Consider the following 57,209-nt stretch of genomic DNA (forward strand, 5'->3'; position numbering starts at 1 on the left):
CGTAGCTGCAATCCTGCTTGCTCAAAATCTATTCAAACATGGTTGCGCTTTGGGGAAATTATGAGGGGATCCCTCAGGGCAAAGCTATCAACCCTTATTAACGTAATAATTATTATTCATCTGTCACTAACAAGAGAGAGCTTTTGAAACTTGAGTTTAACGGATCTCTATTGAAAACCTCACCATTAGTCGTATCAAAAGTTGCAACATGCTTACCGTCGCCATTAGGTGTGTTGCTCCAGACATAACGCCCTAGAACATCATCTCCATCTTTCAGACTATAGCCGCTAGCAAACCCTGTACTATTTATGGCTGGGCTGTGGCAAGCTCGCTCAGTTAGAGATACTAGCTCTTTGATATTTGCTAGTCGCCAATTTTTTTTGTCAGCAAAATTGTGAAGAGGATGGTTGCCGTCCTTATTACGAATTTGTTTGGCTGTGGAGAGAGCGAGTTGCCATGACATTGTAGATCGCGTCCCCTGGCATTCTTGGTTTCCTACATTCCATGTCATACCAACTGGACAGCGCATCCATGTTAGACCTGTTTTCAGGTCAGTTACGGTACCGCTCTCAGAATATGTATAACGCGTGTTAGGTGCCGTTTTAGCAAAGTCAGTAGAACACTCTTGTGCAGCTATTGCAGTTTGAGAAGCCAAAGTAAGAGATAGTACAGTTATTAATTTCTTCATCTTATTGCCCCTTAACTGCGACTAGACGGATTGGGAATTGGTAAGAATCATCGGCACCCGCACTTGTGTTGCTTGATCGAATCTCGACGTATGAAATAGTGCCTCTATCTTTGCCCCGGGAGACAATCGCAGGGAAATAAATCTCGCCATCAATAAGTTGTGATGATGCATTCGTAAACTTAAAGTCGCTATGCCAAAACGCACCATATCCTAAATAAGGGCTACCTATGGTTTGCTGTGGAAAGTATTTAACATTAAAACCATAGACGTTGTATTTTGCATATTCATCGTTCGGAGCAAACAGTGTTTGTTCACCAAAGTCTAGTAAGTCATAAGTCTCACGGTAAGTAGGCAAGCGCCAACCAGTGATTCCACATAACGATTGTTTGTTTATGTACTGAACATATTGGCTAGTGGTACAAACTTCATCACCAGCGTCTTTACAACCTGCAAGCTCTACATCTTTGCTAAATGGCTTAAATGTTTCAGACTCAAACGCAAATAGGCGATCTTTAAATTGAACTGAGCTCGCATCCGCACTTTTGTTTTCCCAAACAAGACCAGTACGCTCGTCCATAGTACAAGCCCACTCAGTCGCATCTGCAGCTAAAGCAGCACCTTGTGAATCTAACTTAACGAACTTAAAGCCTGCGCCTGTCGACGTTTGCTTGTCCTCTTTGTCGAAGCCGTACTCCGCATCTTGACCAGGGTAAGACGCTTGAACCTCTGCTACGTCTGCTGCTCCTTCAGCAAAATAAAGAACGGCGCCCGTATCGTTACTACCAACCGTTTGTTCAGCAACCGCTACAATTTCTTCAGCAAATGCACTCACTTCCACTTCAGACAGAAGATCAGAGGCCAATGATTTACCCTGGAAGCTAAGGCTTTGAGCAAGCAGCGCTACGCCTTGGGTCATTTGTTGTGGCTGCATTGCAGCTAATAGTGCAACCGTGTTTTGCTCTAGCTTATCTAGCTCGCTGGCTTCTGCGTTAGACATTACCGTTCCAGACAGAGAAACACCGGCATCGGTGAGTTGTGCTTTCACAATCTCTTCAGCTTGAGCAACGGTTTTACCGTCAACCACAAGACCTGCGAGCAACGTTGTTACACCATTGACCGTGTTACCCGTTGCTAAGTTTTGGCCCGGAGCCGCAAGACGCAACGTTTGGTTCGAACCTTGATCAACTTGAGCAAGAATGGTGCTGGTTAGTACGTTTTTGTCGCTTGAAGTCAGGCTAAATTTACCGGCATTATCCGTTTTAGCACTCGGCTCGGTCGTATCACAAACGTAGTTTTGGTTTAAATCGATGCAGACTGGCGTATCAAGAAGTGTACCTGCAGAAACGATGGTGCCAGCTACATCATAGGTCGGTGCCGACGTGTCACCACCAGAACCTCCGCCACAGCCAGCAAGGGCTAGTGACATAGCAACGAAAGAATATTGAAACTTCATAGATTTTATCTTCTTTTGATTTTAATTAACGAGAGCGAATCACTCTCACCATTGAAAGCAGGAAAAGTCCTAACAAGGTCCAAGGCGAACCACTGCCACCTGAACCACCGCCACTGCTTTCTTTAGTGGTATCAGCACTACACTGATACTGAGCAAAGTGACTCACACCCCACTCTTTCAACACCCCAGAGTTCCCTGACACGCGGTCAGACACTTCGAGACGCCAAGTCCCCCAACTCGGTTGACCGACAAGTGCTTGTAACTCCTCGTCATACTGAGCGGTGAAGTAACCTTTAAATCCTTTGGTATTGCTTGATTGATGGCTAAGTAGCACGACCGATTTGCCTTGTGGAGACACTAGCGTCACTTGCAGATCTTGCAGTGAGTCATGTTCGATGTTCAGGTAAACCGCAAACGAATCATCAATCGTGCGTGACTTGTCCGATAGCGTCTGAGAGAACAGTCTGTCGCCCTGTTCCGGCAAAGCGGAGTTCACTGGTTGAGGCTGGATATCGAGCTCTGGCGTACCATTAACCAGCATCACCTTTTCACTCCACTGGTGAGTCTTTAGGCCTTCAGAAAATTGATAATCCAATGAAATAGAGGAATCGAATTGCGTGCCACATGTTAGACCGCTTGGTAACGCCACCTTCATTGAGGTCGAGTCAGAAAGCGTTTCATCAAAGTCGAAAACAGATGCGTTGTTTAGCTGCCATTGCCCTTTGATGCTCGCTTCACGGCCAGTTTGGCTCAGGCTCAAACCAACGTCTTGACCTTGTGCGATGTATCGAGCGTCATAGCGAACACGAAGAGGCGCTTTAAGTAAGTTGTGTCTGTTGAAGCTGTCCGTCAGGAATTGGGAGTAGTCTTTATTTGGGAACAAGGTGTTTGCGGCAAACACGGTCGACTCCGCCAGATCATGCATTTTCACGCCACGACCAATGCCGTACATGCCTTCAAGAACAATGGCGTCAAACTCGCGGAACACCCTATCGGTATCATCACCGTATCGTTCAACCGATGCTTTAAGCGCTTGAAACAGCGGCGTTGACCATAGCTCGTCACCTAGTTCACCGCCCACACTGACGTGCGCTGGGTACTCTGAGCTCTCGAAGTAACGTGCTCTTTGGTTCCATAAGCTACGAGTTGTTTTGCGTGTTCCGAACACACCGTCCCAGTTGAACACCGTATCTAACTCGAATTCTTGACCACGACGCGAAGCATCCAAATATTGAATGCGGTAGCTCGCGCTGCCCGCCCAGTAATCAGCAAAACCCTCTGCGATAGCACCAGTGTGACCGTACGCCCAATCCGGTACGATTTGGTAATGAATGCCATGCCCAAGCTCGTGTATCACGACATCAGCCTCGACTGCATCCGGAGAAACACCACCGACACCCAGCATGAGTGCTTTCGGACCGTAATAGTAAGTAGAGTTATCTTTTGATAAACCGCGAGCATCAAAACGAAGCGGTTCATCAAACAAGTCGTAAGTCAGGCTTGTCAGATATTGGATCGAGCTATCAAGATGATAAAAAGCCATCAACTGTGGGAACGCATTGTCACCAAACTCGGTGCTTTGCATCTCATCAACACTGTCAAATGCTTGAACCCCTTCTGCGCTGAGGAAGTCCAACGTATCGAGTACAGGCGCTTCACCAGGTGCTGGGGCTGAAAATAAACCCGTCGCATCCACTTGCTTTAATCTTGGGTTAGAGAGATAGAACTTACCTCCCGACTTTAAAACCTCAATCGACTTGGTGACGTACTCGATCGGCTGAGGGTAATCGGACAGTGCTGACCATGTCGATTCTGGTGCCGCTTGCTGTTGCATGGTGCGCAGATCTGGGTTGAATAAAGAAACCTCAACATCAACCAGACTTCCAGATCTCAAAGCCGGTGGCTCTTGTGCTTGCAGTTGGCGAGGCGATTCCAATTCCATTGCAACCGTTGGTTTACCGTTGCGAATTATCGTATCTTCAAGGCTCTTAAACACTCGCACAACGTGATGATTTTTATCAGTTGTTACTACAAGGGCACGCTGAGATTGATATTCACCGTTAACCCAAACATCAAAATTGTAATGCTCACCAAGCTGAGACTGGGTTTTGTAACGGAACTTAAACTCGCCCGCTTCTGAGTAGTGGCTGTCTAAATAAGTTTTCGCTTGCGCTTCATTGGTCACCACAGAATCCGTTGTGGGATAATCCCACTCTGCAGACAGCGCCGCAGGGGTACATGCAATAAGCAGTGAAAACGCCAATGGTTTTAGCTTCATGATTTCGTCCTAGAATTCGTATTTTGCAGTCAGCGTGAAGTAGCGCCCTGGCTCAGTTGAGTAACGCTTACTTTCCTCAGCGATACCCGCTACGTCTTGGTATCGGATGTATTCTTTGTCGAACAGGTTGATGATGTTTGCGCTAACACGAAGGTCTTTGGAAACGTGGTAAGTTGCGCCAATATCAAACGTATTCCACGCACTTGTCTGCGCGCACTCTGTCGCTAGACCAAGCGTGGTCTGGCATTTAGGAACGCGATCCATGGCCGCGGCCCAGTTCCAAGCCACGTAAGCATTGAAGTCTTGGTCGGCGTATTTCAGTTGAGCGTTACCTTCGAATGGCGTAATGCTTCGAACGTATTCACCTTCCGCGTCTTTGCCATCTACGTAGCCAAACTTGGTGCTGATGTTCCATCGCTTAGTGATCGCGTAACCCGCAGAAAGCTCTGCACCATACGTCTCGACACCATCGAGGTTTTGGTATTGTTTAATGTAATTACCATTGCTTGAGTCAAAGCCCGTGGTCACAACGTCGATGAAGTTTTCAAACTTGTTGTAGAACAAAGACGCATAGACATACGCACGACCGTTATCGAACTTGTTACCGATTTCAAATGAGTCGGAAGTTTCAGCTTCTAGATCCATGTTTGGTGCAATGACAAACGGCGTGAGCGGCACAAAGTCGTGGCTTACAAAGCCATACGCTTTATCGTATTCCGGAGCACGGTAACCATGGTTATAAGATACATAAGCAATGTTGTTGGCAAATACTTCACGAGAAACCGAAAGACTTGGAGATACCTCTGAGCTATCCATGTCTTTTAATGGGAAGCCGCCCACTTCACCCGCACCGTCTGGCGTGAGACGGTGCGCATCAAAGCGTAGGCCACCTGTGATGGTCCATTTATCCAGTTCCACCATGTCTCGAACGTACAAACCAATGTTATAAGCACGAGCAGGAGCGAAAGGTTGTTTGGTCGAAGGTGTTACTCCGTTCCAATCAATCTTGGAGTCGCTATCTGTGCGTTCGTAATAGTCAGTAGAAAGCTCGACACCGTAAGCCAATTGGTGCTCAGCATTTGCTGCATAAATCGTATTAGTGAAATCGCCACGGAAGCCAATTGTTTCGTCAATGAAGGTTTTGTGTTCCAGCTCGCGACGCTTGGTGATCAAACCATTGTGATCCACTTGGCGCATTAAACGGTTGGTGTCTTCCACCACTTCGGTGTGACGCCAGTAAACTTTGGTATCCAACTCTTCGAACCAAGTTGGATTAATCGGAGTCACCTCTGCACCAATATAAGCGCTGTACTCTTCTGTGGTTTCATCCTCAGCAAAGTCTTCAATATGCCAAATTCCATCAGGTTGAATGGACGGTGAACCCTCCAAACGCTCTTGGTTCTGGGTGTAGAGTTCAGCTTTCGCTTTCAACATCACCTCTTCATTGAAAAAGTGGTTGATCGTATAAGCACCGCTGTAACCATCGAGGTCGCGGTTATACAAATCTTCATCAAAGTTACGTGTCTCTTGCCCCTGCCAGTATGAAACGTTAAACAAACTCTCAGTATCACCGGAGCGGAAAGCTAGATTACTCGTGCCTTTGTACTTGTTGCTGATATCGGTGTAAGTACCGGATACATCGGTGTAGAAGTCTTTGTCTTTTAAGAAATCACCCGGCTTGCTGGATTCTAAAATCACCACACCGCCGATCGCGCCAGAGCCATGCACCGAAGAGCTTGCACCTTTAATGATTTGCAGCGATTCAAAATTGGATAAATCAAAAGTATCTCGCCCAACTGCATCATTAATGTCATTCGCACCGAAGCCATCCGCAGAACGAATGCCATCACGAACGATCATAATGCGGTTACCCGTCATACCACGGATGGTAATGTTTTGCGGACGTCCTGCACCGCCCGTCACGCTTACACCAGGTTCGTTACGCAGCACGTCATATAGCTCGGTCTCGCCTCTTTCTTCGATTTGCTCGTTTGTGATAACCGCGACACTACCTGCCACTTTTGACAATGGCTGATCGATTTTATTGGCGGTTACCACCACCTCTTCCATTGAGAAAACCTTAGATTCGGCGTGCACTTGACTGGCAGCAAGTACCGAAAGTACTGCCGCTGACACTGGGGTAAGCTTCATTTACTGCTCCGCTTTAGATGTTTTAATGAGTGATAGTAGAAATGCGTATTCTTTTGCTTGTTGTTCTTGCGCTTGTCGTGGGTCCATTTGGTGGCCCGAATTAAAATCAGTTTGCAACAAGTACGGCCCGTTGCGCTCACTTAACGCTGAAACTTTAGCGAGATACTTAGCGCCTTCCCAATATGGCACGCGCTGATCGATTAAACCGACTTGAACAAACATGGGTGGGTAAGCGTCTTTATGGATATTGAGAATCGGATCGTACGCCTTCATTAACGCCAATTGTCCAGGTTTGGTTGGGTTACCCCATTCGCCATACTGCTGTGTGGTAAGCGGAAGTGAGGTATCCGACATACTTGCAACCACATCAACAAAAGGCACTTTAAGTACGACACCTGAAAACAATTTAGGATCTTGATTAACCGCTCCGGCCACCAACGTGCCACCAGCACTAGAACCGATGGCGAAAACCTCTCTATTGCCACGTTCGAATGTTTGCAGCGCCTTCGCGGCCGCGACAAAATCACCAATAGAATTGGCTTTTCGCACACCACGGCCTTGCTCGTGCCATTCATCGCCAAAGTACCCACCGCCACGGACATGGGCGATAGCGTAAATCACACCTTGGTCGAGTAAACTGATAACCTGAGGCATAAAGTACGGTTTCATCGTAAAACCATACGCGCCGTAACCGTAAATCATCACAGGAGATTGTGGGTGCAATTTGTCTTTGCGATACGCCAAAGAGACAGGGACAGAAACGCCGTCGTGCTTAATAAAAATACGTTGGGATACATAACGCTGACTATCAAAGTCTTGGTAAGCATCTTGAGAGTACAAGGATTTATTCAGCGTTTTTACATCGAACTCTTCCCACTGAGGAGGCGTAGTCATCGACATGCTTCGGATACGAATCTTGTTTGATTCAAAATCGCCCAACGTGCTTAGCCAAGCGACATTACCATCGTGTTCCAATGGCAGTATCACTTTTTCCTGACCTTGGTAAGAATACACCGTCAAAGTCGACACATTGTTTGGCTTGCTAAGTGCCACAACTCCTGCATCATAAAGGTAGAACTGTTCAAGCGGCTCACGAGGATTGGTGAAGCGTTGCCATGTTGCGCCAAGCGGTGCGAGTTCGGCTTGGTAAAGGGCGAACTTTCCTTCAAAGTTGCTTTTCAGATAAATGTAACCTTTCGCCACATCCGCGTAATATTCCACACCCACTTCAGGCTTTCGCAATGAATCTGAGACAGTGCCCGTTTCTAGATCGACAAGCTTCTGCTCTGTTGTTGACTCGTTGTTGCTTTGCAGCACAGCATAACGGCTATCTGCCGCACGATAGAAAGAAAGTAACCAATCTGACTTGGGTTCATTCCATAGGACTGTTTTTGCCAAAGATTCAGTGGAGATACGTAAGATCTGATGAGGTCGCTGAGTGCGCTTTTCTTTTGCAACGAGGAATGCCACTTTCCCGTTAGGTGACAACAATACGCCACTATCGACGTGCGTCGCCAGTTCCGTAGATTGGCCGGAGAGTAAATCAACAACCACAGCACGATATTGTTCGCTACCGTCGATATCTTCCGTGAAAAGGAGCGTGTCACCATTCACTTGCCATTGACCAAGTTGGTAGTACTGATGCGCAGATTGTCGTTCATCGAAATCGAACACCACGTTTTCTGGTGCATGTTGACTCGCACGGGATAATAGTAAGTAACGACCATCGCGACGCGTTAGCGTCCACTCTCTTCCACTCATGATCGACCATGGCTTATCACCTTTGTCTGCCACCATGGTATCCCACTGCGTGAGTAGGTTTTTTGTCAACGTCTGATAACTTTTTTGGTGCTGTTCAGTTTTGTGGTTTTGTTCTGTTAGGTAGGTAAGAACTCGCTCATCTTTACGAGCATCATCTCGAAGCCAGTTGAAATCATCAGCAGCAAAGCCAGAACTAGAGGTAATTATGAGCCCTAAAAAAACATGAGTAAATTTCATATAGAGAGCGAATTCATTTATAGGATTAATACAATGGCGCGTATTCTGCCCTTAAATAAAAATGAGATCAATTATCATTTTCATAATCATGTAAGATTTTTATCTAGTGTGTGAGGAAAAACGTTTGCTTTGACCGAGGTAATAAAACTTAATAACTTCCTAAATTAGCGTTCTATGCTGTTTATATACAACCAGACAAATATAAAAGCTGACAAACGAGTGAGTATGGAAAGACGCTATTTCACCTAGCGACAGACATAAAAAATCCGAGTGCGAACACTCGGATTTTTAAGAACTAAAATCAATGGGAAACTACAGCAGCTTTTACTCTTCAGAGCTCGGTGCCGCTGGTTTTTTCTTAGGGATGAAGACATCATCACCCACAGATACGTTTTTGTAGAAGCTCTTGTCACGCTTAGCTGGTTTTTTCGCCGATTTTTTCGCTTGAGGGCGAGCTTTCTTTGCGGTCGCTTTCTTATTGCGGAAATCTGGTTTAGGTGGCTTAAGGCCTTTAAACTTACCTTTCAAATCTTCGAACAATGAAAACTCAAGATCTTGTTGTAGGTATGCTTCTACACGTTTAAAGCTATCCCAGTCTTTTGGACCAACAAGAGAGATTGCATCCCCTTTATTTCCAGCACGACCAGTACGACCAACTCGGTGTACGTATTCTTCGGTATGCTTTGGCATATCGAAGTTGATGACGTGTGTCACAGTTGCAATATCCAAACCGCGGGAAGCAACATCAGTCGTTACAAGGATCTTAAATACTGCGCGCTCAAACTGACTCATAATGGTGTTACGTTGAGTCTGGTTCAAGTTACCACTTAGTGCTACAGCCTTCAGTTTCTTTTCGTTCAGCTTTTCTGTTAGTCGCTCAGTATCATCACGCGTTGCCGTAAAGATAATAACTTGACGGTATTCAGCCTCAGAAAGAACACGATCTAAAATTGCCTCTTTATGATCTAGGTGATCACACAAGTAAAATTTTTGCGTGATATCTTTATGTTCTTCGTTAGAAACGCCGATAGCAATTCGCTTTGGCGCATTGAGCATTTCAGCCGCGATTTCATTGACGTCTGCATGATCTAATGTCGCAGAGAACATCAACGTTTGACGACGACGATGCTTGGCTGCTTTATGAATGCGACGAAGCTCTGGTGCAAAGCCCAAATCCAACATACGGTCTGCTTCGTCCAGAATTAGCGTTTCCAAACCATCCAGATAAAGCGAACGGTGCTCTAAGTGATCAGCCAAACGTCCTGGTGTCGCCACGATAAATTTCGGGTAACGACGCAGAGCTTTTACCTGATCGTTAAAGTTCTCACCACCCAAAATCAGTGCTGCTTCATAAGATAGGCCAGCTAGCATAGAACGAAGCTCACCATATACTTGTTTCGCTAACTCACGAGTAGGAGCAAGGATAACCGCGCGAGGGTCTTTCGCAGAAAACGATTTTGTCTTTAAAGACTTATGAAGCATTGGCAATACAAACGCCAAAGTCTTGCCCGAACCCGTTTTCGAAGATGCCAATAGATCCTTGCCTGCAATCGCAACAGGAATCGCCTGCTGCTGAATGTCAGTCGCTTTTTTAAAATCGTAGTGTTTTAGGTTCTTCAACAATCGGTTGTCTAGGCCTAGATCTTTAAATTGCAAAGTATTCTCCAATAAATCAGTCAGCGTCTGAGCGCTCTGTAGTGTCGTTTCCGCTCTAACGCAGCAAAAAAATAAAGCTCGGTATAATACCGCAAATCATAGGAGTATAGATAGAGATCACACAAACTAATTCCCTGTGGTGACGGTAAAACATCATTTGTGGCTCAGTTCAGAGTAAACCCTAGCCTTTTTGATGTGCATCTGAACGTGAAGTTCAGTGAAAGGCCTTTCAGATATGTCTTCTATTCTTCAACAAAACGACGTAAATAGCAGTTATTTGGGCCAATAAACTTTCATTTGTGTCAATATCGTCTAAATTATTGATATCAGGAACGTGGCAAATACACCTGCTATGAAAACTGTTGTGAGAGCGAGGGAGAAGATAGACTATTCACCTTTGTTAAGCTCAGGTAAAAGTTGACGTCAGGTACTCCATGAAATTCTTGGGTTTTTTTGACTTTTGCTACATCATGTACTGATAAAATGTAACCACATTTAACCTCGCTACTGTATAAAATAATAGTTAGTGGCGAGACTTTCACTATAAGCAAGGAGTTCTTATATGAACAAAACGTTGATCGCAGCTGCAGCAACTTCAGTACTTCTACTAGCCGGTTGTGCTTCTTCTGATGACGCAGCTACAGCAAATGCAGCAAAATTAGACGAACTAAGCAACCAAGTTAGCCAACTAAGCCAAGACGTACAAGCTCTTCAATCTGACGTTCAAAAATCAGGCGCAGCAGCAATGGCTGCTCAAGAAGAAGCTGAGCGTGCTAACGAGCGTATCGATAACATCGCTCAGTCTTACACTAAGTAAGTAAGAGAATCGAAAATAACCGTCATTTATCAACCAGTTACACGATTGAAAATTATCAAATGGCGATAAAGTGGCGACATTATCTATGTCGCCACTTTTTGTATCTGGGTAACCGGCTAAGGTATAAATGCATTAAGTAAAAATTCAGTCTCACCCCATATGACTGTGATTAGAGTGCTTGATGATATGGTCTTCATAAACAGTAAAAAGAAAACATTAACAATCAAAAGATTAAAGTATCATAAATTAACTCACGTCTCAGAAGTGTCCACACATCACTACATATATTAGTTTAATGAACTTATAGTTCATTAAACTTAACGAACTTCATACCTGTGGATTGTGCGTAGTCCAGAACTCTCTCTAAGTTGCTTTCAGTAATGCACCAGATATTGTCTTCACAAGCATAATCTATGTCATGACTAGCTAAAATAAGTAACTGTCCTTTTTCGTTTGCCTCGTCAATGGCATCCATTATTTTTTCAAAGTTAAATACGTGCCCATCAATCCCAGCAGCCATCAAATAATGACTATTCCCATCACTTAAAGCATCTACAAAGTTTGCACTTCTGAAATCTCTTAGTTTATTGAACCGACCTCTCAGATTTTCGTTGATCTCGTCACTCGTGCTACCGTAAGGAAATGCTATGCTAGTTGTATTGAAGCCATCTTCAAGCATACGGTTTAATCCTAAATCAATTTCTACACGTAAGTATTCGCTCATACCATTTTCGGCAACAAAATCGGGGCCGTTATGATGATATGTTGTATGAAACCCAATCTCATGACCTCTGTTTTGAATTTCCATCAACAAATCTTGCAACCTTGTGCCACTAACCTTCATCGTATAGCGTGTAACAAAGAAAGTGGCTTTAGCATCGTATTGATCGAAGATATCCATGGACTTATGCCAATTTTCGATATAAGTATCATCAAAAGACAAAGCCAATCGACCAACAGACTGCACTTGTAAAGTGTCTTCTTCTGATTCTTGGCAACCTACAATTAAGAGGCTGAACACTAGGATAATAAACTTATTCATAAACTTTAAAATAACCTGTAAACCAATAGGGTGATATATGCAACCAGACCAACTAACAGTATGACACTCCGTTTATTTTTCTTTACCAACTACATTAACCACTTTTCCACCTTCATCTCATGAAAAAATTTGAAAAAGCAGCCTTGCTGTAAGATTGGTTCTAGAGCCTTGCGGTATCTGCCTTAACTGCAACTAAATAGATCTTTAATTTTGCACACGAGATCTTTAACAAACTGACAAAAAACACATAGCAGCATTAATAATCAATAGCTTACAACATTTCATCAGATCTTTATAGATCGTTATTACTGCAATTTATCGAATAAAATCGCAATTATTGAAATTGTAATAGGCGCAATATAAGCCCTTTCTAGCGGCTTTTCATATCACTCAAAGTCCTTATAGCAAAAGGCTTTATCGCGTGTTCTAAGCCCCTCCTAGTCCCTTAGATTTTCACTAAATCAAAATAGCGAAAAAACCAGATCGAAAAGCGTGCAGGTGGGGAGGAGGAGTGCGGATTCCGTCACTCGCGTATGCATTTCGTGAGCCTGTGATACAGGAATGAAAGTTAGTTACAGAATCACAGGAAAAAGAAAAGCGCCCGTTATAGGCGCTTGTTATGGATACCGGGAAGGTTTAGCTGACTTTGTAAGTGCCCGCTGAGCTGCCGCTGGTTACCGCAACTTCTGCGTCCGCTTTGATGTCTTCTATCACAGCTTCCACAATAGCTTGCACGAACTCTCTTTGCTTTGAGTACTGGCCATCTACGATGAAACCAGCGGCTTGTAGCTTTGCGACCACATTATTTGTTGTTTTACTGCTATTTAGTGCCATTTTACTTCCCTGCAGCTACAGTGGTTGACCCATCAACATGAGGTGAGCCTGTGAATGGACAAGCTGACGCACAGGTAATGACACCAACCCCACCGTTTAGCTTAATTGTATTTGCATCTTCAGTGATACTTTTAGCTTTGATGCTAAGCTCTTTACCTATAGTGAGTTTGACCTGCCCCTGTATGTCTTGTATCTGGTCTTTTAGTATTGATATTTCTTCACTCTGCTTTACTGTAATTTTACGCATCTCTTCAACGATAGCGGTATAGTTAATTACGTTTATCGACCTGTCTGTACAGTTCAGCGTGGCATTTTTGTCTGTGGTGCTTTCGAAGTTCCCCACTTCGTCTACCAACTGGTACACGCCTTGCCGTTTTTGGTATCGGCTTTCGCCTTGCTTAATCGCTGGTAACTTGAACCCCAATGGCAGCACACAACGAATAAAAGGCTTATCTGGCTGGCCGAACATAAAGCCGATTTCTACAATGCTTCCGATTGCCGGTGGTTCAAGTCTGCCGGCGTATTCACCCACCCCTGGTATTGGAAGTGGTACCGCCTGAAGTGGTGATTTGTCTTTGAACTCCACGCCCTTTTCATCGAGCAGCTGAACGTCCACCGCATAATGCGGATAAAAGCGATCAGACATGTCGCCCTCTTCTGGCAACTCAGGTAACGCAACCACCTTACCCCATCGCGGTAAATGCCAACGTCCGGTCAGCTCTGGGAACAAACGAAATATGATTCGCTTAATTGCATTTACGTCCATATCAGCTTCACCTCTGTTCCTTGGAAATCAACGCCCACCAAACGCAAGCCATTGATTATGGCGCCTGGTCTTAGCTTAGGGCTCGCAGGTATTTTCACTGACTTGGCCGTCGTGTGCCCCGTCATTAAGCTATCAGGAATAGCCACCGGCTTATCTGCCCAATAAGAGTCTTTCCAAGTGCCCACATAGATTTGGCCGTTACCCTGTTGTTGCCAAAACAGGTCTTCTATACCGAAAGCTTGAGACAGCTCGTCCATTACTCGATAGCCATTGCCATCACTGTAAAAGCAAGGGATAGAAGTTTTGCTGTAGGCTGCTTCTGGTACCACGAACTGCAGCCCGGTTTTGTTGGTCACGTCGCTTAGCAGTTGCATCAATGTCGGGTGGCGTAGTGTGATATCAAGCGGCTTAAACAACAATGCCGCCAACTCGCGACAAAAAAGTTCTGACCATCCTTTTTCCGATGCTTGCACCCGTTCGATGTAACCAAGGAATACCCTCGATATGCTGTCACCCCATCCAATATCTACGGCAATGATGGTATTTACCTTCGGAGAACCTTCAACGGAAATCGAGCAGCGAGCAGGTGTATTCGCATCAAAGAGAATGCGATGTTTCTTTGCTTTAACCTTCTGGCTACCAAGATAGGCGCGGCAAACAAACTTATGGTTTGGTTCCATTACCTCCCCCTATGACAATATTTCGTCTAGTGATTTGAGAAACTTCATAATGCCCGTGAGCTCAACACTTGTATCCGGAGGAACGTCTTCACTTTGTCCTGCTTCTACCGGAGTGGTTACCCCTTGCACCTGCTGCTGTGTTGCAGGTTTGTCTTCCTGACGTTGTTCAACACGCTCAGGAACAGACAAGTGCTCAACCAACTCGAAAGCGACGTTCCATTGTCGGTTGCTCTCTTGCTCATCGGCTCGAATAGTGCCTTGAAACTTCACCTGGCGTATCTTGAGTGCAGCGGCCGTGTTGTTGCTGATGCGGTAAATCTGGCGGGCGCTGTTCTCTTGCCCGCCTGCCATGGTGAAAAGGTTACTTAGGGTTTCACTCTTGTTGAATGGGATCACGCCACTGACGGACAACACTTTACCTTTGTTGCCCGTTTCGGCTTGATCAGTCGATGAGGACTGGCCGGACATATCTTGTCCGGCAAGCTGTTGGCGCACGCTAATGCGCTGGTTCTTGAGTAAGATTTGAGTGCCGTTAAGTGTGAGCATCATTCATCCAATTATGGTTGTGACAATAATGGGTTCGCGTTGTCGATAACACCGATTAACTCGTAACCAGTCTTATCGCTTTTCGCTGACCAAAACTCAAAGCGACAATCAGCCTCAACATTATTCGAGTCAGACTTAACCACTCGGATAAAACCACCCGTTTTAATATCATCTGTACTATTCACATTTGCATCAAAAGCAAAAGACATTGTATAACCTCGCCCTTCCATACCTTCTGTTATTGGAGCTACGAAATGCGCATTGCCTTTATGCTCTTCAACTGTGGTGAAAGTAGACGGATCAATGTTGTTTTTATCTCGAAATTCAACAGGAAGCTTTGCCCCCTCTGGGTATGAGAGATAATGCTCCAACAACCCTTCGTTGTCATAGGTTCTAAGCTTGGTGTCACCGCCAACCGAAACAATTTTATTGTGATCGGCAGTGCCAGTTATGACAAAGTCACTATTCCCTACCTCTAGCAATCCAACATCACCAAACGTGGCAATAGCTCGGCCATTCTTATTGTCTTCAATTACAAATCGGCATTTGTTGTTAAATGAGACTTTGTCGATTTTTTGCAAGTAGTTAACGGCATAATCCACGCGTCCTTCAAAGTAGCAATTCGATACTGTTAAGTCTTTAGATTGAACCGCTACCTCAGTACGGGTTTTAATGGCATTAAGTGGCATGTCTCCGGAATTGGCTCGAAAAGAACAGGTATCAAATGAGACCGCTTTAATGTAGCCATTAATTGCAGCACACTTGTTAGACACGTTATAAAAACGCAACGCTCGGAACTTCTTATTCACACCAGAGAAAACAATACCTTCATCCTGACACTCTACGAATGTCATATCATCGTAGACCGTATTATTGCAGCTCAGATCATAGATAGCGTTATCACTTAACTGAGTGAAATCGATTGATTTGGCTGTGAGATTATCACAACCATCGAAAACAAACGGTGTTCGACATTCTGTGACCGCCCCCCCTGACAACCTTAAACGTTTAGATGCCACACCTTGCAGTTTGTGAGCACTAATACATCGCCCTAAGTGTTCACCGCCAGCCCCCCAACGATCAACTAAAGTACCGTCATAATTTTTATGGTACATGTTGAAGAACTCAGTGAACTTGATCCTAATGTCACTACCACCGCTCACAATCATGAAAGCGGATAGGTTATCCACAACATAATCTGGAGATGGATAACACGCATTTTTTATTTCGTCATAAACTCGAACTCGGAGCCGTTTGGGATTATTGATATCAAATAATCGGTGAGAGAAGGTTCCTTCATAATCGACCTCATTCATTTTTATTTCTAATGACGTCGGATTGTTGAATGTAATTCTGGTTGATTTATCCAGGCTTTCATCAATGCGAAGGTTCGCTTTTCTCAAATCCAGCTCTGACGCTGAGCAGTCATCAATAGTGATAGTTCCAGGAGCGAGGCGATAATCACCACCTTCTGATTTAATGCGTAAAACCCCTGATTTAAATAATGGCAATACGTTAGCCAAAACAGGCATGATGTCATTGTCATCAACAGCCCCGAACTGCTCAATGGAAATAGTTCGGTTATGATTCAAGCGATAATGATGGCCTGCAGCGTTCCAAAATTCGTACTCATCACCCTGCGATTTTTTCGTTGTATCCGTATCAATGTAAATATATTCAGAACCACCACGCCCAAAATTGGTGTGGTAATTTGTTCGCAGCCGTTTAGCTTTTACACTATCGTTATAGGCTTCAGAAAAAGTATCAACGGAAACAACGGTATTTTGTAGAGTCCAATCTCTACTCGCACTTTCACCCTCCGGCCTCAAATCACTCACGCTTCCATCGGCCAGCACTTTGGCAATTTTGCACACGAAATGCGGGATATCTTTGCCTGTTGAAGAATCGATGTAATCGTCTTTCTCTTCGGCCGTGATGATAAAATCGAACAGAGTAACCTGCTCACCTGTTGGTGTGCCTTCGCGGTGCGCATCGATGTAGATGAACGAGGGTTGGTTGGGTACCTGAACGCTGCGGTCGAATTCCATGCTCACGCGGTTGCCTGAGACATAACCGGCTCCCGCTTTGATGTTGTATGCACTGCCGGAAGGCGTAACCAAGAAACCATCTTCGATAAACCAGTCTTTGCCGTTCTGGTCGATGATGGACTGCGCCACATCGCTGTCCATCTTCTTCATTCGGTCAGTGGCGTTGTATTGCCAGCTCGATGCATCCACCGTGATGTTGGTGATTTCGGCAATGTCTTTGTATTCAAGTACTACCGAACGCACCAAGGTATTACCCGCTACACCCGGCTCATCTGCTGTTTTAGGTGTAAGCGCGTGATGGTCAATCGTGACTAATACGCCATATTCAGAGCAGTAGGCCCCCGTCCAGTTGAACTCGAATGGACCCACATCGCTGGTCAATGTGGTGCTGTAAATCACCGAGTCTGCAGAAAGGCGCCCGCGTTGATCAATCTGCTCTTGGTAAACAATATTGTCCGTCGGTACCACACCACCCGGCTGCGGAAACTCTGGACGATTGGGTACATTCGCAAACATCATCTTGTCGATGATAAGTGGTTTTTCTTCAGCGTTGAGCTGTGCCAACAGTGCTTTACCTGCGGCGGTTAAAATTGACTTGTCAGTGGTATTTGCCATGTTTAGTAATTCCTTAACCCTTCACTGTGGCTTGGTAATATTCGCAGTCGACGTTCAGCACGCTTGGCAGCATGCCAACATTGAGCCTGGTATTAACGTGCGACGTGGTGTATTGCGCTTCGACGCTCTTACTTCGCGCGGCCAACGGCATTTCGACATAACTGGTATATTGATAACGGCGGCAGGTTCTGCCGTATTGTCTGATGACGGTATCTAGCAACTTGGGGACATTGGTTAGGTCACCATCGCGGATTTTTAGGCTGATTACATCCCAATCAACTTTTGCCAAACGCTCATCTTGAACAATATGGGGGTACCCCAACTTGGCGAACATATCTTCCCAACCCGCGATAGAACCTGCTTCACGGGCAAATCCATAGGCATGCGCGACACGGATTCGAAACACCACTTCTGGCTCTTGCCCTAATCGTTCTATTTCACGTTGCCAGGCAAGAATATTCACCAGAGCCATTGGGGCGGTTAACGGGGCATGCTGCTGCAGTGGCATTTCAAATGCTGCTCTCACATGTTCCCAGTAGTTGCGCATGGCTCGGGCGAACTTAGCCAGCTCGCTTCTTCCCATCCAGTAACGCAGGTCAATCTCAGGAATTTTCAATCGTCACCCCCAGAGAATTAATTCGCGGTACCGTCAGGTTGTTGATGATGTCGGCGTTATCAAATTCGAGGGATTCAATCTCTGAGAACTGCACGTGCAGCTCCTGCCCTAACCTTGAGAAACTGAATCGAAGAACAGGACTGGCCACTGTTGGTGAGTAATCGGTGTTCTCTCGGAAAGCCGCACCGATGAACTGCTCCACTTTTACGCGTAGCGCGTCTCGCTCTTCCATTGTTAATGAACGCAATGGCCAAACCCGGCAGACAATATCGTGGGTTGTTTCTGGCATGGCGAGGACTTGCAGATCATCACCATGTCCGTGCTGACCTTCGACACGGATGTACTCATTCAAATCCGCCAACATTTCTGCCGATGGTTCACCAGTGTCTAAAAGGATGAACGCGTTGGCGGTACCTGGTCCACGGGGAGCGTTGTGCTCAAAATAGACATTGTCGTCATTGATACCTGCGCGACTGGTGAGCAGTGAACGGTAAGCTGCGTCAATGTGCCATCTTGCTACTGCGCTCCATTGGTTACGAATACGTAGGCGGAGTTCGTCATTACTCTCTTTGTCTGCCCCAGCTTCATTCAACCATTCGGCAGGGTTGGTCACTGCGCCAATGCCCGGAATGGCTGTTGGTAAAATGTGGTAATACCCTTCACCTAGGTTGTAAGCCGCGCCCTCGTTCTCCGCCTCCACTTCTGTCATCACCATGGTGTCATTTTCTGGCATCGTGGTATCAGCAAGCACCTTCACCCGGTAAATCGTGCCGTTAATCGGTTCGGTCTGTACCCACGTATCTTTGGGGATCACCAACGCAGGGCCTTTAACCGCAGAACGTTGAAAAGCGATCATTCCTTTGGCTTTGGTTGCCCCTTTTCGGGTGAGTTTGCATTGCCACGCCAACAAGTCGAGCCATTGGTCTACAGCGGTCGCAACAAACATATTCGGCAAGACATAGCCAACCAATAAGGTATTGATGAGCCACATCGTGACTTTCACTACCGTGGCTTCAATAAGACGCCAAAATGGAGAAAACGGCGAGTCGTTTGAGATGATGGAACCTTCTTTGTCCATCTCCTCTTTGAGTACTTTCTTCCACCCTGCTTCATCGGTTGGGATACCCGATTGCTTCACCAGTTCGGAATAGTCTGGTTTTGGAATATCAGTCATTAACGCTCTCCGTTATTCACTATCTCTAATTGCAACTCGCCAAAGTCCATGGTGTCGGCAAATACGTAAATCGAGCCCTCGGTCGGTTCATCCAAACGCACGGTACCTGGTACCAATCGAACGTCTTCTTCAACAAGCAGTTCCAGCCTGGTGCGGATATCGGCTTTCTTTGATGGGCTTCGCTCAGCGATTAAATCCACCGCTAAATTGCTCTCGATGATGGCGTGTTTGATGTCTTGGGCAATAACCGCACGGTCTTGAATCAAGATTGGGTTGCGGCCTGCATCGAGCACCACATCCCCGTTCTCAATCAAAATGTCCTGGTATTTGTAATCCGCCATTAGCCTGCCGCCATTTCTATTTCACTCGCCATGTCTTGCGGGCTGTTCATGTAGGTTGGATAAATCGCCACACCACCGTAGTTCGTCGAACTGGTTTGATAGCTGGCAATGTTCTTGGCTGCGCCCCCAGGTTGAATTTGTGCTCGAGGCGTAGCACTTTGAACGGACTTAGATTTCACTTGAGTAGCTTCATCATCACTACCGAAGCCAGGTATCCAATCAATGAGTCCTTTCACGGAATCCCAAATTCCCGCTAGGCTCTGGGTAATCCAATTGAACACTCCGGAAAAAACTTCCTTAATTGAGTTGGCCATATCACCGATAAAGGCAAATCCACTAGTGTCGGTAAAGCCGCTCATGACCCATTGCCAACCTGCCTTGATGAACTCAAACATGGCTCTGAATGGAAGTGTGATTAAAGTGATTGCCCCTTCTAGTACTTGGAACCAGGTTGTGTCACCCAACGAGGCTTTCAGATCATCCCAGTAGAAGATCAGCGCACCCACTGCGGCGATTGCGGCAACGACAGCACCAGTAATGAATCCTATTGGGTTCGCCATCATTGCGATGTTTACCGCTAGCATTGCAACGCGAAGCGCTGCCATTCCTTTGGTTAGTAAAAAGTTCACCCCTGTAAACATCTTCATGGTGAGCATATAAGTCGCCATGACTTGTTTACCGACACCCATCATTAAGGTAAAAACACCACCTGCTGCTGCTGCACCTAAAATCGCCATGGCAGCAAAACCAATGTACTTGGTCAGGTTCGGGAACATCTCTGTCCATTCGATGATTTCTATCGCACCATCAGCCAAGCTTGAAATCACAGGTAAGAGAGAAGGCAACAACGCGGCACCAAAAGCAGTGCGAACTGCAAACACGCCTTGTTCGAGTCGTTCCCATTGGTCGGTCATCGCTCCGGCCATGTTAATTGCCGTATTTAAGTTACTAGCATCATTTAGGTCTTTGACGCTGGATTGCAGCTCATTCGTTTTGCCTATCAAGTCGGTGATAAGCAGCACGGCTTCATCCGAGCCGAAAGCTTGCTTAATCTGATCAATTTCCAGTGAATCTAAATCACCGAATTGGTTGCGCAGTTTCGACATAATGTCGAACATTGGCAGCATCTTCCCGTTGCTGTCGGTAAACGCCATGCCTAGCTTGTCTTGCGCTTTTACCACACCGCTCATAAAGGCTTTATAACGAGTTCCCGCTTCACTACCAGTCATAGAACCTTGCAGCAGGCCAAGCACTGCCATTTGCTCCTGAATGGCTACGCCGTGAGTTTTACCTAATGCGCCAACACCTTTAAACGCATCCGACATTCCTTGACCCGTGGTTTTGAACATCTCGACAGATTTTGCGGTCATACCTGCAACTTGTTCAGCCCAGTTGTCTTTACCAATCCGATCGGCTTGGTCTTTAAAAACCGAGTACATGGTACCCATGTAGTTGGTAATGGTGGCCGTATCTGCTTTAGTCGCAGCGGCTAAAATAGCCGAGCTTCTTGTGACACCCGCCAGTTCATCGCCTGTCATATCCCCCATAGCAGATTTGATATCATACGAAGCCGCCACAAATTCAGTGGCCGACTTACCGTATTCAACCGAAAACTTCATTGCTGTTTGGGTAAGGGTTTTTAGCTGGTCATCGGCAACACCAAGTGATTTCACTTCACCTAATGCCCTGTCCATCTCAATCGCTGGCATCAAGGCTTGTTGCAATGCAAAACCAGCACCCACCATGCCTGCCGCTCCTGCCATCATGGTATGAGTACCCTGACGGTAGGTATTGGTGACATCATTCAAATTGCGTTTAATATTGCCCAGAGGTTTAGAAATCTGGTCAATCAATCCAACTTGAAATCTGAGTGCTTCTGGTAACATCGTGTTCCTTATCAGCTAAACGCCTTGGCAACCCCGTTAGCGGTGGCAGCTTGCATGTTTTCCCAATACTGACGCTCTAACCAAATGGCCCTTGCAAGGTTCTCTTCGCTGTCTGTCTCACCCGGCAACCACTTACGGCGCCAGGTGAGCATTTGTTCGAGCTCGTTGGAGTCCATAGCCCGAACAAGGGCATCTATTTTTTTACTTTGATTTGCAGCTTCGGCGTGTATTCCTTGAGAACTTCACCCACAACCTGAATCGCAGCTCCTGGATTCTCATTCGTCAGTTCACGGAATACTTCTTTGCTTTCTTCTGTAACGGTGTTCATCAGAAAGTTATGCGCAGAGTTCACGATTTCCCCCTGTGCCAACGCGTTCATGTAGTCGTTGTAATCTGTTTCTGTCGGGACAAACGTGATATCTGCATCACCAACCGTTAGTGCAATTTGTTTGCTCATGCTACATCTCTCTCTTTATCTAGCTTGGTTTCCAAACGGTCAAACCGTCCGTTAATTGAATCTTTCAAATCATCTACGGCTTCCCGTAGTTCGTGCTTGGTGGCGTACTTCTCAGCGACATCACCACGCAGTCGCTCAGTGGCTAGCTCATTGGCATGGATACGACGATCATGATCTCGGGCGGTGCTCTGCCCTTTATCCGTTCTGCCGAAAACCACATTGATGATGGCGATAAGCAGCGCTATCGTTGCCACAATCGCCGATATCCATGATGAATCCATCGCTATTCCTTCAGTGGCACTTCTTTCAAGCGTTTGCCTTGTAATGCATTGATGATGTCGTCCACGGTTTCTTGCAGAACATCGTTTGTGCTCAGGCCTTTCAAGGTTTCCAAACCCCATACCACAAGACGTGTGGCGAAGCGTTCAAGGATGATTGACCAACTGATTTGAAAGAACAGGCCTTTCAATACTTCCAACAATGTCTTGCCAACGATTCCAGTTATGAAACTCATGCTGCTTCTCCGATTAACGATTGATATGCCTGTAGGTAATCTTCTGCTGTTGCTTTACCTGCGCTTGTGTTCCAGTACTTCTTCGCGTACCGAGCCAAGCCTTCTAGGTCATCGGCTTCTGGCAAGGCTTCTGGGAACCGAATTAAATTGAGTCGTGCGGTTGCCACTGCGAACTCGGGTGAAATCACCATGTAACGAGGGTCTAAGTGCTCAACTGGGCAAAACATCGACAATGCATCCAACAAGTGAGGGCGGCTGCTCCCTAACCACTCGACAAGCCAGTTGAAGGTGGAGGGTTCCATTTGGGTAAAGCCCAATGCAGGACCACGCACCTGTTTTGAGTAAGTAAACTTTCCAGACTCATGGGCAATAATCATCAGGATCAGATTAATGGCCGCTTGAGTGTTCATCGTGCCTTTACCACCGGATGCCATATCTAAGTGGTCAAGGACTGGCTTCATGATTTTCTCAACAAAGAGCTTCGCTAAATTCATCGGGTCATTCGCTCCAATTCGCTTTGACACTGGGTGCAGTAGATGCAACCTGGTACTTTTTGGCGGCGTTTTTCTGGGATTGGGTCGCCACATTCGCCGCATTCATGTGCGCTTTCCCGTTCTTCAATTCGCTTAGCCCTTGCCAGTTGGTTGGCAAGCGCCACTTCTGTGAATTGGGTTTCAATACCGCAGGCATGGTCGATAACATCTGCCATCATGCCTCCTTGTTATTGAACTAAATCTTCGGTTTCATCCGGACGTAGGTACGGCACACCGTTGATGCTGACAAAGTCTGGGCTTGTCACCTCGAACGGCAGCTTGTGAACTAATGCACTACCGCCATTCGAATCGGCATCAAGTAGGTCAGAGATTTTGATACGACATCCGAAGGCTTCAATTTTGAGCTCATCTTTATCAATCTTGCCGTAGAACAGCGCGTCAAAATCAGGCATTCCACGCCAAGAGCCGGCTTGTTTCGCTGCTTTGCTTAGCAGGTTAAATTGCTGCGTGGTCAGCTCCATTTCACCACTAGCCTCAACATCTCCGTCGACGTAACCATCTGGCACACCAGAGGTTTTATTGACGGCGGAATTATCAGTAATCGATAACGAGACTTTTTGTGCTTTGAGCTTGTAGTCACCCAAAGAGAAATGCATGTTCTTGCCAGAAATTCTCATGGATTACGCCTCCAAATCTGCAGGGTTAGTAAGATCAAGCGCGATGTTGACCACGATATGTTTCGGGCAGTTATGAGGGCGAACCATCAAACCGATCGACACTTTGGTTTTGGTTACCCACTGAATGGTGACGTCACCATCTTCTGGCGGCATGATTTCACCAGGGAAGGTAATGCCACCAACTTCTGTCGTTTTCGACATATCACGCATATCTTTGCGGAAGTAAGTGCGGTTCAGCTCAATGCTTGCAGGCGTTGAGTTAAGAATGCGATCGGCAATACGTCGAATCGCTTTGATACGGACACGGCGGTTAAGCTTGTGCACCGGGCGAACGTATTCGAGGTACTGATAATCGCCGCCTTTGGCTTCCAATGTGGTTGCGTCCGACCAGTACACCCCTTCTAAATCGGCGTACCATTGCGGCAGTGAGTAACGTGCGTCGGCTAGCGTTGCGATGGTGCTCATCTCTAATGCTTTGCCTGCGCTGTCCGTTGGCATGTCACCCAAACTCAATACTGAGCCTGTTGCGACACGCATTGGGCTGTCTGCTACCGTGACGTTTCGATCACATAAACGACCAGCCAGTACACCCACGTTATTGCCGTTAAGCAGAGGAACGGGCGTCACGAGGTTTGCAGAAACATCTTTCACCAAGTCAAGCATCGCGGTTTCGTACTCTGCCCACGTTTGGCCTGTATCAGGGGCTGAGTCAATGCCCGCACAAGCGGCGAGGAAGAACACCCAACGGCCAAGTTTGCTGGTCAGTTCGGTTGCTTTCGACTGCATGTCATCAAACTGAGTTTTGACCGTGACTGGGTCACAAATGGCAATGCCTTCGAATGAGTCAGTCCGGTTCGCCAGATCAACAGCGTCTTGCCACGTATCATCTGCACCTAAGCCGACAATCGCACCCGTCCAGTTTTGTTTGCCGTTAAGTTGGGCGGCTTTCACGTTTAGACCAAGCGCATCATCGGCAACAACTTCGTCAAGGTTGGTCATGTTATTAATGCGGGTCACTTTGCCTTGCAGTTCTGCCTTGTCAGTACGCCCGATGAAAAGCACGTGACGCTCTATCTCAGGGATACCGCCTTGTGCCAAATTGAGATTGTTAACCTCTACCTTTCCGGTTGCCATTGGTTATTTCCTCTGTTTTGCCTGCTCAAATATCTTGATGAGCTGGCGGTTCACTTCACGTTCTTTACTACCGAGAATCTGACGCTCTGCTAATGGAATATCCCAACTGGTGATATTTGGCTGATTAGAGAGTTCTCGAATAAGCTGTCCTGCTTGTCCATGAGTGATAGTTGCCATCAACTCACGTAAGCTGGCTTTCTTTCGTCCTTTGCCGCTTTTTCTCGGTACCGTGTAACCCAGTTCTCTTAGCTTTCTCGCTTGCCCCTTGGTACAAGGTGCTGAGTAATCCGGTTTGCCCCATCGCTTTTGCATTTGGCGCTTGGTCATTTTTTGCTTTTGACCAAGGTGGTGCCTTGCTGCGATTTTTGCGGTTAACTTGTTACTCCAAGTCAAATCAAGCTGGTTGGCGTTTCTCACATAAGGCGTTAAGCCCTTTGCCATCCGCTTTAAAACCTTGCCTTTCCTCTTTCCTTTCTTTGGTTGCAGAGCGCGTCCGTTAACGTCTTTTTGGGAGCGAATGCGCTTTCTGGTATTGGTCGTTTCCCAACGGCCAAGGGTTTTCAGTATCCAGACTCGCTTTTTAGGTGGCAGAGCCAGCATGGCCAGCTTTTCCTGCATGTTGAGCACATCGCGCTCATTGACCTTAATTTGCGGCTTCATTCACCAACTCCGCTTCTTCTGCGGTGTAGATTTCAACGGCCTGCACTCGGTAGGTTTCCTCTCGCCAAGTGATCATTCCCGCAGCGTCAGGGATCAGCTCAATCGGCTCCATCATTTCCAATTCAATAGCAACGTCGGCTACCTCACTGCTGATCACATCAACCGAAAGGTCTGGGTCGCCTAACTCATCTTCATTACGCGTGGTGTCGTAATCGCTGAGCCAACAGGCAACCAGAGCAAGTAAGCAGCGAGGGTCCAAAAGTCGGTGTGGAAACTCTTCAATACTGATCACTGCGTTGTACTTCCAGTGACAGGCGATATAACCGCCGCTCCCTCGGTCTTCACCGTTTGGCACGATGGAGCCGTTTTCCTGCCAAGCGTCGATTTTGTTATCGAGCACATTGGAATTCAGGTGACTGACGATGTAATCCGTCAGGTGCTCCAGCTTGGTTTTGTTGTAAGTGGTTTCGCTCATATCGAGTCAATCCCATTTGCACTGCGGCCAAGGAGCGCACGCACATCTTTGTTACTCTGGGCGAGAAAACGTGCCTCTTGTTCCGGTTCATCCGTTGCCACGCTTTCACCTTCTTTGCGGCGGTCTTGAGTCGCAAACTCTTTCATCAGTTCGGCGTGAGCCCGACCATAAACCGCACGCTTGTAGAGCATGATTTTCGGGTTGCTCAGCACTGGTTTTTCGCCGTCTACGATCAGGCTTTCTAATCGTTCTTGAATATTCAGCGCGGCGATGGCCACCGCGTAGTTCAAAGAGTCGTTATCAAACGTATGGGGAACACGGCGTAAACTGCGAAATTCAGCCGTGGATAAATCTGGCCATCCTTCACCTGGTATGGCGATATCGACTGCGCTGTTAACATTTCCGCCAAAGCTCATAACGGTTCCTTGCTTATTTAAATTAGGGCGCCTCTAGCCACTGGGTCGAAGGTATCGAGTTAGCCGGTTGGCTTCTCTTACCTCACCAGTCGAGGCGCGGTGGCGTAGGAGTCTTTACAGGTTCTTGCCTTCGTTAATGGCGCGAATACGGGCTTCAATCTTCTTGATTTGGGTACCCACCCCCACTTTGCTGTTCTTATCGTGCGCGTGTTGAAGCAGAGCCAAGGCTTTTTCCAACGTTTCTACGTTGCCAACCGCTGTGGCTTGCGGCTGGCCTTCTTCATTTCGGATCAGGTATAAACCCGCGAACTTGTACCACTTAGCGTGAACCTTCTCGTGCAAGCGCCACTCTTTCTCGACCTTATCGAACACCTGGGAGAAATAAGGCTCAATGGAATGACCACGTTCAGATTCTTTCTCCGCCCATGCCAACACTTCGTCAGCACAGAACGTCGGCCAGTCACGGCGGAAGTTTTCTGGCGTAGGCAAATCTAGCTCAATGGCTTTCATGCACCACTCAATCGCGGCATCCAGCTCTTTAATGTCGAATAGCCAAACCACCATGTTGGTAAAAATTGGGTTTTCGAACGCTTCGCCACTTTCTAAATAAGCCTGAACATACGGCTTGTATTTTGGTACCAGCGCTTCACGCTTGTGCTTAATTCGATCAGCGATGGCGTTAAATGAGCGCAAATACTTGCGGTCTTCTTCAAACTCAATCAGCTTGATGTGCAGGCTGTCGGTATCTGCACCGGAAATGACTTCCGGTACAAACTGGTTAGCTTGCTGTTCAATGAGCTTTCGGCGCTGTTTTGCTAATGGGCTAACCATGCATTACTCCTTAAGCTACAGGCTCAACAACGGTGACAGACTCGATAGCAGCGAACTTGTTCAGGTTGCCGATTGCATAACCTTCCATACGGATGTGGTTTTGCTTGAAGCGAAGCGTGTCTTCATCGTTCTTTTGCTTGCGCCACTGCGTGCCTTCCTGCGTGAGTACTTGCAGGTTTTTGGTATTGGTTACCCAAACCTGATCGGCTGGGAAGAACGGCGCTTGATAGGCTTTCTTACCTGCAATGGTTTTTGCCAGTTGTTGAGCAGCTTTGTGCTCGGTAGGCGTGTTTGCCGCTTCCAGTAAACGGTGCTGCTCTGCTGCGACCAGGTTTGAACCGACGAGAACCACAAGATCAGGGTCTTGACGATGCTCTGGCGCAATCGTGGTATTGATCAGGTCTTGAACCAACGAATCTAGGTTTTTGTAAGAATCCGCGGTTGCACCTGATGAGTCGAGTTGGGCAGAAGCAAGGACTTGGCTCGCTTTCTTCTCTTTCGCGATAGTCAGCCAACCTTTGTTGACATCCTGACCAAGTGGATTTGCGACTGGGTCTGTTACCGTTGCAGCCGATGTACCGTTGAAACCAACACGTAGAATATCGAGAGCAAAACGGCGCGAGATGGCATTTTGCATCATCTTCAACCACTCATTTTTAGAGCCTGAGTTCGCCCATTGCGTCATGGTTTCCCAAAGAATGTGCGCACCAGAATCAGTTTTAACCAACTCGTAGGTGTTACCACTTTGGCCTACTTCTACGCTAAAGCGCTCATTGTTGCCGCGGCCTGTTGATAGACCATCGTTACCAACATCAACAACCTGACCTTTGATTTGCTGTACAGGCAGCATCGCGATCATGCCCAAGAAGGCATCTGACTGCATAATTGCCTGACGCAGCTTAGTTTCCATTGGCGGCGTAAGGTTAAACATGGTTTGACCTGCTGACGCGCCTGCACTTGTCAACATTGTTGAAGAGAACTCTTGCAGGTATTGAGTTGAAATTGCGTTCAGCATTAAAACATCTCCTTAGCTGAGAATTTATCGTCAGCACCAGAACCATCTGGTTCTTGACCCGGAACTTCTTTTGAAAGTTCAGCGAATTGGTTTTCGAGACCGTTCACTTTCTCGATTAACGGTTTTAGTTTTTCGTCCAGAGTGGCAGAGAACAGCTCAACGCTTGTTTCCTTCTCTTCTGGCTCTGGCGTTTCTGGTTCGTCTTGCAAGTTGAACTCTTCTTTCAGTTCTTGCTTGAACTCGCCTTTGAATGCAGAAAACTGCTCTTGCAGTGCTGCTTTAAGTTGCTCTTCGGTCACGTCGGTGTCCTCTACTTTTGATGGAGTTTCTGGCCCTTCATCGCCAGAAGAGAAAAATTCATTGAATGCCGCAAAAAATCGGTCTTTGCGTGTAAAGCAATCGGAGAAGTCCACCTCTTCTAAATGGCTTGCTTTCATCTCGGTGGTTTCGCCAGATTGACGAGAAAATTGAAGGAGCGAAGTACCCGTGGAGGCTGGGGAGTCAGTCGCAGCTAGGCCCATTAAATAGCAACGTCCTTCGCCCTTGTAATCAGGATTTGGTTCGATGGATGTGAATAGCTTTTGCTTTTTTCGGTTGGCTTCGAGCATGAAGTCGTTCGGCTCTAACTTCGCGAACAGACGCATTTTGCCGCTTTCTTCCTCCGCTTTGAGCTCAATAACTTTGCCCCAGTTATCACCGTAACCATAAAATCGACGGTGCTCTGGCCAGATTAGCGCGGTGTACTCTTTTGGGTCATAGCTTGCCGCCATTTGCTCAATCCAATCACGGGTAATTTTGCGCCCGTCTACGGTTGGCCCCTCAGTAGCAATGATTTTCCAGTCACTAATCTTTGGCATTTTGGTACTCAAACTTGTCATTCACATATCGGTGTGAGCAAACAATACGCCTTTGAATAACGGCTTTCAGCCACTTCAATTCCTACCAATTCGGATTTTGCCAAAACTAGAATTTTCAGGAATCTATCTAGGTCATCTGCAAGTTTTCGGCGCGTATGATGCAGCTATGGCATATTCAGATGAAATAAGAGAAGCCGCGAAAAAGCTTTATTTACGCGGTGTTCCTCCGAAAGAAATTGCAGCGCAACTTAACCTTAATAGTGAGCGCATCATTTATACCTGGGCGGAGAAATTCGGTTGGGCTTTGTTGCTTAATGAACTTTCTGTTGAGGAAATGATTAATCGCCGTTTGGCGGTGCTGATAGATAAGGATGAGAAAACCGATCAGCAGCTCAAGGAAATGGACAAGCTAATCGATCACCACGTTAAGCTGTTAAAAGCTCACGCTGATGCAAAAGCCAAAGCAGAGCGACACCTTTCGCAAGGCAGCTCACCAAAGAGTGATAGTGACTCATCAAAGCAAAGCAGCAGTAACGGCAACCGTAAAAGGAGCCGTAAGAAGAACAGCATTGAGCACCTAACAGAAGATGACTTTAAAGGCTGGCACGAATCCCTGTTCGAATACCAGCACACGATGCGTAACAACATCAAACAGCGTATTCGTAATATTCTCAAGTCTCGCCAAATTGGTGCTACTTACTATTTCAGTGGTGAAGCCTTAGAAGATGCGATTCTGACTGGTCATAACCAAATCTTTCTCTCTGCATCACGCGCACAGGCTGAAGTTTTCCGCAGCTACATCATTGCGATTGGTAAAGAGTTCTTAGACATTGAGTTAACCGGCAACCCTATTATTCTTTCCAATGGTGCCGAACTGCGCTTTTTGTCCACGAACAGCAAAACCGCGCAGAGTTATCACGGCCACGTTTATGTCGATGAATACTTCTGGATACCTAAGTTCGACGAGCTGAACAAACTGGCTTCGGCAATGGCAACACATAAGAAGTGGCGAAAAACTTACTTCTCAACACCATCTTCTAAAATGCACCAGGCTTACCCGTTCTGGACTGGTGACCAGTGGCGGAAAGGTAAAGACTCACGCGCCCATATCGAATTCCCGACCCTTGATGAATTTCGAGATGGCGGGCGACTCTGCCCCGACAAACAGTGGCGTTATGTTGTTACCATTGAAGATGCCGCGAAGGGTGGTTGTGACCTATTCGACATTGACGAACTGCGCGAAGAATACAGCGATGATGACTTCAAAAACCTATTCATGTGCGTATTTGTCGATGGTTCATTGTCTGTCTTTAAATTCTCTGATCTTGAAAAAGGCATGGTGGATGCCGCTCACTGGCAAGACTTCAAACCAAATAACAAACGCCCTTTTGCCACTCGAGAAGTTTGGTTGGGTTATGACCCAAGCCGCACCCGAGACAATGCCTGTTTGGTGGTTATCGCTCCGCCTGTCGTAGCGGGTGAACGTTTCCGTGTATTAGAAAAGCACTATTGGAAAGGCCTGAACTTCCAATATCACGTTGCGGAAATAGACAAAGTCTTTCAGCGCTACAAAGTAACGTACATCGGCGTCGACACCACGGGTATTGGCGGCGGTGTTTGGGACTTAATTTCGAAGAAATACCCACGTGAAGCTCACGCCATCCACTACAGCAACGAAAATAAGAACCGCTTAGTAATGAAGATGATTGACGTCGTAGAAGCCAAACGCCTGCAGTTCGATGCGCAGCACAAAGACATTGCCATGGCGTTTATGGCGATAAAGCGCGTGCCAACGGCCAGCGGTAACGCCATGACCTTTAAAGCAGAACGCAGTGAAACGACCGGACACGCCGATGCATTCTGGGCAATCTCTCACGCCATCATCAACGAGCCGTTAGATCACTTAACACCAACTAAATCAACCTGGGCCACTGCAGCATGACCGAGCAAATGAACACTTTAGTCAAACAAGAAGAACACGCGCCAGAGTCGGTCTATCACATCGACTCCTCACCAGAGTCCATCGACTCAAACAGTTGGATGACCACCTATTTAGATTTGTTTTACAACGATGGTGACGACTATTGGGAGCCTCCTATTTCACGCAGTGGCTTAGCCGATATCGCTCGGGCCAACGCCTATCATGGTTCATTGTTGATTGCTCGGGCAAACTACGTAGCCGGACGCTTCCTAAATGGAGGTGCGACCCGCCGCCGACACATCCAAGCCTTTTGCCGTGATTACTTCACCTTTGGCGATGCTGCATTTCTTAAAATCCGCGATGGTTTCAAACGTGTGGTTCGTTTGCATCCATTACCTGGCATGTACCTTCGCAGACGCAAAAACGGCAATTTCGTCATTCTGGAACGCGACAACCAGCAACGCGAATATAAAAAGGAAGATGTTATTTTCTTGCCTCAGTACGATCCGCAGCAGCAAATCTACGGTTTGGCGGATTATCTTGGTAGCATTCAAAGCAGCTTGTTGAATAAAGACGCGACTTTGTTCCGCCGTCGCTACTATAAGAACGGCGCACACATGGGCTTTATCTTCTACGCCACTGACCCAAACCTTAGTGAAGAAGATGAAGAAATGTTGAAGCAGAAGATCGCCAGTTCTAAAGGCGTGGGTAACTTCCGCAGTATGTTTGTGAATATTCCGAACGGCAAAGAGAAAGGGATTCAACTGATTCCGGTTGGTGATATCGCCACTAAAGATGAATTTGAGCGCATCAAAAATATTACCGCGCAGGACATTCTCGTCGGCCACCGCTTCCCAGTAGGTAAAGCAGGCATTATTCCGCAGGGCACGACCAGTTTAGGCGATCCAACGAAGATAGGCAGTGAATACGCCAAGGATGAGATCATTCCTGTGTGTGAGCTGATTATGGATGAGGTGAACTCAGACCCCGAGGTACCTAAGCACTTGCGCCTTAATTTCAATTTAATACATGGAGATACGGCCTAAACAAGCCTCCAAAACTGTATAAAAACACAGCCTTTTGACGTATGATTATTAAGTCAGTCAATAAGCTAGGTGTTTTATATGAGAGTGTTGTGCCCAGAGTGCGGCGAAAAAAGTCGCATCCAGAAATCAAATAGAATGAGCACAAAATATGCTGATTTATATTGTTCGTGCAGTGACCCGGAATGTGGGCATACCTTTGTGATGAATTTATCTTATAGCCACACTCTAAGCCCCAGTGCCAAAACCACCTCGCAATTAGCTTTTAATATAGTTAAAGCCCTAGCACCAGAACATAGAGAAGAGTTAAAGCAGCAGCTTTCGATTCTATAACTTAAAAGTAGGGCTCTCTGCCTCATCAGCCATCCCAATTATCGACTGGATGGCTTTTATTTTTTCGTCATCCAATAAGTGAGAAAACCGCGGTAATATTCCCTCTAGTAAAACTCGCCCCGCTTCCTCTCTTCCCTCACCTACAGCACTGACGGCCACCCCATCAATGATTATATCCAGAGCGGATTGAAACAACTGCTTTTCTTTAGACATATCAACACCCTTACCAATTACAAGTGAAATATACTGTATATCCATACAGTTTTCCACAGTGGTTTTTAGACTTGATTCACTCATTAAGAATTATCCTTTGTTACTTCGAGTTAATAGAAATCACGCAATCACGCCTTTTTAATTTCCAAAGTCGTCCGTAAAGAAGTCGTGAAACAAACACCATCTGCTTCGAAAATTAGGCAAAATCGTGCTTAGTAAAAAATCGAAATGAGAGAATTGGAGAAGGAGGGTGTATTTATAGTGCAATCCAAAATTTTTCTGTCAAGTTGGCAAAAATCTCAGTGCTTCAAGAATTTTGTCCTAAATATCTCAGAAAGAGACATATCCTTCCCCTGACTTGAGGTTTAAAATTGATAAGTTTTGTTTTTTACATTATTTATCATAAAGTTAAAAAACATAAGCGACCTTGCCAAATTAGACCATAAATGGTCCTATAACACCGACTTTGGTCATTTTTCCTGAGTATGGTCCGGATTTCAAAAATTATGATACCCATCACAATTCAGCGAGTTTCAACGGCCGAAAATCATCCTGACGTCACCCACGAATATTCCCATAAGTACGGACAGGCTTACCCATTAACTCATCCAGTTTACGCTGTCGGGCAGCTTTGTTAGCTTCGCTGTTATGCGGGTGATTTGGGTCTTCCAATTCTTCAATTCGTCTTTTAGTTGCAAGCTCTTCATCTGTTAGCCGCGCTTCAGAGCCAACAAAATGATTACTGTTTTGGTAGTAGTCATCTAACCTTTCATTTTTAGATTTCGGCATAATCCCTCCTAACTCAACATGGGCAAAAGACGCCCTTCTAGATAATCTGCGGTAACACCATTCCAATAGCATTGTTCACTTTCATCGATTTCAAAGTGGGGAACGGGCTCATTCAGCAATGAACGCCAGTACGCCTGGCTGTCTTTAAATCGATGATATGCACTTTGATAAGAGTAATCAGCGCTCTGTTTTATGTCACTCAAATCCACATCTCTACAATTCAATGTCCAACCCCTAGCGCCTGCAGCCCAAAGCATAAAATTATCGACTTTATCCTTGGCCTGCTCGCCTTCGAAAGTAATACAGAAGCGATTACTCGTATTCACGTGCACTCCCCTATCACGGATGTTTTGGCTCAGCTTTTCGGCCTGCTTTTCCAATCGGATAATTCGCTGATAAAGCTTGTTCTGGTATTCATCTGGCTTGTCCTGCTTTTTGGCGATCGCTTTGGCCTTAATGGTTTGCTCTTTGGCATTTCGTAGCTTGCGGATTTGCCGCTTAATTGGCTTCTTCCATTGCTCAAGCTTGTAGCCCAGTTCCTTAATAATCGCAGTCATATTGCCAGCTTCAAACGAAGCAAGCGTTTCCCAGGCAGGTGCTCTTGAGCACTTCGCGATGTTGTACCGATTTCCCTTAATAAGCCCTTGGTCAGCATTTTCACCTTTCGCTGCATAGCCCACCGCTTTGATAATGTAAGAACCAGCGGCTTTTGGCTTTTTGATTCGCTCTAATTTCGCAAAACCGTGTCCCCATATTTTTTCGAGTCGTTTCGCCCAGGAACTAAACAGATGTTCCGGTACTGTCCATCGCAGCAAAATATGAACATGAGGATTTGGTTCACCATCTTCATTCGCCGGACATTCAGCAACCCATATGTAATGGAAATCTGCGGGCTGATTGGTTGGGCCAACATCGCTTGGTTGAACGTACTTAGCCACTTTCTCGTGAGTTAAATCGCAGTACTTTTGTCCGCTGTCTGTATCAATTTGGATTGTGTGGTCTGCAACCCAGCCACGCTGGTACATCTTCTTCGCACCATCGAGAAAACGAGAAACCTCTTTGCCTATAGTCGTTTCCAAAGTCTTTTCCATCGAGAATTCTTGCTTTGGTTTTTGTTTGAGATCGCAATACGGCCCAACAATGACACCGCTCTGGTTCATAACCTTCACTCGCTTGCTATCTCTGGTCGGAAACAGCCAGTATTCACCGCCAATATCAGTGATTGGCTGGTCTACTTTCTTTTCATCGCGCTTTGGATGTACCGCCACCATGTTGCGTTTATAGATTATCGGGTGATGTGAACCCATGCTGACACAGTCACTTCCATCCAACATTCCCCCGAATATGGCCATACGCTGTGCTTTGGTGAAGGTAAGAGTCAGGAAAGTTGAGAACCCACCGTGACAAGCTGCAGTGTAAGCACCTGCCTCAAAAATTTTAGACACAGAGCGAGAGGTGAGTTTTTCCGAGAACCTTTCACCGCAGTTTTCCGCAGGTGCAGCACTAGACGGTGTTTCAGTTACCGCCTGAAACTTGTAAGTCTCGTTCCAAGACCTGTGCATTAACTGCATCGAAATTGGAATCTTATTCGGCTCACCCTTTGCTCGCTTACCATTCTGATTAAGAATGCTAGGTTTTGAGCGCTCGTTAGCCTCATACAACGCGTCGTGGCTGAAGTTGGCGTCGGTATTGCTGACGATATTTTTAGGACGCAGAGACTTACTCAGGCTCATCAACTGCCTAATTTGCTTGTCCTTTCTGTGACGGAATTTCTCTGTCGGACTTTTGCGCCCTTTGACTAGCCTATACTCTTCGGCGATTCTCGCCGCCGCTTCGCGGTCGTGTTCCGAGAGATAATTTACAGATTTATAAAAGTCAGTTCTCTCTTGAAGATCTCGTTCGCGCTTGGACTTTCGGTTGGGAACGCGGTCATATATCGCTATTTTTTTGACCATTCCACTATCTAGAAGTGCTTGTTCTTGGTCTGAGTAAATTTTGGAACCTAAAAAACCAGCATTATAGCTGGCGTCATTATTTTTGATTCGGTCGAGGGGCATCACTGCCCCGCCTATATATAGAAGATCAGACTGGTTCATACTCTATCCCTAATTTTTCTTTCGAAAACTTAACGAATAGTCTCTGTGTATCAGGAGACTTCAGAAAACCTTCGACCTCTTCGAGTCGAATAGTCATGGTTATGCCCCATCCTTCCGGCCCAGCAAAATATGCAATAGCACACTTTTCATATGTCTTTGTTCGTCCATCCAAAATTTGAATGACATCATCACCGACACTAACTGAAGTGATCCTTTTATTTTTCATACCGCCTCCAGTTCTTGGGTCGTTACCAGCATAAAGCCGCCTTTCCCATTGCCTTTGCTCAAAACGCCTTTGATTAAATGAGTGCAACTGAGGGATACGCATGCTTGTTCGATTGCTAGACCTAACGAGTCGAAATCACCCACTACTACGTTGGCAACTTCTTGCGTATCTTGATGGCGGATAACACCGCCAGCTGGACAAAGCATTATTGCGGCGTATTGCATGACTCGCGCTCCTGTTCTTCTAAGTAGCGACTCGCCTCATCAATGAAAGAGCGCCCGCCTTCCACCGTTAACTCTGCATCGATAGTCGTGTATCCAACAGAACGCGTAATCTCATAGCCAGCTTCAATGCAGTCACAACACTCTTCCAATCGATCTTTCAACATTTCAATTAACTGGTTGGCTTCGCTCGAACTAATACTCATGCTGCATCCTCCGATTCCATTTGGTCACGGCGAACGGCAATGCGTTCAATCAGGTAATCTTCAATGTTCAGTAGCTCTTCAAGCGCACGCTCTTTATCAATCAACACAACGTTGTGAGCGTGATTCGTTGTGTTTTCATCAAACACAATCACGTTGAGAAGGCTCATTTTTGAAGAGTACTCGATACGAATACTGATAATGTCTGCACTATCCAGTGCCAAAGCGAACAGACTATTGATGGTCGTTTGGATAGCGAGTTTGTTTGCAACTTCATTTAGATTCATCTTTTATGCTCCTACGCTAAGACGAAAAAAAGCCCCCTGCTAAAGGGGCAAAGGCTTGGAGAACTAATGGGTACTACTGAATTGGTAATGCTTGAGGCGTCGAACGTCACCAAGATTGCGATCGAACAACGTCGCGATTTCTTTAATCTGTTGCATACCGCTACGGATTTTTTGAAGCTCCAAATCATTAAAGCTTTCAAACTCTCGCACATGCTCCGAGGCTTTCAGATCACCGGCGACTAAAACCATACCGCGAAAACGTGGTGGCATAGCGTCCCACAACTTTTTCAACTTGCCGCGTGTAGCTGAACCATTGAACAAAGCTTTACAAGCGGCAATGCTCTCGCTGGCGTTGGGTATTTGCTTTTGTTGTTCTTGTTGAGTAGCTAGCTGACTCATTGGTTCTCCTTAGGCTAAGCCTGGAAGTGGCGCACCATTGGCGAGAAAATCTGTGCCCATTTGCATGAGTGGCTGAAAGCCTGTGGTGCGGTTTTCGAGTTCATTGATAAGCAAAACCAAATTGCCTAAAGCCGACTGTGCTTTGGCGAGTGTTTTGCGTTTGGTAGATCGCGGTAAACGCTCTGCGGTGCACATTGCCAACGCATCGCTAGAAAGCTCACCAGAATGGGTGTTTAGTTTTAGAAATCGTTCGAGCAGGTTCAGATTATCTTCTGCTTTTGGTAATGGGACAGTCACCACTCCATCATCGGCAAATAACGTATTTACGATTGAGTAGTCACCAGAAACACGGCTGATAAGTGTAAGAACTACAGGGTGTAGCACTCTTGACTGCGCAGGGTTCAGCATGTTTCGAATGGCTTGCCCATCAACGCCGATACTGCGCCCAATCGCTTCACAGTCGTGATTAACAACAAAATCGCAGCAAGCAGCATCAAAAGCTTGTTGTTTGCGTTCACGCAATACATACATTGAGTTATTTGCGTCCATAACTAATACTCAAATGAAGAAGAACGATGCGAAAACGAATGCCCAGCCAACGATATTGAGCAATAACGGACATTTGTTTGGATACTTGTCCTCCCAAGACTCACTCATTGCTACTTTCAGAGTGAGTTTGGTTTTAGATAGGTGAGCGAAACTCATACTTGTTGCTCCGCTGCACGCTGATAAACCTTTACGAGGTTAATAAGAACACTGCCGCGCTCTCCCTTCTTCTCTAGAATTGGGATTTCGCCGGCCGCAATAGCTCGGTCTAATGATGAACCAGACCAACCCGTGCGACGAAGAAACTCTTTTTTGGTACAAAAAGGTGCGTCAACCGCTATTTGAATACTTGCCATAAGTGGTATCCTATGAGTTTGAGATTTGTTGATGCCTATTGGTGGTACATGACAGCATCAACTCGTGTTTAACTCATTGTTGATCTTAATAGCGACCATTTCAAGGTCTTTTTTAAGATTATGATTGCTCTCAAACAGAACTTAGGTCTTTTTTGGGATCAAATACAGCAATTGGTGCTTTTTTAAGATAAGGACTTTTGGGAATGACTAGAATCCCTGCAAAAGTACCCGCCTTTGACTATTTAGGCGGACGTAATTTCACAGATAAGCTTAAAGAAGTAACAGGGTGTACTTCGTATGACTTACTCGCCGACTATTACGGAATCCCTAAATCTACGGTTTTCACTTGGCATCAACATGACCGGACTGCATTTGAGCTGATAGTTAGAGAACACTTAGCATCAGGAGCATCTGTGAAATATCTTGCTTTGGGAGAAGGAGAGCCCTTTCCTGAAAAAGAAGCAGCAGTTACTACTAGCAGCATTGAAAAGTTTGCAATTGTTAACGGCAAGCTTGAAAAAGCAGGGTCAGTAGAACTCGGCTTATCCACGCTAAATGAATTTGGTCTTGTGAAAGAAAACTTAATCATTATTGAGCAGAGTGGATGTCACTTATATATAAACAAAGCTGAGTCTCAACCTGCGTCCGGTGACTACTTGCTAGATATTGATGGCGTTCTATCAGTTAACTATCTGCAACGATTACCTGGCAAAAAGTTAGCAATCGCATTCGACACATCAACTATCGAAATATCTGAAGACGATATAAAAGTAATTGGGCGCGTGTCTATGGAAATGAAGAAAAGATAAGAATGACATCGCTTAGTTATAGTATTAAGAGTTTGGATCAACAAACCCACAAAGTGAACAGAGAGAGTAATAATGAAATTTCACATTAAAAACTTGGGTAAGATTAAGCAAGCTGATATAGAAGTTAACGATCTCACAATTATTTGTGGGCCAAATAGTTCCAATAAAACTTGGTTATCCTATTTTATCAATCATTGTTTAAACACGGTAAACACTAGATTAGCTGGTACAGCAATAGGTTTAAATGAAGAGTTAAATGAGTGCATTAACGACATCATTAAAAATGGCTCAGGTTTCATTGACTTAGAGCGCCACTTATTAACATTTAAAAATGCTTTTGATCTATGCTCGTATTTAGCAGTAGATAAGCTGCCAAGTTATTTCAATTTAAAAAGTGAAACGTTTTCCAACACCGAGTTTACTCTAGACAACAGCTTTGGCTTAAATACGGAAAAACAAATCATCATTGAAGGCCGTCGGGTTAGAATTAAAAAAGAACACTACTCTAACTTAGCTGAAGTAGAAGTTCAGTCAGACCCTCTAGATAAAAAAATCATGAATGGCAAGTTCTTTGGTAGCTCTTTTTTTAACCACGTCGTTAAGAGAGAGATATATACACTAATTACAAAAGTATATGTAGATAATTCAATACCAACACCTTTTGTTATTACTTCTGAGCGTACAGGTTGTATGGTTTTCCAACCGGAAATAGACAGAACAACAATAAAAGTAAAAGAGGCTCTTTCTGAGTTAGGGCGTATTTCAGATTTAGACTCTTTACCTGAAGATATACTTGTTACATTGGAAGAACTGAGTACGGGTGAACATTACACCTATGCATCACCGGTGAAGCACAATGTCAATGTTATCAGAGATGCAAACCTTACCATACTTGAAGATAGTTTTATCAAAGAGCATCATCCAGAAGTTATTCAGGCTATGGACAAGGTTAACGGTGGCACATTTAGCTTTGCTAATTCTCAGCTTGTTTTTACTACTGAGGATAGCTCGACTACGCTACCTGTTACTATTTCTTCGTCTTCTGTTAAATCTCTATTCCTGTTGGACTTATATATCAAATCGATGGCTTCACCTAATGATTTGTTGCTGATAGATGAACCAGAACTAAACCTACATCCTGATAACCAGCGGTTAATGGCTCGTGTTATTGCCCGCCTTGTAAACACCGGGGTCAAAGTTCTGATAACAACACATAGTGATTACCTTATTAGAGAAATCAACAACGCGATTGCATTAAGTAACGACTTTGAAGATAAGGAAGGCTTCTTAAACGAACACGGCCTTATTGAGGCTGATACTTTAGATGGTAATCGTGTATCTGCTTACGCAGTTGACAAAATAGGTATAGTTGCACCTATGGCAATTAGCAAGTTTGGTATTGAAACCGCACTTTTTGATGAGCTAATTAATAACGCAAATGATTTTCAAGACGACATTCTTGAAAAAATTGAACCATCGTTGTTTGAGGATTAATTGTGACTCAGACATTGGAAACAAAACTGAAAGCTCTACTTCATGCCGATTGTTTTAGACCAACACCTGAGGACAATTCGATAACTCTAACTCAGCTGCACAAGCAAGCTGCTGATGGTGAGACTCGTAAGTCATGGACTCAGAAGCTAACTATTACTGGTCTTGAAGGTGATGAAATATTTTTCAGTTTCGATTTGGACGATCATCAATATTACTCACGCTACATCCTAGGAAAAGAGGATAAATTTTACGCAAAGGCATGCGATTACATAATGCTGAAGAAAACTGCGGATAGATGGTGTGCTTACATTGGTGAACTTAAAATGAAACGAGTTTGTAAGGATGAAGTTGATCGACAAACTAAAGGCACACAAGCCTTCTTAGAGTATATAAAAAATCTTCTCAAATATGATGGAGAGCAAGAGTTAAACAACCTCACTTTTGTCCGGAAAGTAATTAGCAGCAGAAAGATATCAAAATCTAGTGAGCGAAACCGTAATCGACCAAGTGGCAGAGCACGGAAAAGAACGACCAGCGCTCTTAGTTTAGACCCAATTACAGATGTACTAGGTAATGAACGCCCATACAACGAAATCACTGCAACTACACTTTTGTTTAACGATAGTGACCGTGCTCATCAAAAAATAACCTTGAAGCAGTTTCTGGCTCAAGCATAATTAGCAACGTTAGATGTCAGTAAGAGAGCGTTTGTAAACTAGAAAAAGCAATAAAAACCATGGCCATGTGATTTCCCTAAACACCTCGAGGCGTAAGTTTTAGACAATGAAAAGAATAACCGCTAAGAACAAAGCTCGTGATGTCCACTTGCGATTAAAGGTTTTGAAAAAACAGTTGCGAAATAAACGACACAAAAATAGTGGAAAAGCTCATTTAGTTACTGAAAAACCGACAAATCCAGAGGGGAAAGAGCCCAAACTTCCTAAGTACCCAATATTCGACATTTCTAGTCAAAACATCGACGATTTTGAACAGATGGGTACCAAGTCCAAGTTTTGGTATAAAGATTCAAAAAGTGGCAAAGACTACCTATTTAAATCCATTCATACTGAAGATCGCGAGGGTAACCCTATAGAGCGAAAGGGCGAAGACTGGGCCGAGAAAATAGCCTGTGAACTAGCAGAGTCACTTGGTATACCCCACGCCCATTACGACTTAGCTAATTATCAAGGACAGCGCGGGATAAGAAGTGAAAAATTCACGACGGACGGTGACAATATGTTCTTTGGTAATCAACTGATAGAGCATGTTGCCAATAGAATCAATGTTACTCTAGAACGAGGGCAACGCTCTCAAAAAGTTGATCGTGTAGCCGTAATTCTTGCTCGTCTAATCAAGCATCCACCAAGAGGTTGGAAGCCAACAGAAAACATTAACTCAGCCTTCGATGTATTTATAGGATACTTGCTTCTTGACACCTTGATTTCTAATCAAGATCGTCACAATGAAAACTGGGCTATGATCATTAATGGTAATGAGAGTTACTTAGCTCCCTCTTTTGATCATGCTGCTAGCTTAGGTAGAAACGAATCTATTGAAAAGATGCATGAGAGGTTGATAAGCAAAGACGAAGGCAGACAAATCCCCAACTACGTAGCTAGAAGTAAATCTTATTTCTACAACGGTAGCGACAGATTAAAAACTTTAGATGCTTTTTGCATATTTGGATTCTATAGAAAAAAAGCGACGCTTGAGTGGCTCAAACAACTTGAAAAACTAGAAACCGAACAAATTTTTTCTATCGTTGATAAGGTACCTGATGAAATAATGGGACTTACTGAGAAAACTTTTTGTAAAGCGATTCTAATTGCTAATAAAGCTCGTATACTTGCGTATAAACCAATGTTTTTAGAACATCTGCAACAAGAGGACAAGGAAACTAATTCATGAAAAGTGTATTCGTCATTTGGAAAGATAGTGATGATGGTATGTGGCACCCGGTAGCAAAGTTAACTCGCTTGGAGGGTGGGTACCGTTTCAATTACACAAAAGGCGCAAATCATGAAAACTTTATAGCTTTTCCTCGAATGGATGACCTAACCAAGGTCTATACATCAGCATCGCTGTTCTCGTTTTTTACAAACCGCTTAATTCCAACAAATCGCCCTGAGTTCAAGAAGATGTTGGAATGGTCTGATATTAACCCTATTGGATATGATGAACTCGACTTACTCGGTGTATCAGGTGGGGCAAGAAAAACTGACGAGTTCAGGATTATCTCTGAGCCTGAAGTTACGCCAGATGGAAAGTATAAAATTCGATTTTTTATTAGCGGGGTTCGCCATTTAGACTCTAAAAGCACCGAGCGTGTTGGCATGCTGCAAATTGGCGAACAACTTAAGCTAGTTTACGAAGATACCAATCCTTATGATTGCAAAGCAGTGCTAGTATCAACTCAGGATGAGATCCCTATCGGGTACTGTCCTAAATACTTCAATTGCGACGTTCGAGCACTATTAGAAGATCCGGAGCTAAACTCTCACTCTCTTAATGTGGTCAAGCTAAATAAAGATGCTCCCGATCAGTTTAGAGTATTGTGTGAATTCGTAACAAGGTGGCCTGAAGGGTTTAGCCCGTTGGTTTCGGAAGAATACCTTGCACACACTATGAATCACTAGACTAATTACCACAGTGATAAATTAGAGAGCGCCATGATGCGCTCTCTTTTTATTCCTGAGAGGTTTATATGAGTACTCGTAAGTTAGAAGACAGAAGTAAGAAACCTTGGCTTTGTGAGTGTTATCCGCAAGGTCGAAATGGTAAACGTATTCGTAAGCGCTTTGCGACTAAAGGTGAGGCAATCGCTTTCGAAAAGTTCACAATGAAAGAAGTGGACGATAAACCTTGGCTTGGTGAGAAAAAGGACTTGCGCACACTTCAAGACTTAGTCGAACTCTGGTACAAACTTCATGGCCAACACCTCAAATCTGCTCAAAAAGTTTACCCCCGCTTATGCACAATAGCCGAAGAGCTAGGGAACCCTTTTGCAATTAAGTTCACCGCAAAAGACTTTGTGCACTGGCGATCTAGCAGAAAAGTAAAGCATAGGCATATTGCGGCTGATACTGGCAAATTGATGTCTGCGCCCACCAACAATCTCGATTTGAGATATCTGCGCGCTGTGTTTAATGAACTCATTTCTCTTGGAGAGTGGAATCAACCAAACCCACTTGCAAATGTTAAGTCGATCCCTGTTACTGAATCCGAAATGGGCTTCTTCTCTAATGAGGACATTACCATGCTCTTCGATAGGATCAGTAAAAGCAAACGAGCAAAAGAGTACGAGCTCGTCTGCAAAATTTGCTTATCGACAGGGGCACGCATTTCAGAAGCTATTAACCTTCGTCTTCCGCAGGTTACAAAGTACAAAATCACATTTATTGACACCAAAAGCAAAAAGAACCGTACTGTACCAATCACAGAGAGGCTTTATAACGAGCTGATGGAGTTTGAACGAACGGGAGAAAAGGATAGGTTGTTTAAAAGTTGCCTTCATGGCATTGCCTATATCGTAAATCGGACATTTCCAGACTTACCGGATGGTCAGAATACCCACGTGTTTCGTCATACCTTCGCAAGTCGATTTATGGAGGCCGGAGGAAATATTCTCGTCTTGCAGAAAATTCTTGGTCACAGTGATATCAAAATGACCATGCGATATGCCCATTTTTCACCCGATCACCTGATACAAGCGGCTGAGTTAAACCCAATTTCTAGGTTGGGATTGTAGTCTCAATTTGAATTGATAAATGGCGACATAATGGCGGCAAATTTTCTTAATACTGATTATTATTGAATAGTATTGATAAGACGGGTTGTTTTTAAGGCATTGAAATAACTAAGAAACCATTGATTTTTCTGGGTTATAGCGATAGCTATGCATTACACTAAGTAAGATTTAATACCGCGTCTTAACGCCCGTTAAGGCGCGGTTATTTCGATAGGAACCCCATTCTGTGCAGCGATTGCTGCTTTAGCCTTCACGTTTTTCATACCGAATTCATCCAGCCACCACTTTAACTCTTTCGGCACTTTGAGTTCATCTTTCTCGCCATTACTACGAGTCAAAGGCTCATGTGCTTCTAAGAACACACTTCTGTCAGGCTCAAGTGTCATTTTGATAGGCTGGTTAATGATGTTAACGTCTTCGCCGTTACGAACCTTGTCAAATAACCACTCAATGTCACTTGGGTCCATACGAATACAACCCGCGCTGACTCGCATACCAATCCCAAAGTCCTTGTTGGTACCATGAATTAGGTATTCGCCATTCCCGTAAGCTAAACGCAATGCAAACATACCAAGTGGATTATCAGGCCCCGCAGGAACAACGGCTGGTAGGTCAATGCCCTTTGCTTTGTACTCGGCACGAATAGAGGCTGGAGGAGTCCATGTAGGGTTCGGTCGTTTTTGGCTGATACGCGTTGTCATTACTGGGGTATCGCGCCCTATTCGGCCAATTCCGACAGGAAATACATGGACAATATCCTCTCCTTTCGGAAAGTAATATAAGCGCAGCTCGGCTAGATTAATAACGATACCTTTATAAGGTACGTCTGGGAGGATTAGTTGTGTCGGAATAGTAAGAACATGCCCCTCTTCTGGTAAGAAGGGATCCACGCCTTTGTTTGCGGCCATTAAACCTAGCATACCCACATCGTAGAGCTTAGCGATATTTGCCATGGTTTCGCCTTCTTGCACGACGTGGTTTTCAAGGCGACCAATTAAACGGCTTCCATCCTCTGGTAATTCGTACATCTTAGCGAATGATAGACCACTCACTAAAGATAACGACACAGATAGCAGGGTACGTTTTGCGAAACTCATTGATCGCTTTTTGCTAAGCATTTCACTCTATTCCTTGGCACTTTTAAAGAGCTGTAAGGTTATCTCTCTTTCTGTCTTGTGATCAACCATCGGCTTGTGATATTCCAGTAAAGAAAAGCCCTCCCAAGTCCAAGGTTTATGGATGTATTTGTTCGGTACACTTTTGATTTCTGGTACCCAGTGGCGCACAAATTCACCATTAGCATCGAACTTTTCGCCTTGGCTTATCGGGTTGAAAATACGAAAGTATGGCTGCCCGTCACAGCCCGTAGAAGCAGACCATTGCCAGCCACCATTGTTCGCTGCAAAATCGCCGTCCACCAGCTTACTCATGAAGTACGCTTCTCCCCATCGCCAATCAATATGTAAGTCCTTGGTAAGAAAGCTCGCGACAACCATACGTAATCGATTGTGCATCCAACCTGTTTGATTGAGCTGACGCATTGCTGCATCAACGACTGGGTATCCTGTTGTTCCTGTCTTCCATCGCTCAAAGGCCTTCTCATCATAGGACCACTGGATTTTATCCTCCCAATCGATAAATCCTTTGCCTTTGACGAGTTTTGGTTCGAAAACCAATAGGTGCTGATAAAACTCACGCCAAATGATCTCACTTAACCAAGTTGCTTTCCCTTCTGTAAGGTCATTTTGTTGATTTTCAGCATACAAACGAGCAATACACTGCCTTGGTGATAGCGCGCCAATCGCAAGGTATGGAGACAGTTGGCTAGTGCCATCAATAGCTGGAAAGTCTCGCTCGCTTTGATACGCGTCACTGCGCTCCCGTGCAAATTCCCTAAGCTGCTTCAAAATATCATTAGTCGAAGCCAGCCAGTCTTCACTGGATTCTCGAGGATAGCTAAATGTGAAGCTTGAATTAAATCGAGCCGACTCTAATTGTTCGAGTACCTTTTTATTGAGTGGCGCTTGCTCGTGAGGTTTTACTACCGTCGGCATATGGAACTGCGTTAACCAAGCACGCTTGAATGGCGTAAACACCTTAAAATATTCGCCTTGCTTATTAAGAACCGTCGTTGGCGCGTGCACACATTTGTCATGAAACAGTTCAAATTCGATATCGTGAGAAGCTAACGCTTCACTTACTTGTGTATCGAGCTCTCGTTCGTTCACCTCATAGTGAATGTTTGCCATGACAGACGTGGCTTCAAGTGTTTCCGCCCATCCACTAATCACATCTGTACAATCGGAAAACGACGGCACCTCTTTGTACAAAAAGGGAATATTAAGGCTTTCAAGCTCCTCGTTAAGACAAGCTAAGCGACGAGCAATGAGGTCTGCCTGCATCGGCGCCATGTGATGCTCCCGCCACTGCTCTGGCGTCGCGATAAAGCAAGCGACGACAGGCTGACCTGAATCCAATGCAGCTTTGAGTGCCGTGTGGTCTAACGTACGTAAGTCACGTCGAAACCATACTAAAATCATGGTAGCTCCTATCTTTTGTCTACTAAGTTAGGTGTAATTTCTCTATCACTTCAGAGCACCCCATCCGATCACCTAACTGTGCGTGAAGCATTTTGATGGACGCTACTTGTTTAGCAGCTAGCGCTTTGTTGGAGAAAAGGTAGATAAACGAACCATTTTCAACGACCTCGTGATCTAGTAGACCAGAAACATCATCAACCTTATCGATCAAAGTCGTGTGATACCCTTGTTCACAAAGCTTCGCTGCTTGAATCCAACTCTCAGATTCTCTGTTTTGTTCAAAGCTAATGAGCAGACACTTTCCTTTGGAAGCGGCTTTGTTTTCAGAATCGATAACAAGGGCAAGTCGAGTGATTAAACAAGTCTGAAATAACCCTACCTGTAAAGATCGCAGCGATCCTTTCACCATGTCTAGCGCATCAAATACTGGGCTAATAAACTGATCAATAACGAGTTTTAGTGGATACTCTTTAAGAACAGAGGCAAGTAAACTCTCTGCTTTTCCTCGATTCAGGGTAGACAACGCAAGCAGCATGTTTTCAACTTCTTCGAGTGTGCGAACCTCGTTTTTGACTTCGACATCGGCGCTTTTTCCTAGCAGCCCCTTCACTTTACCAATCGAAATCCCCTTCGCGAGCCAACTCTGAACTTCGCGAATCGTATCGAGATCTTGCTGGCGATAGAGTCTGTGTCCTTTTTCAGTTCGCTGAGGCTGGATCAAGTTGTATCTTCGTTGCCAAGCTCTCAGCGTAACTGGTTTTACACCCGTGATTTCTGCGACATCTCGGATCGCGTATAGTTTTTCTTCTGAACTACAAACCATAGCGTAATCTCATCTCCTGCGGATACGGTTCTAAAAACTTCTGTTTTGCTAAATATTCGTCTGGGTAAGTATTTAAGTAATGCTTAATCAATGTAAGTGGTGCTAGCAGAGGCAGCATTCCGATACGGTAGTCGTGAATCACTGTCGCTAACTCTTCTTTTTCTTCTTTAGTTAGTGAGCGTTTGAAGTACCCTTGTAAATGCATCAACACATTTGTGTTGTTTTTGCGGCTAGCCCGATTCGTTAACGCCTTCATAAGTCCTAAACGATACTCTTGGTAAAAGTCTTCAATTTCATAATTAGCGACATCGGCAACTAAGCGGCCAAGGGAGCGGTATGACTCTGGGTGGTGTGCCATTAACGTCAGTTTGTAGCGCGAATGAAAGTCGATGATTTTGCCACGAGTAGGCTCACCATCCATCGAGTCGTAAAAGTCATTTAGACAAAATACTCGAGTAATAAAATTTTCTTTCAATACAGGGTCGTTAAGTCTGCCATCCTCTTCAACAGGCAACCAAGGCATTTTTTGCATCAATGTTTGCGTATACAAGCCAACACCTTCTTTCGCAGCACTGTTCTTGCTGTAAACCTTGACTCGCTCCATGCCACAAGTTGGTGACTTGGCACAAACGATGTAACCACAAAGCTGCTCGCTTTGAAGTTCATCTACTTTATTGGCCGAGTAAGTGAGCATATTGTCGGTATGATCATTTTCTGGATTTTTGGTTTCAACCAATGCAACACGCTCTTCATTAGAAACAAGACGAATGGTTGGACGGGGTACTGGCATACCTACGCCGACTTCAGGGCATACCGAAATAAAGTCAAAATACGGGCTAAGCTCTTTAGTCACAAAGTTGCTCACCTTATGACCAGAGTCAAAACGCACTCGTTCACCCAAAACACACGAACTGATACCTACTTTGATCGAAGATTCCATGATGACGCATCCCTATACAAAAAGTTTTGTTGTATAACTTATAGCAAGCCTTTCAAGATTGTACAAGAAAATAAGTTGTACAATTTAATCGTTTTACTTCACTCGAAAGTATTTCGATCAACCAGCTGTCAGAAAAAAGTTTGGCCCAAAAACAAAGAATTTGTGCGCGCAATCGACAAACTGCTCAAAAGCAAATCGATTGCTCTTTTGATTTCAACAGATTTGGTTATCAATAGTAGTTACAGTTTCTAAATGCGTGGTTTTTGTGACTAAGCTCTCAAGGGGCCACTGTACGTCCCGATATTATTGCCTCAACGAAAACGAACAAGTTCAACAGAATTGGTAATAGCGTTCTATAATAGAGGCGTTTTATCAAAACAAAACTTTGGAGAGCACTTATGGCAACCCCACACATTAACGCACAACCAGGTGATTTCGCTGAAACCGTTCTAATGCCAGGCGACCCGTTGCGCGCTAAATACATCGCTGAAACGTTCCTAGAAGATGTGAAACAAGTTTGTGACGTTCGCAACATGTTCGGCTTTACTGGCACTTACAAAGGCAAAAAAGTTTCTGTAATGGGCCACGGCATGGGTATCCCGTCTTGCTGTATCTACGTACACGAGCTAATCGCTGAATACGGCGTGAAAAACGTTATCCGTGTGGGTAGCTGTGGTGCAGTACGTGACGACGTGAAACTAATGGACGTTGTTATCGGTATGGGTGCTTCTACAGACTCTAAAGTTAACCGTATCCGTTTCAACAACCACGATTTCGCAGCAATCGCTGATTACGGTCTTCTAGAAGAAGCAGTTAACCAAGCGCGCGCTCAGGAAGTGCCTGTAAAAGTAGGTAACGTATTCTCTGCTGACCTGTTCTACACACCAGAAGCAGACATCTTCGAGAAGATGGAAAAACTAGGCATCCTAGGTGTAGACATGGAAGCGGCTGGTATCTACGGCGTAGCAGCTGACCTAGGCGCGAAAGCACTGACTATCCTGACAGTTTCTGACCACATCATCCGTGGTGAAAAACTAAGCTCAGAAGAGCGTCAGAAGTCGTTCAACGACATGATGAAAGTTGCACTAGAAACTGCAATCAACATCTAAGAGCAAATAGTAAGTAATAATTTGCAGCCAGAGTTATGCTGGCTGCCCGAATTATCCCGAGGGGGCGATTGTGTCTAACGGCGAACTGCCAAAAGACGCAGATGGGTTACAACTCAACTTTTGTAAAACATTGGCGTGTGACAACTTTGGATTGAGTGATGCAAAGCGTTACGTTCTGCAACATGCGAACCCTAAGCGTCCGGCGATGGTATGCCGTGAATGTGGAGCTTTCCCCCCCTTACTTAATAATCGCGATGTCGTGAACGAACTTCATCGCCTGCGGCACGTCCACAGTGACGGGTTGCCTGCTTGCCGTAATGATGATTGCGACAACTTTGGACTTTCTGTCCACACTCACAAACACCTCTATCACGCTTTCGGTTACAGTGGCGATCGCCAACGTTACCGCTGTAAAGTGTGTCAAAGTACCTTTGTCGACAAGTGGTCTGGTGCCAACAAGAAGCTTCAATTTCAAGAGAACTTGATGGGTTTATTGTTTACGGGATATTCCGTACGAGAAATCTGCCGCAAGCTTAGTATTAACCCAAAAACCTTTTACGATCATGTTGACCATATAGCTAGCCGCTGCCGCCGCAAGCTGGCAACCATTGATGCGCGCTGGGTAAACCACGCAACGCATTATGAATTGGCCTCAAACTATATTGCATTGCAACCGAACAGCAATAATGGTGTGTATTGGATTGTTTCTGGCGAAGCGCATTCTGGCTATATTCTTTGCCAGCACGTCAATTATTCCGCTGATGAAGAGCCAATCGCAACTCTCGATCATAATCCTTACGATGAGGTGTCTCGTTTTGTTTCCCAGGAGTACGTAGCGGAAGCAAGTGAGCCGCTTGCGGAACCTTCTCATCACCTCAGAGAGCGAATTGACCAAAAATACCAAACAATTTTGGCTCGCGGTAACGTAGAAGACCCTCTTGGTAATCTATCTGTATTTCATTACCCTTCAAAAGGGGCATTAGTCCGTCCGCCATACACCTCGTATGCACACTATTTGCACGTACTTGATATGTGCTGCCCAAACAAACGTGTATCTCTATACATGCCTCAAGATCCCCTACTACGTTCAGCTGCATTGAGCGTTTGTTTACCTCGTATTAAAGAGAAAAGTGTCGACTTGATGTATGTAGAAGAGGACGCTAGTTGGGACATGAGCACTCCCTTTGGCAAAGTCGATATCGCCTATATGAGTTGGTGGCGCGATCGTTGGGCAATCTCTAGTCAAAACGAAAACCACAAAGGCATTTGCTACCTCGCTGGCGATCAAAATGAGCCTGAAAAATGGTTTAACGTTGCGACAACTCGTCATGTGAAGTTTTATCAAAACCGCTTTCAGATTCTTTTCGAAAGCTTCATTAACGAGCCACGTCGCAAATTACGACCTGCTGGTATTTTACCTCTTTTAGATATATTCAGAGCTTGGCATAATTTGTGCTATCAGGATAAACAAGGTCTTACCGCTGCACAAAGGTTGGAAGTCTCTGATGCACCTTTGACAATCAAACAGCTCCTATCGTAGCTATTCTATTGGTAATTTAGATGTAGTAATTAGGGGTTGTAACGGTATACATTACGGCCCCTGATCGTTTACCAAAACGTTATCCGCATCGCTTTGGTAAAGAAACATGCATCTAACCACTTAATATTAGGTGTGATTTCCAGTTCGATAGTCATGGATGTGAACGTTGGATAAAAACCAAATTCAGCTAGAAGATGATCTCACTAAGCTTAAAGGCCAAATAAAATCGGCCCCTAAACATACCTTTAATATTGCGCAGCAATATCGTATCCGCGCGGAACAAATTTTATTTGTGGACGGAGAGATCAAAGCCTTACTCATCATGGCGCAATGCTGTTGGTGCCTAATGGATTACCGACAAGGCTTAAAACTCGTCAAAGACGCTTACAGCAAACAAACACAGCTTGAAACCGACGATCATCTCCCGGAAATTCTCCATCTTTTTGCACTCCAATATTGGGGCCAAGCAAAGTATTATTCCGCGCAACAATATTGGATTAATGCGCTCGAACAATCTGCTCTTGTTGATGATGTTGAAATTCAAATCGAATCTCTAATTGGGCTTGGTAATGTATGGCGCATCACTAATGAACACCAACTTGCCGCTTCAACTCATGAGTTAGCCGTTAAAGTGGCAAACAATGTTCGTATTGCTTGGTTAGAAGGCAAAGCGCGCATCCTATTAGCTTGGGACTATTACTTACTAAATAAGTTTGTCGAGATGCTTACGGTACTGGATGGAGCAACCGAAGTATTAAAAGATCATGATGACAGTACGTGGCAAGCCGAGATCTGGGACTTTAAAGGGTTAGCACTGCTTGGACTAGAACGCCTTGATGCGGCCGAAGAAGCCACCCAAAAAGCCCACCAGCTCGCCATTGAGCATGACCTCGTTTGGATGAAAGCACACTCTTTTATTAGCCGAGCAAGACTTGAGCTTTTGCGCCAAAATACAGACAGCGCTGCCAAGTTGCTACTTGCAGCAGAAGAGTCTGCACTCAGTTTCGACCACGGTGAGCTACTCAGCCAAATTTGCTTCCAACAATCACGAGTCGCTGAAGAACAAGGTGACTTTGAGTCTGCGTTTAACGCGTTCAAGAAATACCGTAAGCACGCACTCAAAATGCTCAAAGAACAAACTCATCGAATCAGCATGGATAAAGCAAGAGGCTCTAAACGCCAACTAGAGCAGCGAGCACGTAAGCTGATCAATCATATTCGCTCTCAACACGAATACGACCCTGAAAAACAGTTCTCTAATGTCGTTTCTGAGACCTACTGGTGGGAACAGTTAGTTTTGTTTAAAACGGAGCTCAAACGCTCTAACCACGCCATCATTATGATTCAGCATTCAAACCCCGAAGTTCTCGATGTTTGTACCGAGCTCGTTCATGCATTGACAACCTCCAGCGACCTCATCTCGAGAATTTCCAGTAACAGGCTAGCAATGTTAATTGCAGAAAAAGGTCAAGCAGCAGAAGAGGTCTACCGCACTGTCCAAGCGATGTTAGACATCTATCCATGGAAGCGACGCGGAATCAAAGGCCCGAAACCGATACTGTATTTGCAAGATATCCTGACCTTCCCATTCACGTTAGAACAGCTCGAAGAAAGTTATATTGAGGTAATGAAGAATGGAACAACTGCTTAGCAAGGTGACTGACGCAGGTATCGATCCTTCTTCCGTTTCAGGTGAAGAAGCGATTACGCTATGGGAACACATAGGGTTACATATTGCGTCAACAAACCGAGAGAAAGCGCATTGCTATATCATTAGCGCCGAGTATCGAAGAGAGATCAAACAGCTCAACGACAGCATTAGTGAATTGAAACAAGCGCTTGAGTTGCTTGTTTTACCAGAAGATGTAGAAGATATTCTTTCTGTGAAAGCAAGCTTGAGTGAGCGTTTAGTTGAAGTAGGTGACTACAATGCGGCATTAACCGAGTATGTTGCTTCAACCAATATCGCCGTCGAGTACGGCTATATTGATGAGTACGTATTGGCCATTATTGGAATGGGTAATTTGTGCGATGCCTATGGGGATCACCAACGTGCATTACGTTATTATCAAAAAATAGATGCTATCGATCACGCTATTGGCAGTCGATCCCTACGCCTTCGTTACAAGCTGTACATGCTTGCCTGTTATATCAGCTTGAACCGTACCGCAGACGCCAAAGAACTATTGAGTGAATGTGAAGAACTGAGCATTCTCGTCAGTGATAAAAACCTCGCCGCACAAAATCACCTCTACCGAGCCAAATTACATCGTCTGCAAGAAGACTACCCCAATGCGTTGCTGGCTATTTCGAATGTTCAGTATACAACGGGTAGTGCCACGACATACTGGTTATCCACGATGGTCAAAATTGAGACTGCGTATTGTCTAAACGGTGTAGGGCACACTTCTTTAGCTAATTTAACGTTGGACTCCATCAGTAAAAGGATTCAAAAGCAGCTATCTCCTATCGTTACTCAGCATTTTTATAACGCGATGAGTCAAGTTTACGCCTCTCAAGGGTTGTATCGAGAAGCATTAAATTGTGAAAAAAAAGCGCATAGAATCGAATCTGATCTTGTAAAACATATTCCGATCGGTGAGTTAGGGTCTGCTCAACTACGCCGACTTTCACGCTTTGAGTTACAACTCAAACTCATTTTGTCAGAGCTAGAAAACAAAGAACTAAAAGAAACCACCAAGCAGCATAAAAATACTGTTGCTCAGCTACAGCAGGACGTCTTTACCGATCCACTTACGTCTTTACACAACCGACGCTGGTTAGAAGTTAAACTAAAAGATCTACTTCTGCACGATACTGCATTTGCATTGATGGTCATCGATATCGATCACTTCAAATCCATCAATGACGAACTAAGCCACTTGGTGGGCGACAAAGCGATCAAAAGTGTGTCACAGGAACTGGCGTCCTACTTCAGATTTAAAGGCGCATCGTGCGTACGATTTGGTGGTGAAGAGTTCCTCGTGATCCTTGAGAATACCCAACTGGAACGCGCAGAAATGCATGCCGAGAATTATCGTGAACGGATTTATCAATATGGTTGGGAGGATATTCTTGGTGAACGGGGGCTGACCGTATCCATAGGGATTACCTTGCATCGAGAAGGCGAGAATACTCAGCGAACTTTTTATCGTGCAGACAAAGCTCTTTATCGCGCCAAAGCCAACGGCAGAAACCAAGTCTGTACCGAACTTTAAACCATGCCCCGGTTGACATCTGGGGCTTTGTTATACTTTTTACTTATCCTTCCTCTATCACTTCACTGTTTGTTTAAATAAGTACTCAGCAACACCTTAACTGCCAATAAACATCAGTGGATACTTACATCGCATAAACATAATTCCTACATAAAAACCGCTTGATTCATCTGTAGTTAAGACAAATACTTAAATTGTTAATTTACGTAGATTTTCCATTTCGCAATAAGCACAGGTAGGTAAGATGTTTCTAGACTATTTTGCACTTGGGTTACTCATCTTCGTTGCTTTAGTGATCTTTTACGGAATCATTGTCATTCATGATATTCCATATGAAATCGCCAAAGAGAGAGAGCACCCGCACCAAGACGCAATTCACTACGCTGGCTGGGTCAGCCTTTTCACTTTGCATGCGCTGTGGCCATTTTTATGGATCTGGGCAACATTATGGCGCAAGGAACGCGGCTGGGGTTTTAAACAACTAGAACAAGAAACACACGACATTCATCACCGCCTTGAAGAACTCATCGATGAAGTCAACGAACTCAAAAACGAAGTATCGATGTTGAAACAACAAAAGATTCAGCAAAAGCCTTTGCCTGAACAAAGTAAAGAGGACGAATAATGGACTTATTGCTGATTCTGACTTACGCCGCTCTTTGTATTGCCATTTTTAAAATTTTCAATATTCCTCTAAACAAATGGACCGTTCCAACCGCCGTACTTGGCGGCGTAGTGTTAGTGGGCACACTCGTGCTGCTTATGAACTACAACCACCCATTTACTCAATTAGGTAACCAAGTGTTCCCGACTACGCCTATCGTCTCTGGCGTGCGTGGCCGCGTGGTGGAAGTGCCAGTCCAGGCCAACCAACCGCTCAAAACGGGCGATATTCTTTTCAAAATCGATCCTGTGCCTTTTGAAGCAGAAGTTGCTCGCCTTGAAGCGAAAGTCAAAGAAGCAAGCCAAGGTGCCCTGGGTTTAGAGTCTGATCTAAGAGAAGCAGAAGCTGCTGTATTGAAAGCGCAAGCGGACAGAGATAAAGCACAAAGGGAATTTAGCCGATATCAAAGGGGCTTTGATCGTGGCGCGTTTACTGAACAAGATTTGGATACTCGACGCCAAGCGTATAAAGCGGCAGAAGCCATGTTAGACGTTGCGATTTTGCAACAAGAACAAGCGCAAATCGCTCTGGACTCTGAAATCGGAGGCGAAAATACCCAAGTCGCGCAACTTCTTGCCGAGCTGCGTAAAGCAGAGTTTAACTTAGAGCAAACCGTCGTTCGTGCGCCAACCGATGGTTACGTTACGCAATTGGCTTTGCGTCCTGGTGTTATGGCTGTGCCGTTGCCACTTGCCCCGGCAATGACCTTCGTACATACCGAAGACATTACGTACACCGCGGCATTCAGACAGAACTCATTACAACGCTTGAAGCCAGGCTTTGAAGCAGAATTTATGTTCCGCGCAATTCCGGGCAAAGTATTCCGTGGCGAAGTCATTGACGTGATTCCAGCCATTGGTGAAAGCCAAATTCAAGCGCGAGGCGCTCTGCTCGGGACTGATGCCTTGCGCACGAGCGGACGTGTTTTTGCGAAGCTGAAAATTACCGACGACTTGAGTGGATACCACTTACCAATGGGGACTGCGGTTGAAGTTGCAGTTTATTCAGACAGCTTTACTCACGTATCAGTGATGCGCAAAGTGCTTATTCGTATGAAGAGCTGGCAGAACTATTTATACCTCGACCATTAATGAACATATAGCGCATTCATTTATTGGTAAAAATAACATCAAACCGTGTAATCAGGGGCTGACGATCAGCCCCTGATTCATTCTAGCCATCCAGATAGATAGCATTCCCACTTTTATTAATATTCTGTATAATGCGCGCCTTATTTTTAATGCTTGCTAAAACCAAAGCCAGTCAAAGGGATGCGTGAATCAAATCACACATTTCCTGAAGAAAAATAGAGCAAACAATAAGCAGCTTGGTTGTTTTGAATATATGTTACACAATCAAATAACTAACGCTTTCCGACAAAACAATTAAACGTTCTTTAAAATCGACTATTGAACTGAGGTTATCTATGAATCTTTCCGCTAAAACTGTTGTGGTTATTGCAATCGGTGCTGCTCTTTACGGTATCGGCGGCTTACCTATGTTTGGCATCCCTGTGTTTGCAAACACAACGCTAAAACCAGCCATGGCAGTATTAGCATTGTTCTCAGTACTATTTGGACCACTTGTTGGCTTCTTGGTTGGTTTTATTGGTCACTGGGTTACTGACCTATTTGCTGGTTGGGGCGTATGGCTCACTTGGGTACTTGGTTCAGGTATTGTTGGTTTGATTATCGGTCTATTCCCTTCTCTAACGCGCTACCGTTTAGAGAAAGGCGATTTCAATATGAAAGACTTCGCGTTATTCGTGGTACTTGCGCTATTAGGCAACGTATTTGGTTACGGTTGCTCTGCATTCCTCGACACGATTTTATACGCAGAACCGTTCACTAAAGTGTTTACCCAGCTTTCTATTATCGCGATCGGTAACACCATTCTTATTGCTATTGTTGGCTTCTTCATTCTTAAGTCTGTCGCTAAACGTAACAAGCAAAGCCGTAACTTAACAGAGGCTTAATGTCGAATGACAATCGAATTTTCTAACTTCTCTTTTAGATATGAGTCGCTGGACAAACCGACGCTAAAAAATATCAATCTAAGGATAGAGAAAGGAGAGAAAATCGTCATTATCGGTCCAAGTGGTAGTGGTAAATCTACTCTTGGGCAATGTCTTAACGGACTGATCCCACACGCAATCAAAGGGGAAACCAGTGGAACATTGATCATCAATGGTCAAGACACCGCCCCTTTCGACATGCACCAATACACCGAGCAAGTAGGCACCGTACTCCAAGATACGGACAGCCAATTTGTCGGTTTGAGCATTGGCGAAGACATTGCATTTGCGCTGGAAAACCAGCTAACTTCTAACATCGACATGTACCCATTGGTCAAAGCCACGGCCAAAATGGTCGACTTGGAACAGATGCTAGAACGCTCACCCCACGATTTATCAGGCGGCCAGAAACAGCGTGTTTCTTTGGCGGGCATTCTCGTCGATGACGTCGATATCCTTTTGTTTGATGAACCACTAGCTGCGCTTGACCCTAAAACGGGTAAAAAAACCATCGAGATCATCGATGATCTACACCGCGAAACGGGCAAAACCATCGTA

At 45.0% G+C, this 57,209-nt stretch carries 63 protein-coding genes (1 of these 63 running past the window's edge); 18 read left to right on the forward strand and 45 right to left on the reverse strand.

The features are described from left to right. Positions 1–112: 112 nt before the first annotated feature. The 6 genes from R7R24_RS03850 to R7R24_RS03875 form a co-directional block, all read right to left on the reverse strand. The gene (locus R7R24_RS03850; protein WP_005375151.1) at positions 113–688 is read right to left on the reverse strand and encodes a DUF1566 domain-containing protein; all 576 of its coding nucleotides are present in this window, start codon (positions 686–688) and stop codon (positions 113–115) included. A 1-nt stretch (position 689) separates the two neighbouring features. Next, on the reverse strand, positions 690–2,141 hold the full coding sequence (locus tag R7R24_RS03855) for a DUF1566 domain-containing protein (protein WP_054579337.1): 1,452 nt from the start codon (positions 2,139–2,141) through the stop codon (positions 690–692). Between the two features lie 25 nt (positions 2,142–2,166). After that, the gene (locus R7R24_RS03860) at positions 2,167–4,419 is read right to left on the reverse strand and encodes a proprotein convertase P-domain-containing protein (protein WP_318119420.1); all 2,253 of its coding nucleotides are present in this window, start codon (positions 4,417–4,419) and stop codon (positions 2,167–2,169) included. Between the two features lie 9 nt (positions 4,420–4,428). Next, positions 4,429–6,570 carry a TonB-dependent hemoglobin/transferrin/lactoferrin family receptor gene (locus R7R24_RS03865; protein ID WP_171345507.1) on the reverse strand — a complete coding sequence of 714 codons (2,142 nt, stop codon included), beginning with the start codon at positions 6,568–6,570 and terminating at the stop codon, positions 4,429–4,431. Then, the gene (locus R7R24_RS03870; protein ID WP_054579339.1) at positions 6,571–8,568 is read right to left on the reverse strand and encodes a prolyl oligopeptidase family serine peptidase; all 1,998 of its coding nucleotides are present in this window, start codon (positions 8,566–8,568) and stop codon (positions 6,571–6,573) included. Between the two features lie 324 nt (positions 8,569–8,892). Continuing rightward, positions 8,893–10,236, reverse strand: coding sequence for a DEAD/DEAH box helicase (locus R7R24_RS03875; protein WP_017820508.1), 1,344 nt, complete (start codon positions 10,234–10,236; stop codon positions 8,893–8,895). Positions 10,237–10,786: 550 nt separating this feature from the next. Between R7R24_RS03875 and R7R24_RS03880 the strand changes: the two genes are divergently transcribed. Continuing rightward, a complete protein-coding gene (locus R7R24_RS03880; RefSeq protein ID WP_005375145.1) occupies positions 10,787–11,041 on the forward strand; it encodes an Lpp/OprI family alanine-zipper lipoprotein in 255 nt (84 codons plus the stop codon). 301 nt (positions 11,042–11,342) lie between these two features. Here the strand turns inward: R7R24_RS03880 and R7R24_RS03885 are convergent, their stop codons facing one another. The 24 genes from R7R24_RS03885 to R7R24_RS04000 all read right to left on the reverse strand — a co-directional run bounded on the left by R7R24_RS03885 (position 11,343) and on the right by R7R24_RS04000 (position 29,119). Further along, on the reverse strand, positions 11,343–12,083 hold the full coding sequence (locus tag R7R24_RS03885) for a polysaccharide deacetylase family protein (protein ID WP_318119421.1): 741 nt from the start codon (positions 12,081–12,083) through the stop codon (positions 11,343–11,345). Between the two features lie 636 nt (positions 12,084–12,719). After that, complete coding sequence (locus tag R7R24_RS03890; RefSeq protein ID WP_318119422.1) at positions 12,720–12,917, reverse strand: hypothetical protein; 198 nt, start codon at positions 12,915–12,917, stop codon at positions 12,720–12,722. A gap of 1 nt (position 12,918) precedes the next feature. After that, positions 12,919–13,683, reverse strand: coding sequence for a hypothetical protein (locus R7R24_RS03895; RefSeq protein ID WP_318119423.1), 765 nt, complete (start codon positions 13,681–13,683; stop codon positions 12,919–12,921). After that, positions 13,674–14,363 carry a hypothetical protein gene (locus R7R24_RS03900; protein ID WP_318119424.1) on the reverse strand — a complete coding sequence of 230 codons (690 nt, stop codon included), beginning with the start codon at positions 14,361–14,363 and terminating at the stop codon, positions 13,674–13,676. The genes R7R24_RS03895 and R7R24_RS03900 overlap by 10 nt, the downstream gene beginning before the upstream one ends. A gap of 9 nt (positions 14,364–14,372) precedes the next feature. Continuing rightward, positions 14,373–14,909, reverse strand: coding sequence for an adenine glycosylase (locus R7R24_RS03905; protein ID WP_318119425.1), 537 nt, complete (start codon positions 14,907–14,909; stop codon positions 14,373–14,375). Positions 14,910–14,920: 11 nt separating this feature from the next. Next, on the reverse strand, positions 14,921–17,572 hold the full coding sequence (locus tag R7R24_RS03910) for a phage tail protein (protein ID WP_318119426.1): 2,652 nt from the start codon (positions 17,570–17,572) through the stop codon (positions 14,921–14,923). Positions 17,573–17,585: 13 nt separating this feature from the next. Beyond that, a complete protein-coding gene (locus tag R7R24_RS03915) occupies positions 17,586–18,188 on the reverse strand; it encodes a phage tail protein (RefSeq protein WP_318119427.1) in 603 nt (200 codons plus the stop codon). After that, positions 18,175–19,362: a baseplate J/gp47 family protein gene (locus R7R24_RS03920; RefSeq protein WP_318119428.1), complete on the reverse strand. Its 1,188-nt coding sequence runs from the start codon at positions 19,360–19,362 to the stop codon at positions 18,175–18,177. Before R7R24_RS03920 ends, R7R24_RS03915 begins: the two co-directional genes overlap by 14 nt. Next, positions 19,362–19,703: a DUF2590 family protein gene (locus R7R24_RS03925; protein ID WP_318119429.1), complete on the reverse strand. Its 342-nt coding sequence runs from the start codon at positions 19,701–19,703 to the stop codon at positions 19,362–19,364. Before R7R24_RS03925 ends, R7R24_RS03920 begins: the two co-directional genes overlap by 1 nt. Further along, positions 19,703–21,589: a phage tail tape measure protein gene (locus R7R24_RS03930; protein WP_318119430.1), complete on the reverse strand. Its 1,887-nt coding sequence runs from the start codon at positions 21,587–21,589 to the stop codon at positions 19,703–19,705. Before R7R24_RS03930 ends, R7R24_RS03925 begins: the two co-directional genes overlap by 1 nt. Before the next feature lie 11 nt (positions 21,590–21,600). Beyond that, a complete protein-coding gene (locus tag R7R24_RS03935; RefSeq protein WP_162836293.1) occupies positions 21,601–21,741 on the reverse strand; it encodes a DUF6890 family protein in 141 nt (46 codons plus the stop codon). A gap of 41 nt (positions 21,742–21,782) precedes the next feature. Next, positions 21,783–22,046, reverse strand: coding sequence for a putative phage tail assembly chaperone (locus R7R24_RS03940; protein WP_318119431.1), 264 nt, complete (start codon positions 22,044–22,046; stop codon positions 21,783–21,785). Next, positions 22,043–22,327, reverse strand: a complete 285-nt coding sequence (locus R7R24_RS03945) for a hypothetical protein (protein ID WP_045607483.1) — start codon at positions 22,325–22,327, stop codon at positions 22,043–22,045. Before R7R24_RS03945 ends, R7R24_RS03940 begins: the two co-directional genes overlap by 4 nt. Positions 22,328–22,329: 2 nt before the next feature. Beyond that, the gene (locus R7R24_RS03950) at positions 22,330–22,560 is read right to left on the reverse strand and encodes a hypothetical protein (RefSeq protein WP_031856782.1); all 231 of its coding nucleotides are present in this window, start codon (positions 22,558–22,560) and stop codon (positions 22,330–22,332) included. Continuing rightward, positions 22,557–23,021: a hypothetical protein gene (locus R7R24_RS03955; protein ID WP_318119432.1), complete on the reverse strand. Its 465-nt coding sequence runs from the start codon at positions 23,019–23,021 to the stop codon at positions 22,557–22,559. Before R7R24_RS03955 ends, R7R24_RS03950 begins: the two co-directional genes overlap by 4 nt. Before the next feature lie 29 nt (positions 23,022–23,050). Beyond that, the gene (locus R7R24_RS03960) at positions 23,051–23,269 is read right to left on the reverse strand and encodes a TraR/DksA C4-type zinc finger protein (RefSeq protein WP_025517563.1); all 219 of its coding nucleotides are present in this window, start codon (positions 23,267–23,269) and stop codon (positions 23,051–23,053) included. Between the two features lie 12 nt (positions 23,270–23,281). Continuing rightward, positions 23,282–23,731 (reverse strand): phage protein, encoded by a 450-nt coding sequence (locus R7R24_RS03965; protein ID WP_025605246.1) that lies wholly within the window; start codon positions 23,729–23,731, stop codon positions 23,282–23,284. A 3-nt stretch (positions 23,732–23,734) separates the two neighbouring features. Then, a complete protein-coding gene (locus R7R24_RS03970; protein ID WP_318119433.1) occupies positions 23,735–24,865 on the reverse strand; it encodes a DUF2586 domain-containing protein in 1,131 nt (376 codons plus the stop codon). Between the two features lie 3 nt (positions 24,866–24,868). Beyond that, the gene (locus tag R7R24_RS03975; protein WP_064490436.1) at positions 24,869–25,525 is read right to left on the reverse strand and encodes a hypothetical protein; all 657 of its coding nucleotides are present in this window, start codon (positions 25,523–25,525) and stop codon (positions 24,869–24,871) included. Then, the gene (locus R7R24_RS03980) at positions 25,509–26,000 is read right to left on the reverse strand and encodes a phage tail protein (protein WP_318119434.1); all 492 of its coding nucleotides are present in this window, start codon (positions 25,998–26,000) and stop codon (positions 25,509–25,511) included. The genes R7R24_RS03975 and R7R24_RS03980 overlap by 17 nt, the downstream gene beginning before the upstream one ends. Next, positions 25,997–26,416: a head completion/stabilization protein gene (locus tag R7R24_RS03985; RefSeq protein WP_318119435.1), complete on the reverse strand. Its 420-nt coding sequence runs from the start codon at positions 26,414–26,416 to the stop codon at positions 25,997–25,999. The genes R7R24_RS03980 and R7R24_RS03985 overlap by 4 nt, the downstream gene beginning before the upstream one ends. 114 nt (positions 26,417–26,530) lie before the next feature. Further along, entirely contained in the window at positions 26,531–27,247 is a 717-nt protein-coding gene (gene gpM, locus R7R24_RS03990) for a phage terminase small subunit (RefSeq protein WP_318119436.1), read from the reverse strand. 10 nt (positions 27,248–27,257) lie between these two features. Continuing rightward, a complete protein-coding gene (locus tag R7R24_RS03995; protein WP_085342832.1) occupies positions 27,258–28,262 on the reverse strand; it encodes a phage major capsid protein, P2 family in 1,005 nt (334 codons plus the stop codon). Next, entirely contained in the window at positions 28,262–29,119 is an 858-nt protein-coding gene (locus R7R24_RS04000; protein ID WP_258515982.1) for a GPO family capsid scaffolding protein, read from the reverse strand. The genes R7R24_RS03995 and R7R24_RS04000 overlap by 1 nt, the downstream gene beginning before the upstream one ends. Positions 29,120–29,285: 166 nt before the next feature. Between R7R24_RS04000 and R7R24_RS04005 the strand changes: the two genes are divergently transcribed. The 3 genes from R7R24_RS04005 to R7R24_RS04015 all read left to right on the forward strand — a co-directional run bounded on the left by R7R24_RS04005 (position 29,286) and on the right by R7R24_RS04015 (position 32,416). Beyond that, positions 29,286–31,061, forward strand: coding sequence for a terminase large subunit domain-containing protein (locus R7R24_RS04005; protein ID WP_318119437.1), 1,776 nt, complete (start codon positions 29,286–29,288; stop codon positions 31,059–31,061). Continuing rightward, on the forward strand, positions 31,058–32,086 hold the full coding sequence (locus R7R24_RS04010; RefSeq protein ID WP_318119438.1) for a phage portal protein: 1,029 nt from the start codon (positions 31,058–31,060) through the stop codon (positions 32,084–32,086). The genes R7R24_RS04005 and R7R24_RS04010 overlap by 4 nt, the downstream gene beginning before the upstream one ends. Before the next feature lie 78 nt (positions 32,087–32,164). Continuing rightward, complete coding sequence (locus R7R24_RS04015; protein ID WP_193233266.1) at positions 32,165–32,416, forward strand: ogr/Delta-like zinc finger family protein; 252 nt, start codon at positions 32,165–32,167, stop codon at positions 32,414–32,416. Here R7R24_RS04015 and R7R24_RS04020 read toward each other — a convergent pair. From R7R24_RS04020 to R7R24_RS04070, 11 genes are all read right to left on the reverse strand, one after another. Then, complete coding sequence (locus tag R7R24_RS04020; RefSeq protein WP_258641832.1) at positions 32,411–32,713, reverse strand: hypothetical protein; 303 nt, start codon at positions 32,711–32,713, stop codon at positions 32,411–32,413. The genes R7R24_RS04015 and R7R24_RS04020 overlap by 6 nt on opposite strands. A gap of 474 nt (positions 32,714–33,187) precedes the next feature. Further along, positions 33,188–33,418, reverse strand: coding sequence for a hypothetical protein (locus R7R24_RS04025; RefSeq protein ID WP_318119439.1), 231 nt, complete (start codon positions 33,416–33,418; stop codon positions 33,188–33,190). Between the two features lie 8 nt (positions 33,419–33,426). Continuing rightward, positions 33,427–35,514: a hypothetical protein gene (locus tag R7R24_RS04030; RefSeq protein WP_318119440.1), complete on the reverse strand. Its 2,088-nt coding sequence runs from the start codon at positions 35,512–35,514 to the stop codon at positions 33,427–33,429. Next, complete coding sequence (locus R7R24_RS04035) at positions 35,501–35,740, reverse strand: hypothetical protein (RefSeq protein WP_318119441.1); 240 nt, start codon at positions 35,738–35,740, stop codon at positions 35,501–35,503. Before R7R24_RS04035 ends, R7R24_RS04030 begins: the two co-directional genes overlap by 14 nt. Further along, positions 35,737–35,964 carry a hypothetical protein gene (locus R7R24_RS04040; protein WP_318119442.1) on the reverse strand — a complete coding sequence of 76 codons (228 nt, stop codon included), beginning with the start codon at positions 35,962–35,964 and terminating at the stop codon, positions 35,737–35,739. Before R7R24_RS04040 ends, R7R24_RS04035 begins: the two co-directional genes overlap by 4 nt. After that, the gene (locus R7R24_RS04045; protein WP_318119443.1) at positions 35,946–36,167 is read right to left on the reverse strand and encodes a hypothetical protein; all 222 of its coding nucleotides are present in this window, start codon (positions 36,165–36,167) and stop codon (positions 35,946–35,948) included. The genes R7R24_RS04040 and R7R24_RS04045 overlap by 19 nt, the downstream gene beginning before the upstream one ends. Next, positions 36,164–36,451 carry a hypothetical protein gene (locus R7R24_RS04050; protein WP_258663332.1) on the reverse strand — a complete coding sequence of 96 codons (288 nt, stop codon included), beginning with the start codon at positions 36,449–36,451 and terminating at the stop codon, positions 36,164–36,166. The genes R7R24_RS04045 and R7R24_RS04050 overlap by 4 nt, the downstream gene beginning before the upstream one ends. A 63-nt stretch (positions 36,452–36,514) precedes the next feature. Beyond that, the gene (locus R7R24_RS04055; RefSeq protein ID WP_318114595.1) at positions 36,515–36,850 is read right to left on the reverse strand and encodes a hypothetical protein; all 336 of its coding nucleotides are present in this window, start codon (positions 36,848–36,850) and stop codon (positions 36,515–36,517) included. Between the two features lie 9 nt (positions 36,851–36,859). Continuing rightward, positions 36,860–37,399: a phage regulatory CII family protein gene (locus R7R24_RS04060; protein WP_318119444.1), complete on the reverse strand. Its 540-nt coding sequence runs from the start codon at positions 37,397–37,399 to the stop codon at positions 36,860–36,862. A gap of 9 nt (positions 37,400–37,408) precedes the next feature. After that, the gene (locus tag R7R24_RS04065) at positions 37,409–37,555 is read right to left on the reverse strand and encodes a hypothetical protein (protein WP_318119445.1); all 147 of its coding nucleotides are present in this window, start codon (positions 37,553–37,555) and stop codon (positions 37,409–37,411) included. Next, positions 37,552–37,752 (reverse strand): hypothetical protein, encoded by a 201-nt coding sequence (locus tag R7R24_RS04070; RefSeq protein ID WP_053321709.1) that lies wholly within the window; start codon positions 37,750–37,752, stop codon positions 37,552–37,554. Before R7R24_RS04070 ends, R7R24_RS04065 begins: the two co-directional genes overlap by 4 nt. Before the next feature lie 203 nt (positions 37,753–37,955). Here R7R24_RS04070 and R7R24_RS04075 point away from each other — a divergent pair, with 203 nt between their 5' ends. From R7R24_RS04075 to R7R24_RS04100, 6 genes are all read left to right on the forward strand, one after another. Continuing rightward, entirely contained in the window at positions 37,956–38,561 is a 606-nt protein-coding gene (locus tag R7R24_RS04075) for a phage repressor protein CI (protein ID WP_318119446.1), read from the forward strand. 72 nt (positions 38,562–38,633) lie between these two features. Next, positions 38,634–40,055 carry an AAA family ATPase gene (locus R7R24_RS04080; protein ID WP_318119447.1) on the forward strand — a complete coding sequence of 474 codons (1,422 nt, stop codon included), beginning with the start codon at positions 38,634–38,636 and terminating at the stop codon, positions 40,053–40,055. A 2-nt stretch (positions 40,056–40,057) separates the two neighbouring features. After that, complete coding sequence (locus tag R7R24_RS04085) at positions 40,058–40,732, forward strand: hypothetical protein (protein ID WP_318119448.1); 675 nt, start codon at positions 40,058–40,060, stop codon at positions 40,730–40,732. 106 nt (positions 40,733–40,838) lie between these two features. After that, on the forward strand, positions 40,839–41,963 hold the full coding sequence (locus R7R24_RS04090; RefSeq protein WP_318119449.1) for a HipA domain-containing protein: 1,125 nt from the start codon (positions 40,839–40,841) through the stop codon (positions 41,961–41,963). Further along, the gene (locus R7R24_RS04095; protein WP_318119450.1) at positions 41,960–42,691 is read left to right on the forward strand and encodes an HIRAN domain-containing protein; all 732 of its coding nucleotides are present in this window, start codon (positions 41,960–41,962) and stop codon (positions 42,689–42,691) included. Before R7R24_RS04090 ends, R7R24_RS04095 begins: the two co-directional genes overlap by 4 nt. 68 nt (positions 42,692–42,759) lie before the next feature. Next, positions 42,760–43,803: a tyrosine-type recombinase/integrase gene (locus R7R24_RS04100; RefSeq protein WP_318119451.1), complete on the forward strand. Its 1,044-nt coding sequence runs from the start codon at positions 42,760–42,762 to the stop codon at positions 43,801–43,803. Positions 43,804–43,994: 191 nt separating this feature from the next. Here R7R24_RS04100 and R7R24_RS04105 read toward each other — a convergent pair whose 3' ends face one another. Genes R7R24_RS04105 through R7R24_RS04120 form a run of 4 tightly spaced genes read right to left on the reverse strand, consistent with a single transcriptional unit; the run spans position 43,995 to position 48,106 of the window. After that, a complete protein-coding gene (locus R7R24_RS04105; RefSeq protein ID WP_025768560.1) occupies positions 43,995–44,921 on the reverse strand; it encodes a L,D-transpeptidase family protein in 927 nt (308 codons plus the stop codon). Positions 44,922–44,927: 6 nt separating this feature from the next. Next, positions 44,928–46,343, reverse strand: a complete 1,416-nt coding sequence (gene phrB, locus R7R24_RS04110; RefSeq protein ID WP_054579340.1) for a deoxyribodipyrimidine photo-lyase — start codon at positions 46,341–46,343, stop codon at positions 44,928–44,930. 22 nt (positions 46,344–46,365) lie between these two features. Beyond that, positions 46,366–47,166: a MerR family transcriptional regulator gene (locus tag R7R24_RS04115; RefSeq protein ID WP_033906723.1), complete on the reverse strand. Its 801-nt coding sequence runs from the start codon at positions 47,164–47,166 to the stop codon at positions 46,366–46,368. After that, positions 47,156–48,106, reverse strand: a complete 951-nt coding sequence (locus tag R7R24_RS04120; protein ID WP_017635475.1) for a YbgA family protein — start codon at positions 48,104–48,106, stop codon at positions 47,156–47,158. The genes R7R24_RS04115 and R7R24_RS04120 overlap by 11 nt, the downstream gene beginning before the upstream one ends. Before the next feature lie 398 nt (positions 48,107–48,504). On the opposite strand from R7R24_RS04120, the gene deoD reads away from it, so the two are divergent. From deoD to R7R24_RS04160, 8 genes are all read left to right on the forward strand, one after another. Beyond that, complete coding sequence (gene deoD / locus R7R24_RS04125) at positions 48,505–49,215, forward strand: purine-nucleoside phosphorylase (protein ID WP_005375140.1); 711 nt, start codon at positions 48,505–48,507, stop codon at positions 49,213–49,215. A gap of 70 nt (positions 49,216–49,285) precedes the next feature. Next, the gene (locus R7R24_RS04130; RefSeq protein ID WP_005383936.1) at positions 49,286–50,755 is read left to right on the forward strand and encodes a hypothetical protein; all 1,470 of its coding nucleotides are present in this window, start codon (positions 49,286–49,288) and stop codon (positions 50,753–50,755) included. A 166-nt stretch (positions 50,756–50,921) separates the two neighbouring features. Then, entirely contained in the window at positions 50,922–52,406 is a 1,485-nt protein-coding gene (locus R7R24_RS04135) for a hypothetical protein (RefSeq protein ID WP_005375137.1), read from the forward strand. Then, positions 52,390–53,973: a GGDEF domain-containing protein gene (locus R7R24_RS04140; RefSeq protein ID WP_017635478.1), complete on the forward strand. Its 1,584-nt coding sequence runs from the start codon at positions 52,390–52,392 to the stop codon at positions 53,971–53,973. Before R7R24_RS04135 ends, R7R24_RS04140 begins: the two co-directional genes overlap by 17 nt. Positions 53,974–54,217: 244 nt before the next feature. After that, entirely contained in the window at positions 54,218–54,598 is a 381-nt protein-coding gene (locus R7R24_RS04145) for a DUF3302 domain-containing protein (RefSeq protein ID WP_005375135.1), read from the forward strand. Then, positions 54,598–55,728, forward strand: a complete 1,131-nt coding sequence (locus tag R7R24_RS04150) for an HlyD family secretion protein (protein WP_005375134.1) — start codon at positions 54,598–54,600, stop codon at positions 55,726–55,728. Before R7R24_RS04145 ends, R7R24_RS04150 begins: the two co-directional genes overlap by 1 nt. A 335-nt stretch (positions 55,729–56,063) precedes the next feature. Continuing rightward, positions 56,064–56,612: an ECF-type riboflavin transporter substrate-binding protein gene (locus R7R24_RS04155; RefSeq protein ID WP_005375133.1), complete on the forward strand. Its 549-nt coding sequence runs from the start codon at positions 56,064–56,066 to the stop codon at positions 56,610–56,612. Between the two features lie 6 nt (positions 56,613–56,618). Then, positions 56,619–57,209, forward strand: partial view of an ABC transporter ATP-binding protein gene (locus R7R24_RS04160; protein WP_191116098.1) — the 5' portion only. The gene runs 1,149 nt beyond the window's last position; the window shows 591 of its 1,740 coding nt (coding positions 1–591); it begins with the start codon at positions 56,619–56,621; its stop codon lies off the right edge, out of view.

It is taken from the genome of Vibrio sp. 704 (assembly GCF_033339295.1).

Bases quoted from the DNA above. Each gene is read 5' to 3' on its own strand.
- R7R24_RS03850 (WP_005375151.1), bottom strand. From the start codon at position 688: ATGAAGAAATTAATAACTGTACTATCTCTTACTTTGGCTTCTCAAACT.
- R7R24_RS03855 (WP_054579337.1), bottom strand. From the start codon at position 2,141: ATGAAGTTTCAATATTCTTTCGTTGCTATGTCACTAGCCCTTGCTGGC.
- R7R24_RS03860 (WP_318119420.1), bottom strand. From the start codon at position 4,419: ATGAAGCTAAAACCATTGGCGTTTTCACTGCTTATTGCATGTACCCCT.
- R7R24_RS03865 (WP_171345507.1), bottom strand. From the start codon at position 6,570: ATGAAGCTTACCCCAGTGTCAGCGGCAGTACTTTCGGTACTTGCTGCC.
- R7R24_RS03870 (WP_054579339.1), bottom strand. From the start codon at position 8,568: ATGAAATTTACTCATGTTTTTTTAGGGCTCATAATTACCTCTAGTTCT.
- R7R24_RS03880 (WP_005375145.1), top strand. From the start codon at position 10,787: ATGAACAAAACGTTGATCGCAGCTGCAGCAACTTCAGTACTTCTACTA.
- R7R24_RS03885 (WP_318119421.1), bottom strand. From the start codon at position 12,083: ATGAATAAGTTTATTATCCTAGTGTTCAGCCTCTTAATTGTAGGTTGC.
- R7R24_RS03890 (WP_318119422.1), bottom strand. From the start codon at position 12,917: ATGGCACTAAATAGCAGTAAAACAACAAATAATGTGGTCGCAAAGCTA.
- R7R24_RS03895 (WP_318119423.1), bottom strand. From the start codon at position 13,683: ATGGACGTAAATGCAATTAAGCGAATCATATTTCGTTTGTTCCCAGAG.
- R7R24_RS03900 (WP_318119424.1), bottom strand. From the start codon at position 14,363: ATGGAACCAAACCATAAGTTTGTTTGCCGCGCCTATCTTGGTAGCCAG.
- R7R24_RS03905 (WP_318119425.1), bottom strand. From the start codon at position 14,909: ATGCTCACACTTAACGGCACTCAAATCTTACTCAAGAACCAGCGCATT.
- R7R24_RS03910 (WP_318119426.1), bottom strand. From the start codon at position 17,572: ATGGCAAATACCACTGACAAGTCAATTTTAACCGCCGCAGGTAAAGCA.
- R7R24_RS03920 (WP_318119428.1), bottom strand. From the start codon at position 19,362: ATGACTGATATTCCAAAACCAGACTATTCCGAACTGGTGAAGCAATCG.
- R7R24_RS03925 (WP_318119429.1), bottom strand. From the start codon at position 19,703: ATGGCGGATTACAAATACCAGGACATTTTGATTGAGAACGGGGATGTG.
- R7R24_RS03930 (WP_318119430.1), bottom strand. From the start codon at position 21,589: ATGTTACCAGAAGCACTCAGATTTCAAGTTGGATTGATTGACCAGATT.
- R7R24_RS03935 (WP_162836293.1), bottom strand. From the start codon at position 21,741: ATGCTCACCTGGCGCCGTAAGTGGTTGCCGGGTGAGACAGACAGCGAA.
- R7R24_RS03940 (WP_318119431.1), bottom strand. From the start codon at position 22,046: ATGAGCAAACAAATTGCACTAACGGTTGGTGATGCAGATATCACGTTT.
- R7R24_RS03945 (WP_045607483.1), bottom strand. From the start codon at position 22,327: ATGGATTCATCATGGATATCGGCGATTGTGGCAACGATAGCGCTGCTT.
- R7R24_RS03950 (WP_031856782.1), bottom strand. From the start codon at position 22,560: ATGAGTTTCATAACTGGAATCGTTGGCAAGACATTGTTGGAAGTATTG.
- R7R24_RS03955 (WP_318119432.1), bottom strand. From the start codon at position 23,021: ATGAAGCCAGTCCTTGACCACTTAGATATGGCATCCGGTGGTAAAGGC.
- R7R24_RS03960 (WP_025517563.1), bottom strand. From the start codon at position 23,269: ATGGCAGATGTTATCGACCATGCCTGCGGTATTGAAACCCAATTCACA.
- R7R24_RS03965 (WP_025605246.1), bottom strand. From the start codon at position 23,731: ATGAGAATTTCTGGCAAGAACATGCATTTCTCTTTGGGTGACTACAAG.
- R7R24_RS03970 (WP_318119433.1), bottom strand. From the start codon at position 24,865: ATGGCAACCGGAAAGGTAGAGGTTAACAATCTCAATTTGGCACAAGGC.
- R7R24_RS03975 (WP_064490436.1), bottom strand. From the start codon at position 25,525: ATGAAGCCGCAAATTAAGGTCAATGAGCGCGATGTGCTCAACATGCAG.
- R7R24_RS03980 (WP_318119434.1), bottom strand. From the start codon at position 26,000: ATGAGCGAAACCACTTACAACAAAACCAAGCTGGAGCACCTGACGGAT.
- R7R24_RS03985 (WP_318119435.1), bottom strand. From the start codon at position 26,416: ATGAGCTTTGGCGGAAATGTTAACAGCGCAGTCGATATCGCCATACCA.
- gpM (WP_318119436.1), bottom strand. From the start codon at position 27,247: ATGGTTAGCCCATTAGCAAAACAGCGCCGAAAGCTCATTGAACAGCAA.
- R7R24_RS03995 (WP_085342832.1), bottom strand. From the start codon at position 28,262: ATGCTGAACGCAATTTCAACTCAATACCTGCAAGAGTTCTCTTCAACA.
- R7R24_RS04000 (WP_258515982.1), bottom strand. From the start codon at position 29,119: ATGCCAAAGATTAGTGACTGGAAAATCATTGCTACTGAGGGGCCAACC.
- R7R24_RS04005 (WP_318119437.1), top strand. From the start codon at position 29,286: ATGGCATATTCAGATGAAATAAGAGAAGCCGCGAAAAAGCTTTATTTA.
- R7R24_RS04010 (WP_318119438.1), top strand. From the start codon at position 31,058: ATGACCGAGCAAATGAACACTTTAGTCAAACAAGAAGAACACGCGCCA.
- R7R24_RS04015 (WP_193233266.1), top strand. From the start codon at position 32,165: ATGAGAGTGTTGTGCCCAGAGTGCGGCGAAAAAAGTCGCATCCAGAAA.
- R7R24_RS04020 (WP_258641832.1), bottom strand. From the start codon at position 32,713: ATGAGTGAATCAAGTCTAAAAACCACTGTGGAAAACTGTATGGATATA.
- R7R24_RS04025 (WP_318119439.1), bottom strand. From the start codon at position 33,418: ATGCCGAAATCTAAAAATGAAAGGTTAGATGACTACTACCAAAACAGT.
- R7R24_RS04030 (WP_318119440.1), bottom strand. From the start codon at position 35,514: ATGAACCAGTCTGATCTTCTATATATAGGCGGGGCAGTGATGCCCCTC.
- R7R24_RS04035 (WP_318119441.1), bottom strand. From the start codon at position 35,740: ATGAAAAATAAAAGGATCACTTCAGTTAGTGTCGGTGATGATGTCATT.
- R7R24_RS04040 (WP_318119442.1), bottom strand. From the start codon at position 35,964: ATGCAATACGCCGCAATAATGCTTTGTCCAGCTGGCGGTGTTATCCGC.
- R7R24_RS04045 (WP_318119443.1), bottom strand. From the start codon at position 36,167: ATGAGTATTAGTTCGAGCGAAGCCAACCAGTTAATTGAAATGTTGAAA.
- R7R24_RS04050 (WP_258663332.1), bottom strand. From the start codon at position 36,451: ATGAATCTAAATGAAGTTGCAAACAAACTCGCTATCCAAACGACCATC.
- R7R24_RS04055 (WP_318114595.1), bottom strand. From the start codon at position 36,850: ATGAGTCAGCTAGCTACTCAACAAGAACAACAAAAGCAAATACCCAAC.
- R7R24_RS04060 (WP_318119444.1), bottom strand. From the start codon at position 37,399: ATGGACGCAAATAACTCAATGTATGTATTGCGTGAACGCAAACAACAA.
- R7R24_RS04065 (WP_318119445.1), bottom strand. From the start codon at position 37,555: ATGAGTTTCGCTCACCTATCTAAAACCAAACTCACTCTGAAAGTAGCA.
- R7R24_RS04070 (WP_053321709.1), bottom strand. From the start codon at position 37,752: ATGGCAAGTATTCAAATAGCGGTTGACGCACCTTTTTGTACCAAAAAA.
- R7R24_RS04075 (WP_318119446.1), top strand. From the start codon at position 37,956: ATGACTAGAATCCCTGCAAAAGTACCCGCCTTTGACTATTTAGGCGGA.
- R7R24_RS04080 (WP_318119447.1), top strand. From the start codon at position 38,634: ATGAAATTTCACATTAAAAACTTGGGTAAGATTAAGCAAGCTGATATA.
- R7R24_RS04090 (WP_318119449.1), top strand. From the start codon at position 40,839: ATGAAAAGAATAACCGCTAAGAACAAAGCTCGTGATGTCCACTTGCGA.
- R7R24_RS04095 (WP_318119450.1), top strand. From the start codon at position 41,960: ATGAAAAGTGTATTCGTCATTTGGAAAGATAGTGATGATGGTATGTGG.
- R7R24_RS04100 (WP_318119451.1), top strand. From the start codon at position 42,760: ATGAGTACTCGTAAGTTAGAAGACAGAAGTAAGAAACCTTGGCTTTGT.
- R7R24_RS04105 (WP_025768560.1), bottom strand. From the start codon at position 44,921: ATGCTTAGCAAAAAGCGATCAATGAGTTTCGCAAAACGTACCCTGCTA.
- phrB (WP_054579340.1), bottom strand. From the start codon at position 46,343: ATGATTTTAGTATGGTTTCGACGTGACTTACGTACGTTAGACCACACG.
- R7R24_RS04115 (WP_033906723.1), bottom strand. From the start codon at position 47,166: ATGGTTTGTAGTTCAGAAGAAAAACTATACGCGATCCGAGATGTCGCA.
- R7R24_RS04120 (WP_017635475.1), bottom strand. From the start codon at position 48,106: ATGGAATCTTCGATCAAAGTAGGTATCAGTTCGTGTGTTTTGGGTGAA.
- deoD (WP_005375140.1), top strand. From the start codon at position 48,505: ATGGCAACCCCACACATTAACGCACAACCAGGTGATTTCGCTGAAACC.
- R7R24_RS04140 (WP_017635478.1), top strand. From the start codon at position 52,390: ATGGAACAACTGCTTAGCAAGGTGACTGACGCAGGTATCGATCCTTCT.
- R7R24_RS04145 (WP_005375135.1), top strand. From the start codon at position 54,218: ATGTTTCTAGACTATTTTGCACTTGGGTTACTCATCTTCGTTGCTTTA.
- R7R24_RS04150 (WP_005375134.1), top strand. From the start codon at position 54,598: ATGGACTTATTGCTGATTCTGACTTACGCCGCTCTTTGTATTGCCATT.
- R7R24_RS04155 (WP_005375133.1), top strand. From the start codon at position 56,064: ATGAATCTTTCCGCTAAAACTGTTGTGGTTATTGCAATCGGTGCTGCT.